Annotated in this window: 46 protein-coding genes and 1 pseudogene (1 of these 47 running past the window's edge); 20 read left to right on the top strand and 27 right to left on the bottom strand. The window is 46.1% G+C overall.

From position 1 onward, the window contains the following. Together QUB06_RS03905 and QUB06_RS03900 are read left to right on the top strand one after the other, a co-directional pair. On the top strand, window positions 1-426 hold a 426-nt coding region (locus QUB06_RS03905), incomplete at its 5' end, for a hypothetical protein (RefSeq protein WP_333434192.1). Then, the gene (locus QUB06_RS03900; protein WP_333434191.1) at window positions 423-875 is read left to right on the top strand and encodes an FHA domain-containing protein; all 453 of its coding nucleotides are present in this window, start codon (window positions 423-425) and stop codon (window positions 873-875) included. The genes QUB06_RS03905 and QUB06_RS03900, both read left to right, overlap by 4 nt. A 141-nt stretch (window positions 876-1,016) precedes the next feature. On the opposite strand, the gene QUB06_RS03895 is transcribed toward QUB06_RS03900, so the two are convergent. Then, entirely contained in the window at window positions 1,017-1,595 is a 579-nt protein-coding gene (locus tag QUB06_RS03895) for a DUF1997 domain-containing protein (RefSeq protein ID WP_333434190.1), read from the bottom strand. 208 nt (window positions 1,596-1,803) lie between these two features. Here QUB06_RS03895 and pheA point away from each other — a divergent pair, with 208 nt between their 5' ends. Both pheA and QUB06_RS03885 read left to right on the top strand, forming a co-directional pair. After that, window positions 1,804-2,751 (top strand): prephenate dehydratase, encoded by a 948-nt coding sequence (gene pheA, locus QUB06_RS03890; RefSeq protein ID WP_333434189.1) that lies wholly within the window; start codon window positions 1,804-1,806, stop codon window positions 2,749-2,751. A 34-nt stretch (window positions 2,752-2,785) separates the two neighbouring features. Continuing rightward, window positions 2,786-3,427, top strand: coding sequence for a pentapeptide repeat-containing protein (locus QUB06_RS03885; protein ID WP_333434188.1), 642 nt, complete (start codon window positions 2,786-2,788; stop codon window positions 3,425-3,427). A gap of 33 nt (window positions 3,428-3,460) precedes the next feature. Here the strand turns inward: QUB06_RS03885 and QUB06_RS03880 are convergent, their stop codons facing one another. The 10 genes from QUB06_RS03880 to QUB06_RS03835 form a co-directional block, all read right to left on the bottom strand. Next, window positions 3,461-4,399 (bottom strand): PspA/IM30 family protein, encoded by a 939-nt coding sequence (locus QUB06_RS03880; protein ID WP_333434187.1) that lies wholly within the window; start codon window positions 4,397-4,399, stop codon window positions 3,461-3,463. A 215-nt stretch (window positions 4,400-4,614) separates the two neighbouring features. After that, window positions 4,615-5,256: an LON peptidase substrate-binding domain-containing protein gene (locus QUB06_RS03875; protein ID WP_333104131.1), complete on the bottom strand. Its 642-nt coding sequence runs from the start codon at window positions 5,254-5,256 to the stop codon at window positions 4,615-4,617. Between the two features lie 199 nt (window positions 5,257-5,455). Beyond that, a complete protein-coding gene (locus QUB06_RS03870; RefSeq protein ID WP_333434186.1) occupies window positions 5,456-5,917 on the bottom strand; it encodes a DUF5615 family PIN-like protein in 462 nt (153 codons plus the stop codon). Beyond that, the gene (locus QUB06_RS03865) at window positions 5,844-6,164 is read right to left on the bottom strand and encodes a DUF433 domain-containing protein (RefSeq protein WP_333434185.1); all 321 of its coding nucleotides are present in this window, start codon (window positions 6,162-6,164) and stop codon (window positions 5,844-5,846) included. Before QUB06_RS03865 ends, QUB06_RS03870 begins: the two co-directional genes overlap by 74 nt. Window positions 6,165-6,398: 234 nt before the next feature. Continuing rightward, a complete protein-coding gene (rpsJ, locus tag QUB06_RS03860) occupies window positions 6,399-6,716 on the bottom strand; it encodes a 30S ribosomal protein S10 (RefSeq protein ID WP_445251358.1) in 318 nt (105 codons plus the stop codon). Between the two features lie 217 nt (window positions 6,717-6,933). Then, window positions 6,934-8,163: an elongation factor Tu gene (tuf, locus tag QUB06_RS03855; RefSeq protein ID WP_333289265.1), complete on the bottom strand. Its 1,230-nt coding sequence runs from the start codon at window positions 8,161-8,163 to the stop codon at window positions 6,934-6,936. Between the two features lie 102 nt (window positions 8,164-8,265). After that, the gene (gene fusA, locus QUB06_RS03850; RefSeq protein WP_333434184.1) at window positions 8,266-10,338 is read right to left on the bottom strand and encodes an elongation factor G; all 2,073 of its coding nucleotides are present in this window, start codon (window positions 10,336-10,338) and stop codon (window positions 8,266-8,268) included. Window positions 10,339-10,686: 348 nt separating this feature from the next. Further along, window positions 10,687-11,157 carry a 30S ribosomal protein S7 gene (gene rpsG / locus QUB06_RS03845; protein ID WP_006632196.1) on the bottom strand — a complete coding sequence of 157 codons (471 nt, stop codon included), beginning with the start codon at window positions 11,155-11,157 and terminating at the stop codon, window positions 10,687-10,689. A 145-nt stretch (window positions 11,158-11,302) separates the two neighbouring features. Continuing rightward, window positions 11,303-11,683: a 30S ribosomal protein S12 gene (gene rpsL, locus QUB06_RS03840; RefSeq protein WP_006632197.1), complete on the bottom strand. Its 381-nt coding sequence runs from the start codon at window positions 11,681-11,683 to the stop codon at window positions 11,303-11,305. A gap of 99 nt (window positions 11,684-11,782) precedes the next feature. After that, complete coding sequence (locus QUB06_RS03835) at window positions 11,783-11,926, bottom strand: hypothetical protein (RefSeq protein ID WP_333434183.1); 144 nt, start codon at window positions 11,924-11,926, stop codon at window positions 11,783-11,785. Window positions 11,927-12,138: 212 nt separating this feature from the next. Here QUB06_RS03835 and QUB06_RS03830 point away from each other — a divergent pair, with 212 nt between their 5' ends. Then, window positions 12,139-12,342: a hypothetical protein gene (locus QUB06_RS03830; RefSeq protein ID WP_333434182.1), complete on the top strand. Its 204-nt coding sequence runs from the start codon at window positions 12,139-12,141 to the stop codon at window positions 12,340-12,342. 218 nt (window positions 12,343-12,560) lie between these two features. Further along, entirely contained in the window at window positions 12,561-13,412 is an 852-nt protein-coding gene (locus QUB06_RS03825; RefSeq protein ID WP_333434181.1) for an Npun_R2479 family HD domain-containing metalloprotein, read from the top strand. A 226-nt stretch (window positions 13,413-13,638) separates the two neighbouring features. On the opposite strand, the gene QUB06_RS03820 is transcribed toward QUB06_RS03825, so the two are convergent. The 9 genes and pseudogenes from QUB06_RS03820 to QUB06_RS03780 all read right to left on the bottom strand — a co-directional run bounded on the left by QUB06_RS03820 (window position 13,639) and on the right by QUB06_RS03780 (window position 19,927). Next, entirely contained in the window at window positions 13,639-14,154 is a 516-nt protein-coding gene (locus QUB06_RS03820) for a transcriptional repressor (protein WP_333289257.1), read from the bottom strand. A 469-nt stretch (window positions 14,155-14,623) separates the two neighbouring features. Continuing rightward, window positions 14,624-15,105 (bottom strand): annotated as a pseudogene (locus tag QUB06_RS03815) (chlorophyll a/b binding light-harvesting protein); the annotation flags it as partial. Between the two features lie 548 nt (window positions 15,106-15,653). Further along, the gene (locus QUB06_RS03810) at window positions 15,654-16,391 is read right to left on the bottom strand and encodes a response regulator transcription factor (protein ID WP_039886887.1); all 738 of its coding nucleotides are present in this window, start codon (window positions 16,389-16,391) and stop codon (window positions 15,654-15,656) included. Between the two features lie 596 nt (window positions 16,392-16,987). Next, window positions 16,988-17,950, bottom strand: a complete 963-nt coding sequence (locus QUB06_RS03805; protein ID WP_333434179.1) for an FTR1 family protein — start codon at window positions 17,948-17,950, stop codon at window positions 16,988-16,990. Window positions 17,951-18,046: 96 nt separating this feature from the next. Further along, the gene (locus tag QUB06_RS03800) at window positions 18,047-18,481 is read right to left on the bottom strand and encodes a ferritin-like domain-containing protein (protein ID WP_333434178.1); all 435 of its coding nucleotides are present in this window, start codon (window positions 18,479-18,481) and stop codon (window positions 18,047-18,049) included. Between the two features lie 116 nt (window positions 18,482-18,597). After that, window positions 18,598-18,798 carry a hypothetical protein gene (locus QUB06_RS03795; RefSeq protein WP_333434177.1) on the bottom strand — a complete coding sequence of 67 codons (201 nt, stop codon included), beginning with the start codon at window positions 18,796-18,798 and terminating at the stop codon, window positions 18,598-18,600. Continuing rightward, complete coding sequence (locus QUB06_RS03790) at window positions 18,798-18,920, bottom strand: hypothetical protein (RefSeq protein ID WP_333434176.1); 123 nt, start codon at window positions 18,918-18,920, stop codon at window positions 18,798-18,800. Before QUB06_RS03790 ends, QUB06_RS03795 begins: the two co-directional genes overlap by 1 nt. 15 nt (window positions 18,921-18,935) lie before the next feature. Continuing rightward, a complete protein-coding gene (locus tag QUB06_RS03785; RefSeq protein WP_333434175.1) occupies window positions 18,936-19,301 on the bottom strand; it encodes a hypothetical protein in 366 nt (121 codons plus the stop codon). 488 nt (window positions 19,302-19,789) lie between these two features. Next, window positions 19,790-19,927, bottom strand: a complete 138-nt coding sequence (locus QUB06_RS03780; protein WP_333289243.1) for a hypothetical protein — start codon at window positions 19,925-19,927, stop codon at window positions 19,790-19,792. Window positions 19,928-19,929: 2 nt separating this feature from the next. Between QUB06_RS03780 and QUB06_RS03775 the strand changes: the two genes are divergently transcribed. The 3 genes from QUB06_RS03775 to QUB06_RS03765 all read left to right on the top strand — a co-directional run bounded on the left by QUB06_RS03775 (window position 19,930) and on the right by QUB06_RS03765 (window position 22,504). After that, the gene (locus QUB06_RS03775; protein ID WP_333434174.1) at window positions 19,930-20,859 is read left to right on the top strand and encodes an energy-coupling factor ABC transporter permease; all 930 of its coding nucleotides are present in this window, start codon (window positions 19,930-19,932) and stop codon (window positions 20,857-20,859) included. Beyond that, the gene (locus tag QUB06_RS03770) at window positions 20,852-21,529 is read left to right on the top strand and encodes an energy-coupling factor transporter transmembrane protein EcfT (protein WP_333434173.1); all 678 of its coding nucleotides are present in this window, start codon (window positions 20,852-20,854) and stop codon (window positions 21,527-21,529) included. Before QUB06_RS03775 ends, QUB06_RS03770 begins: the two co-directional genes overlap by 8 nt. 240 nt (window positions 21,530-21,769) lie before the next feature. Then, complete coding sequence (locus QUB06_RS03765; RefSeq protein WP_333434172.1) at window positions 21,770-22,504, top strand: ABC transporter ATP-binding protein; 735 nt, start codon at window positions 21,770-21,772, stop codon at window positions 22,502-22,504. Window positions 22,505-22,601: 97 nt separating this feature from the next. Here the strand turns inward: QUB06_RS03765 and QUB06_RS03760 are convergent, their stop codons facing one another. Then, entirely contained in the window at window positions 22,602-23,606 is a 1,005-nt protein-coding gene (locus tag QUB06_RS03760; RefSeq protein WP_333434171.1) for an ion transporter, read from the bottom strand. Window positions 23,607-23,737: 131 nt separating this feature from the next. On the opposite strand from QUB06_RS03760, the gene QUB06_RS03755 reads away from it, so the two are divergent. Both QUB06_RS03755 and QUB06_RS03750 read left to right on the top strand, forming a co-directional pair. Further along, the gene (locus tag QUB06_RS03755; RefSeq protein WP_333434170.1) at window positions 23,738-24,745 is read left to right on the top strand and encodes a 2-hydroxyacid dehydrogenase; all 1,008 of its coding nucleotides are present in this window, start codon (window positions 23,738-23,740) and stop codon (window positions 24,743-24,745) included. A 196-nt stretch (window positions 24,746-24,941) separates the two neighbouring features. Further along, the gene (locus QUB06_RS03750; RefSeq protein WP_333434169.1) at window positions 24,942-25,379 is read left to right on the top strand and encodes a CAAD domain-containing protein; all 438 of its coding nucleotides are present in this window, start codon (window positions 24,942-24,944) and stop codon (window positions 25,377-25,379) included. Window positions 25,380-25,589: 210 nt separating this feature from the next. Here the strand turns inward: QUB06_RS03750 and aroA are convergent, their stop codons facing one another. Next, a complete protein-coding gene (gene aroA / locus QUB06_RS03745) occupies window positions 25,590-26,945 on the bottom strand; it encodes a 3-phosphoshikimate 1-carboxyvinyltransferase (protein ID WP_333434168.1) in 1,356 nt (451 codons plus the stop codon). 427 nt (window positions 26,946-27,372) lie between these two features. Between aroA and QUB06_RS03740 the strand changes: the two genes are divergently transcribed. After that, window positions 27,373-27,876 carry a hypothetical protein gene (locus QUB06_RS03740; protein ID WP_333434167.1) on the top strand — a complete coding sequence of 168 codons (504 nt, stop codon included), beginning with the start codon at window positions 27,373-27,375 and terminating at the stop codon, window positions 27,874-27,876. A 118-nt stretch (window positions 27,877-27,994) separates the two neighbouring features. Here QUB06_RS03740 and QUB06_RS03735 read toward each other — a convergent pair whose 3' ends face one another. Further along, window positions 27,995-28,474 carry a hypothetical protein gene (locus tag QUB06_RS03735; protein WP_333434166.1) on the bottom strand — a complete coding sequence of 160 codons (480 nt, stop codon included), beginning with the start codon at window positions 28,472-28,474 and terminating at the stop codon, window positions 27,995-27,997. Window positions 28,475-28,754: 280 nt separating this feature from the next. Between QUB06_RS03735 and QUB06_RS03730 the strand changes: the two genes are divergently transcribed. After that, window positions 28,755-29,432, top strand: a complete 678-nt coding sequence (locus QUB06_RS03730) for a hypothetical protein (RefSeq protein WP_333434165.1) — start codon at window positions 28,755-28,757, stop codon at window positions 29,430-29,432. Between the two features lie 74 nt (window positions 29,433-29,506). Further along, complete coding sequence (locus tag QUB06_RS03725) at window positions 29,507-30,604, top strand: DNA methyltransferase (RefSeq protein WP_333434164.1); 1,098 nt, start codon at window positions 29,507-29,509, stop codon at window positions 30,602-30,604. 11 nt (window positions 30,605-30,615) lie between these two features. On the opposite strand, the gene QUB06_RS03720 is transcribed toward QUB06_RS03725, so the two are convergent. Continuing rightward, complete coding sequence (locus tag QUB06_RS03720) at window positions 30,616-31,182, bottom strand: hypothetical protein (protein WP_333434163.1); 567 nt, start codon at window positions 31,180-31,182, stop codon at window positions 30,616-30,618. A gap of 116 nt (window positions 31,183-31,298) precedes the next feature. On the opposite strand from QUB06_RS03720, the gene QUB06_RS03715 reads away from it, so the two are divergent. After that, window positions 31,299-31,598 carry a putative quinol monooxygenase gene (locus QUB06_RS03715; protein ID WP_333142728.1) on the top strand — a complete coding sequence of 100 codons (300 nt, stop codon included), beginning with the start codon at window positions 31,299-31,301 and terminating at the stop codon, window positions 31,596-31,598. A gap of 116 nt (window positions 31,599-31,714) precedes the next feature. After that, the gene (locus tag QUB06_RS03710; RefSeq protein WP_333434162.1) at window positions 31,715-32,524 is read left to right on the top strand and encodes an MOSC domain-containing protein; all 810 of its coding nucleotides are present in this window, start codon (window positions 31,715-31,717) and stop codon (window positions 32,522-32,524) included. 139 nt (window positions 32,525-32,663) lie between these two features. On the opposite strand, the gene QUB06_RS03705 is transcribed toward QUB06_RS03710, so the two are convergent. The 3 genes from QUB06_RS03705 to QUB06_RS03695 form a co-directional block, all read right to left on the bottom strand. Beyond that, entirely contained in the window at window positions 32,664-33,491 is an 828-nt protein-coding gene (locus tag QUB06_RS03705; protein ID WP_333434161.1) for a Uma2 family endonuclease, read from the bottom strand. Window positions 33,492-33,531: 40 nt separating this feature from the next. Beyond that, on the bottom strand, window positions 33,532-34,401 hold the full coding sequence (locus QUB06_RS03700) for a calcium-binding protein (protein WP_333434160.1): 870 nt from the start codon (window positions 34,399-34,401) through the stop codon (window positions 33,532-33,534). Window positions 34,402-34,476: 75 nt separating this feature from the next. Further along, window positions 34,477-36,150 carry a methyltransferase domain-containing protein gene (locus QUB06_RS03695; protein WP_333434159.1) on the bottom strand — a complete coding sequence of 558 codons (1,674 nt, stop codon included), beginning with the start codon at window positions 36,148-36,150 and terminating at the stop codon, window positions 34,477-34,479. Window positions 36,151-36,519: 369 nt separating this feature from the next. On the opposite strand from QUB06_RS03695, the gene QUB06_RS03690 reads away from it, so the two are divergent. The 4 genes from QUB06_RS03690 to QUB06_RS03675 all read left to right on the top strand — a co-directional run. Beyond that, the gene (locus QUB06_RS03690) at window positions 36,520-40,428 is read left to right on the top strand and encodes a glycosyltransferase (RefSeq protein ID WP_333434158.1); all 3,909 of its coding nucleotides are present in this window, start codon (window positions 36,520-36,522) and stop codon (window positions 40,426-40,428) included. Between the two features lie 238 nt (window positions 40,429-40,666). Beyond that, entirely contained in the window at window positions 40,667-41,416 is a 750-nt protein-coding gene (locus QUB06_RS03685) for a peptidylprolyl isomerase (protein WP_333100464.1), read from the top strand. A gap of 132 nt (window positions 41,417-41,548) precedes the next feature. Next, window positions 41,549-44,560: a peptidase domain-containing ABC transporter gene (locus tag QUB06_RS03680; RefSeq protein ID WP_333434157.1), complete on the top strand. Its 3,012-nt coding sequence runs from the start codon at window positions 41,549-41,551 to the stop codon at window positions 44,558-44,560. Between the two features lie 52 nt (window positions 44,561-44,612). Further along, on the top strand, window positions 44,613-45,181 hold the start of the coding sequence (locus QUB06_RS03675; RefSeq protein WP_333434156.1) for a chromosome partitioning protein ParA. 1,438 nt of this gene lie beyond the right edge of the window; the window shows 569 of its 2,007 coding nt (coding positions 1-569); it begins with the start codon at window positions 44,613-44,615; its stop codon lies off the right edge, out of view.

The raw sequence follows: 45,181 nt of genomic DNA, 5'->3' as shown, positions 1-45,181 counted from the left end.
GATTCAAGGCGACTGAAGTCGCAGCCGCTTTCCTCCCCATGTCTGAAGCCAGGGGCTTCTCGCTCGTTTTTTGGTGATTTGGCCGATCGAATTGAGCGACTCACCCATCGGCAGAATCGCTCCCTCACAGACCAAATTAATCAAGCGGTTTTAACCGCCGTCCATCACTGGGAAGTTCACCCGATTTATCACATCGTGTTTGGTTGTTACCGAGTACCGCAAAAATTTGCCCCTGCGCCAAAAGCTAACCCTCAAAAGTTGCTTCACCCTCAAGCAGCCAAAAGTTCGACTTTTAGGGCAGATAGAGGGAATAGTGGCGCACTGATGACGGCTTTAAAAATCAAATTTTTTGCAGTTTTCTCCCAAAAAATCTCTCTAGAAGTATCCCCGTTTCTGTCTGGCGGTGGAGTGTCAAAACATCAGTGATTACCTTAACTCTTTTACATCCTATCCAGTCTGTCCCAGTTCAAAGTTGGTGTTTTGAATCAGAACCCGTGGTTCGGATCGGTCGATCGAACGACAATGATGTAATTATTTACAGCGCTGTAGTTTCCCGCCACCACGTAGAACTGTGGAATCACGCTCATGGCTGGGAAATTATTAATTTTGGTGCTAATGGCACTTATGTAGATGATAGACCGATCGCTCAGGTGTCAGTTGTAGACGGGATGACAATTCGCTTGGGCAATTCCGGGCCAAAAATCAGGATTCGGGTGGCCGCAACGAATCAACCGGGCAAAATAATCAAGCCACCGCAGCGCGAACTCCGCCCAAAGGACGAAGTTTCAAAAGACAGGTCAACTCCTTTGCCGGGGGGCGTGGGAATAATCGAAGACGATGAACTTGGAGGGCTGACTCAAATCGATCTTGACTGACCGGCAGCTATCTATCCCTGCTGGCTAGTTGCCACAAAGAGACCGATGCCCAATTCGAGCGTCTAACTAATATTGTGCTAAGTCGCCTGATTTGCGCCTAAATATCCCTATACATTAATTAACAGCTTCTATAGTAGGATTTCACCCTTCTAAAGATAAGATTGGGGGGATATCGATCGATCTTAGCTCACTTTCGCTGCTTGCCCAGCGACGGTAATCTAAGAGCAACTGGTGCATCAACCGCTGTTTGACGCTCAGCAGTACGCTCTTGAGCAAAGCATTCCCCGTTGCTTCTAAAATGGGTTTGGGCGTCAGCCAAAACGGTGGCGGTAATTCTACTTGCACTTCCAAATCCGCTTTTCCCTTCAAGTATGCTACCCCGCTGCTTTGGTGTACACAAAGCTTTCCTTTGAGATTGAGAGCAAAGCGATCGTTGATATAACCCACGCCACGAATTTCGCAGGCGACGGACTCCAAATTGATGGTGCCATCCGACTGGGCCCACACCCTCATGTCTACTGTGGGTTGAATGCTCAGCATCATAAATTGTAACGGTCGCATTTTCAGGCGGAAACAGTCATCGTTTAGCTGTTCTGTGCGACTTTGATCGACAAGGGCATTCACCAGTCGCCTCGGCTGGCGCAGATAATGTTGAATGGGAACCCGTTCCTCTGGTACGGCGATCTCAACGGATTGGGAAGAATTAAAGCGGATGTACATGAGAAAATATCAAAATATAGGATTCCTAAGCATATCTTAATAAACTATCACCTTTTTTAAGGTGACATAAGTTGCCCCCTAAGTCGTGTACCCAGCAATGTCATCCGAGAAATCACTGATAAAAGCTTTCGGGACATCGCTAATTTTTCATCATACTTCCTAGCTGATGAGAGTCAAGCAAACATTTGTAACCTAAAATTGCCTCTAAATGAAAATTTCGTTAGCGAAGCCCTCGAAGAGGATCGCACATCTCGGCCCTGTTGGTACAAATGCAGAAACAGCGGCTCTAGCTTATGTCAATTGGTTGAGCCTGAATACTAACTTGGAATGCACCCTGTGTCCTTATTCCACCATTTCTCAAGCGCTAGAGGCATCTGCCGTAGGGCAGGTTGACTATTCAGTGGTGCCCGTCGAAAATTCGATCGAAGGCAGCGTGACTGTCACCTTAGATACACTGTGGCGACTCGATCAACTCCGCATTCAACACGCCTTAGTTTTGCCAATTTCCCACGCCCTAGTGTCTAATGCTAAAAATTTTAACGAGATTAAAAAAGTTTACTCTCACCCGCAAGCGCTAGCTCAGTGTCAGGTATGGTTGGGGCAGTTTATTCCCTCAGCCCAATTAATTCCGGCGAATTCAACCACGGAAGCATTGCAATATCTGGAAGATACAAATGTAGCAGCGATATCTTCGCCAAGAGCTGCTGAACTTTACCATTTGCCAGTGTTAGCTCACCCCATTAATGATTATCCCGATAATTACACTCGATTTTGGGTACTCAGCAGGAGTTTTGGAGAAATCGCCAACGTAGAACCAGGGGATCACTCATCCCTTAAATCCCTTACACAATCTGCTTCTAAGTTGATCCTCGATGCTTCACCGTCTAATTGCACCCATACCTCACTCGCTTTTAGCGTACCTGCCAATATGCCGGGAACACTCGTAAAACCTTTGCAAGTATTTGCCAGTCGCGGTATTAATTTAAGTCGGATTGAATCTAGACCGACTAAAAGATCCCTCGGAGAATATATTTTCTTTATGGACGTTGAGGCTAACGCCTGCCAAGCATTTGTTCGATCGGCACTCGATGAATTAAAAAATCACACAGAAACTTTAAAAATATTTGGTTGCTACAATGTACTGTCAGTAGTATAATTTATTTTTAAGTAAAACTTAGGAGGCTGGCGAGATGAATGCGGATGAACTTCTCAAGCGATACGCAGCCGGAGAAAGAAATTTTCATGAAACCAACTTGAAAGAGGCTTCTTTGCGAGAAGCTTTCCTAATTCATATTAATCTAGCCTGTGCGAATCTCAAGGAAATAAATTTTGCCCTGGCCAACTTAAGGGGGGCAAACTTAATAGGTGCCAAGCTCAAGAATGCCTGTCTGGTGATGACCAACCTAAATGGAGCTAACCTGAGCGGAGCCGATCTAACTTTCGCAAGATTAACAGGAGCTGACCTGATTGAAGCAAACTTGGAAAACGCCAACTTGAGCGACACAAAAATGATAGGTGTTAATTTGAGCGGAGCAAACTTGGAAAACGCCAACTTGATGGAAGCGAACCTCCTAGATGCTTGCTTGGACAATACAAACCTCGAAGAAGCCAATCTAAGCGAGGCTAAACTGCGGGGTTCGAGTCTGATAAAAGCCAACTTGAGAAACGCTTTTTTGTGTGAAAGTAACCTTGAGGGCGCAGATTTGAGAGGATCTGACTTGAGGGGTGCTAATTTGAGCGGGGCATTTTTATGCGGAGCTAATCTGGACGGAGCTAAGTTAGATAAGGCAATTTTAAGTGGAGCAATACATTTTTGCGTCAGACAAGTTTGAGATCACGCAATATATAACAGCAGAATCCGACAACTAAGGACTAAAAAATATACTATTGACTTGGCTGAAAGTGAAGTCTATTTGCTGCTGTACCTTAGCAAAATGAAGCTGCATCTTGAGGATCTCTTTCTTGGAATTAGCTTGAGCAATCTTACTTTCCAAAGCCAGCAAGTTGCGGTTGAGATTTTCTACTCGCACAGTTTGGTAGTCTAAGTCAATTTTTAGTTCTGCCGCCTGATCGAATTGAACCTGCTGGCGAACCACGGCGAGGCGGACTGAATTTTCATCCTGTTTCTGAAGAGCTAGCAAAGCTCGCTGCTGCCACTGGTTGGCTTGAGATTCAGCTTGATTGTACAGCCACTGAATCCGCAGTTGGGCGGAAATCGCACTGCCAACAGCCTGACGCAGTTCTTTGAGAGGTTCCTGAATTTCTAAGATTAATAGTTCCCAAAGATTCATCAGTTCACTGGTAAATTCTTCCCGTTCTACAGAGGCTACCAGTGCTTCTAATAGCAACAAATTTGGTTGCATTTGCTGCGTAATTGTCTCAAATATTAACAGTGCTTCGGACATTTGCCGATCGTAATTTTTTTCTGAGACTGCACCGGATGAGTGCTTTAATATTTTTTCCGTGCTGTCTAACTCAGCTTCTGAATCTGAACTTGAAGCTACAAAGGCCTGTAATTTTTCGCGGGCGATCGAATTCAGCCTTTGTCGAAGCAAATCGCAGGCCGCCCGCTGCACTGGCCCTGTTTCGCTTTGACAAATCTTGATGACTATTTTTAAGCCGGCATCGCCGTAATTCAATGTCTCTGTCAGGGCCGCGATTCGATGTTCGCTGACAGAACTAGACAGCCGATGTTTAACTCCTGCTAGTCCGCCGAGCACTACACCGCCCACAGGAGGTGGCAGTTGACCGCCTCTAACTGCATCGTATGGTTTCGGTTGGTCGTGATTTTCTAACACAAGCATTTACTGCTATAAGGAACCTATCCGAACCTGTTTGAAGTTAAGAATTAAACTGATACCAGTTCCAAAAAAGAATGGAACTGTAGGCCCGCGAGCCAAACCCTTAGTTCATCAGTCAATCGAAAATCAAAAATCAAAAATCGAAAATCGAATGATTTGTGTGTAATTATTTCTTCAATGCAGGTCAAACCGATCGTGCTTTTTCCTAGACCACTTGGCTACTTGAGGGTATCTTTAAGTACAGTCCTCGCTGCCAAGTGATTGCGAGTAGAAGTCAAAATTTCGGTTTCGCGTTCCAATCTCGCAGCAGTATCTTGCAATTCTAAAAGAGTTTGCTGTTCGGTCGCTGCGCCGTAAAGGTAGCTGGCTACCCAGTAGGACAATTCTGTAGGCAAACTGGGAATGTCTTCCGGCAGGTCGATCGGCTGATCCATCAATTTGCTGGAGAGGCGAACTACATCTCTCAGCAGTTGTTCGACATCTTTTCCCAAAGGTCTGAGGTCTTTTTGCGGCGGTTCATCTTCCATCCATTCTACTAGACCGACTAAATAGGGTTTTTCCCGAACTGCGTCGAGCACTCGGAACCGCTGCTGGCCGAGAGTCATAATTTTCATGCGATCGTCGGGGAGGCGCTGACAGTGAATCACTTCGGCGCAACAGCCAACGGCAGAGACTTTGTTTTGGTTGGGGTCCCACATGAGTACACCGAAACGCCGATCGCCCTCCAGAATCGTATTCATCATGATTCGATAGCGAAACTCGAAGATTTGCAGCGGCAGCGGTCTACCTGGAAATAGAACCACTTCCGGCAACGGAAATAAGGGGAGTTCGCGAACTGCTACAGAGGAAGAGGATGCCATTGTCGCTCAAAGGTGACGGTACTTGCGCTTATTTTTCTTACTTTAACTGATTAAAGGCAATTCCGGGCGGGGTGAGGGGCGATCGGGGGGAAATGCGACGCGGGCGATCGAGGCTTTGGGCTGATGCGTAGGATCAGAAACCGGGTTTTTCCTCAAAAATCCTTGGTTGTTACCCAGGTTTTTGCTTGGTGTGGGTGAATTATCGCGCGTACTCTTGAACCACAAAAACCGGATGACTCAAGCCACGCTGATTCTGCTTTTTGATCCGAATTAGGCGATCGACCAACGAATCAACTTGCTGAAGATAGGCATGAAGAATAGTAACTTGTCCCAGGTAATCTCGATCGTCTTTACAAACAATAATTCCTGCGTGGCGATCGCCACCACGGTGCAGCGCCACAAAATCATCGCGATTGAAGCTAATTACCGCCCGATTTTGTGCAATCGCAAAGCGCAGAACCTCGTCATCAGGAATTCCTTGATTTGCTTGACCGGCATCATAAGAAGTTAAAACATCACTGTCAAGACTACGCAAATGCTCGACCATTGCGATCGGGAAATTTTCATTGGAATAAAGCCTCACCCTTTCAATCATCGGTTTGATGAGAAATAATAATACGATCGATTTCTTCGCGGTGGCGATCGTAATAACGCCAAGCATTCTCTAGATCGCGATCGTCCAAGACTGGATAATTCCGAAGTAACTGGGCCTCATCAGCCCCCTGTTGGTGAAGCGAAACGAGTGTCCAAACAGGAATGCGGGTGTTGCGAATCCGGGCATTTCCTCCACAGACTCCAGGTGTACTCTGAATCGCCCTAGCGGAAAGTTTTTCTTGGAACAACCAACTCTCTTCAGGTGTCAGCGATTCAATGACTTGAATTAAGGAGTCAACCAACTGAATGTTCATAGCTGGTAATTGAAGAAATATCGAATAGCGATCGCTTAAACTATGATAGCAAATTTCTCTAAACAGAAAAGAATCTTATCAACCATAGCATTACCAGCAACGCAGCTTACAAAACCTCGATCGTATTCTCAACTTTAAAACTGGTTTCTGACTATCTTTGCGTCCGGGAATGAAAAAAAAGGAACAAAGTATTTTTCCCTTGTTCCTTTTTTTGTTATTTTCCAAGCCCTCAATCTACAGCTTGACTTCGATATCTACGCCGGCTGGCAAATCCAGTTTCATCAAAGCGTCAATTGTTTTTGCCGATGGCTGCTGAATGTCGATGATGCGGCGGTGCGTGCGGGTTTCAAAGTGTTCGCGAGAATCTTTGTCTACGTGGGGCGATCGCAGCAAGCAGTAAATCCGTCGTTTTGTCGGTAGGGGAATCGGGCCGATCGCTATGGCTGCTGTCCGATTTGCTGTATCTACAATCTTTTCGCAGGATGCGTCTAGAATTCGGCGATCGAAAGCTTTGAGGCGGATGCGAATTTTTTGCTGTTGAATTGTTGCCATTTTTGTTTCTTGAATTTTCTAGGTTCAGTTTATTTTTAGTCATTAGTCATTAGTCATTAGTCATCAGTCATTTGTTATTTGTTATTTGTTATTGAACATTTAACCCATAACTACTAACAACTGGCCACTAACCTATAACTACTCACTACTCACTAAATAGCAGAAAAGCCTATTGACATTGGCTGGCTTTTCTGCTATTTAGGCTGTTATGCGAGTCCTACTTGAGGATTTTGGAAACAACGCCGGCGCCGACGGTGCGGCCACCTTCGCGGATAGCGAAGCGCATTCCTTGTTCGATCGCGATCGGGTGAATCAACTCAACAGTCATTTTGATCCGGTCACCTGGCATCACCATTTCTGCTTCAGTACCGTCATCAGCCGTGAATTGTGCGATCGTGCCGGTCACGTCAGTGGTACGGACGTAGAATTGAGGGCGATAGCCAGAGAAAAAGGGCGTGTGCCGGCCGCCTTCTTCCTTCTTCAGGATGTACACTTCAGATTCAAACTGAGTGTGAGGCAGGATACTTTTCGGCTTGGCAATCACCATTCCGCGTTCAATATCCGCCTTTAAAATCCCCCGTAGCAGTAGACCAACGTTGTCGCCGGCCAAACCTTCTTCCAGAGACTTGGTGAACATTTCCACACCAGTCACTGTAGTGCTGCGAGTGTCCTTAAGACCCACCAATTCGACTGTTTCGCCGACTTTGATAGTTCCACGTTCGATCCGGCCTGTGGCGACAGTACCCCGACCAGTAATCGAGAATACGTCTTCAACTGCCATCAAGAAAGGCTTGTCAATTTCGCGTTCTGGGGTGGGGATGTAAGCATCTACTTCTTCCATCAGCTTGTAGATTTTGTCAACCCACTCATTTTCGCCCTTGACAGTCTTGGGATTAGCAAGCATCGCTTCGAGAGCTTTCAATCCCGAACCTGTGACGATGGGGATGTCATCGCCCGGAAAATCGTAAGAGCTCAAAAGTTCGCGAACTTCCAGTTCTACCAATTCCAACAGTTCAGCATCATCCACCATGTCTTCTTTGTTCAAGAAGACAACCAAGCTGGGAACGCCAACTTGCTTAGCTAGCAGGATGTGTTCGCGAGTTTGAGGCATGGGGCCGTCTGCTGCTGACACTACTAGGATGCCGCCGTCCATTTGAGCTGCACCGGTGATCATGTTTTTCACATAGTCAGCGTGTCCGGGGCAATCTACGTGGGCATAGTGCCGACCTGTGGTTTCGTATTCCACGTGAGCAGTATTAATCGTAATACCCCGTGCTTTTTCTTCAGGCGCAGCGTCGATGTCGGCGTAGTTCTTAGCCTTTGCTTGACCTAGTGCAGAGAGAGTCATCGTAATCGCGGCGGTCAAAGTTGTTTTGCCGTGGTCAACGTGACCGATCGTGCCGATGTTTACGTGGGGTTTATTCCGTTCAAATTTTGCGCGTGCCATTCTCGATTTGTTCCTTGTTTCTTTTAGCGATTTTAGATTTTAACATTTTAGATTTTAGACTTTGGATTCAATCCAAAATCCAAAATCTAAAATCTAAAATCATTAGTTCCCTTTGTTCTTAGCGATAATGGCTTCAGCCACGTTTCGCGGCACTTCTTCGTAATGGCTGAATTCCATTGTGAAGATGCCTCGACCTTGGGTTTTCGAGCGGATGTCTGTGGCGTAACCAAACATTTCTGCTAGTGGAACTTTTACAGAAACTTTGGCTATCCCCTGATCCGTCTCTTGACCTTCGATCTGACCCCGACGCGAGTTGAGGTCTCCGATGACGTTCCCGATGTAATCTTCGGGAACTTCAACCTCTACTTTCATCATAGGCTCTAGCAGCACTGGCGACGCCTTCATCACGGCTTCTTTGATCGCCATTGAACCGGCGATCTTAAATGCCATTTCTGAGGAGTCTACGTCGTGGAAAGACCCGTCTACCATAGTAGCTTTGAGGTCAATCACGGGATACCCTGCTACAATACCTGATTCGCAGGCTTCTTTCATCCCTTGTTCTGCCGGGCCGATGTACTCTTTGGGTACAGTGCCACCAACAATTTTGGAGACAAATTCAAAGCCGCTTCCGACTTCGGTGGGTTCTAGTTCGATCACGACGTGACCGTACTGACCTTTACCGCCACTTTGGCGGATAAATTTACCTTCGGCGCGGACGGATTTGCGAATGGTTTCACGGTAGGCTACTTGTGGCTGACCCACGTTGGCTTCTACTTTGAATTCCCGCAACATCCTGTCTACCAGGATTTCCAGGTGCAGTTCGCCCATGCCGGCGATGACTGTCTGGTTGGTTTCTGGGTCAACGTTGACTCGGAAGGTGGGGTCTTCTTCCGAGAGTGACTGGAGGGCTTTGGAGAGCTTCTCCATGTCTTGTTTGGTTTTGGGTTCGACAGCCACCGAGATCACTGGCTCTGGAATAAACAGAGATTCCAGAATCACTGGCGCTCCTTCTTCGCAGAGGGTGTCGCCGGTGAAGGTGTCTTTCAAACCCAAGGCTGCTCCCAAGTCTCCGGCTCGGAGTTCCTCAACTTCTATCCGATCGTCCGCTTTTAGTACAATGAGGCGAGAAACCCGCTCTTTTTTGTCTTTGGTGGAGTTCAGGACGTAGGTTCCTTTTTTGAGGATACCGGAGTAGACGCGAACAAAAGTCAGGCGGCCGTAGGGGTCAGCCATGATTTTGAATGCCAGAGCTGACAGCGGGGCGTTGTCGTCGGCAAACCGCTCTGCTGTGTCGCCGTTGGGCAGGAGTCCTTGTATGGGAGGAACTTCCAAGGGCGACGGCAGATAGTCGATGACTGCATCCAACAACAACTGAACGCCTTTGTTTTTGAATGCCGAACCGCACAACATGGGGACGATCGTACCTTCGACAGTGCCGTGACGCAGGGCCAAGCGGATTTCCTCTTCCGTTAACTCTTCGCCTTCGAGGTATTTCTCGGTGAGGGCGTCGTTGGTTTCTGCTACCGACTCGATCAGCTTGGTGCGGTATTCTACGGCTAGATCCTTTACTTCATCGGGGATTTCTACTTCCTCGATGTCGGTTCCCATGTCGTTGTTGTAGATATAGGCTTTCATGTGCACTAAGTCTACAATTCCCCGGAAGTTTTCTTCACTGCCGATCGGGATTTGGATGGGTACGGCGTTCGCTCTCATGCGATCGCGAATTTGGGCGTAGACTTTGTAGAAGTTTGCCCCCATCCGATCCATTTTGTTGACGAACACGATCCTCGGTACTTTATACCGATCGGCCTGTCGCCAAACTGTTTCGGATTGCGGCTGCACTCCCCCTACCGAGCAGAACACTGCGATCACTCCGTCGAGCACTCGCATCGAGCGTTCGACTTCGATCGTGAAGTCTACGTGTCCCGGAGTGTCGATGATGTTGATTTTGTAATCTTTCCAACTGGTGGTGATAGCAGCGGCAGTAATCGTAATTCCCCGCTCCCGCTCTTGCTCCATCCAGTCAGTGACTGCTGTTCCCTCGTGCACTTCACCCATTTTGTGAACCATGCCTGAATAGAACAGAATTCTTTCAGTTGTTGTTGTTTTGCCCGCGTCGATGTGGGCTGCGATGCCGATGTTGCGAGTTTTTTCTAGCGGGACGGTACGTGCCACAGCTACCTCCTTAATCTTGTGTTGCTGTTATAATACTATTATACTACACAGTAACCCTATTTTGCACTCCCCAGCGACTTACAAAAGTCTCTGGAGCTTATTGTTACATTTTAATATTTTTTGCAAGATTTGTTTACAAAAATATTAAGGATGCGACATGGAGGATTTAGAGAGTGCGTGAATTTTGAGTGCGTGAATTTTGAGTTTGGGAGTTTTGAGTTTGCTTCACCAATCGCAACAGCGCCAAGAGAAGCAATCTCAACACTCAAAACTTATTACACTTTCCAATTTTTCACCCGATGCTTTTATACCGCACGATCGCGCTCTTCTCCATGCCAGTTGTTGCAGTTAGTAGCGGTAGTGAGCAAAAGCCTTGTTTGCTTCAGCCATGCGGTGAGTTTCTTCGCGCTTGCGAATAGCACTCCCTGTTTCGTTAGCTGCATCCATCAGTTCGTTGGCTAGCTTGGCTGCCATCGAGCGGCCGGTGCGGGCGCGGGCAAATCTGATCAGCCAGCGGAGGGCGAGGGTTGTACCGCGATCGGAACGCACTTCCATCGGCACTTGGTAGGTGGCGCCACCTACCCGGCGGGCTTTGACTTCTACCAGGGGTGTTGCGTTTTTGACTGCTTTTTCAAACAAGTCTAACGGTTCAGCCCCTGTGCGTTCTTGGATGGTTTTGAGGGCGTCGTAGACGATGCTGGAGGCAACGGATTTTTTGCCGTGCTGCATGATCCGTCTCACCATCATGCTTACCAACCGGCTGTTGTAGGTTGGATCTGGTGGAACTGGACGTTTTTGAATAACTGTGCGGCGAGACATAGTTCTATTTGGGATTTTTGATTTTGAATGATTGACTTTGGGCTTTTGGGATCACATCTCGATTTATGACGATCGAGCGTGCAGTTGAGCGGCGCGATCGGATTTTTTTTTGCTTCCCAACCCCGACGATCGGACGAGTTCCGTGTTATTTTTTCTCTTTAGGACGCTTGGCCCCGTATTTGGAACGACCCTGCTTGCGGTCTTTCACCCCAGCGGTGTCTAATGTACCCCGAATGATGTGGTATCTAACTCCGGGCAAATCTTTTACCCGACCGCCCCGGATCATTACTACCGAGTGTTCTTGCAAGTTGTGACCGATCCCTGGGATGTAGGCGGTGACTTCAAAACCAGAGGTCAGCCGTACCCGAGCCACCTTCCGCAGCGCCGAGTTGGGTTTTTTCGGGGTGGTCGTGTACACTCTGGTGCAAACTCCGCGGCGCTGGGGGCAACTCTTGAGAGCTGGCGATTTGGTTTTTTTCTGCGTTTGTTCCCGTGCTGAACGGATGAGTTGCTGAATAGTGGGCATGAGTTACGGCATTTCTAGCTTTTTGCTGAATATAGTGATTTGGCTGTATCCGCACTGAAAGTCCCTTCCCCTCTGGGGGGACGGGATGAATGAAAATAATTATGGGTAAGTGAGGATACCAGACTCTGTATTGTACACGACGCGAGTTTCTTTGGCAAGAAATTTGCGCGATCCGCGATCGAACTTCCTTCCTTGCTGCAAGTTGGGAGGGGGCGAGCGCAACGGGAGAATGGTATGTGACATCCTATAATTTAGGCGCAACTATGATGATTTTCAGAGCCGTCAGCAAAATTTATGACGATCGCAATATTGCGCTTTTTAGATCGAATTACCATTGTGAGGAGAGGCGCCTTAACTCCAGTATGCGATCGCATCACCGTCTATAGCCGATCTACATCACATAAAGTTATCTAAAATTGCCGGACAATAAGAAATATACATTGAGTTGACGGCAGATGACAACCAAAGCTTATATTCCTGAATATAAAATTTCCGAACTTTACTTGAACATTTGGAAATCCGGTAAGATCGATCGGGATCAGTTCCAGCAAATTCAATACGCAATTAATTGTCACACTTTAAAAAGTTCAGACGATCGAAAAATTGTCAGCAGGCTGCTGTATGCAGTACGGCGGGGATGGGTGTCAGTGACGGACTGAGTTACTTGGGAGTTTTGAGTCAGGGCGCGAGATTGCTTCGTGACTCCCCCGGCGTAGCAGCCTCAAGGAGTTTTCAGATTGCCACCCACTTGCCACCCACAGAGCACAACGCACAGGGGGTGCATGAGTTGTGAACTAAAATCTCATCCAGAAAAGTAGAGGACTCCCCAATAGATGCACCGCTGTTAAAAGGAAATATTAAGGTAAAAGGACACGGTATGTTTAATTCTACAGAACTGCTGATCGAGGCTTTCATCGAACAACTTCAGAACGGGTACAGCCGCACTTACGGAGGCTACAAATCAGACTATGCTGACATTATTGCCTGGGTGGGCGCAATGGCGTTAGAAAACATCGCTAACAGCGACGCTCTTTATCACAATGTAGAACACGCCATTTGCATTAGCTTAGTCGGTCAAGAAATCTTGCGGGGAAAACACATTCGCCAAGGCGGAGTTTCCTGCGAAGATTGGCTGCACTTCATCATTTCTTTGCTGTGCCAAGACATCGGATATGTCAAAGGAGTTTGCCGGCAAGACCAAGAATCAGAAGGATTGTATGCTACGGGAAAAGATGGCATGAGAATTGCACTTGCTCCCGGTGCAACAGCGGCCAGCCTAGCTCCTTACCGAGTTGACCGAGCTAAATTGTTTATTGACGAGCGCTTCGGCAACCACAAGCTAATTAATGCTGAGATAATTAAGCAGAACATAGAACAGACTCGTTTCTCGGTGCTTGACGGCAACACTGACGAGGATGCAGTTAATTACTCTAGTTTAGTTCGCGGTGCTGACTTGATAGGTCAGCTCAGCAACCCGCAATATTTGCAGAAAATTGGCGCGTTGTTTTACGAGTTGGAAGAAAGCGGTGCTACTAAACTTTTGGGCTATCGACATCCGGGCGACTTGCTGCAAAGCTACTCTAAGTTTTACTGGAGCGGCATTTATCCTCACATCAGTGAATCTCTCGGTTACTTGCAGTTGACGCAGGAAGGCAAACAGATTGTTGCTAGTTTGTACGCTAACATATTTCGGATGGAACACCAACGTTGCGATTCTGAGGTTGCTTGATTGCAAAAGTGCAGTCAGTTGTCAGTTGTCAGTTGTCAGTTGTCATTGGTTATTTGTCAGTTGTCAGTTGTCAGTTGTCATTGGTTATTTGTCAGTTGTCAGTTGTCAGTTGTCAGTTGTCATTGGTTATTTGTAGGTGCTAATAACTAACAGCTCATAACGAATAAAAAAACACAAATTACCAATTACCACCAATTACCAATTACCCAAGTATATTTCATTCAACTCAACTAATTTCCTCATCAATTGCTGAATGATATCTGGGACACAACCAATTGCTGGGTACCAAAGAAGGCCATCCCTCCCGTAGCGCTTCCAAACAAACAGCTCGCACAGTTAATTGACAGTCAAGCAGTTCTACCCCAGCTTTTTCAACTTGCTTTTTGCCAATTCTTAAAATAGATTCATCGCTAAATTCAAAGGTTTTGTGACACTGAATGCAAACCAGATGGTGGTGGTGGTACAATTCGGGAAAATTCAGTTCGTAATGTTTGTGTCCTTCTGCTAATTCTAGTTCACGCAAAATTCCTATCCTTGCTAATAAATGCAGCGTTCGGTAGACAGTAGACAAGCCAATTCGTTCTCCTTTATTCTGCAAAGTCTTGTATAATTCTTCCGCACTTAAGTGATTGCCTTGCGGTAGATTTTGAAAGACACTCAAAATAGTTTCTCGCTGGGGAGTCAGGCGGCAGCCTCTCTGGTTGAGTTCGACTTTGAGTGAGTTAGCACTGTATAAATTCATGTCGGAAAAAATAAAAAAGTTGAACGAGGATTGTAATGGATTATCTGTTATTTATTCGCGCTCTTTTTGAAATTCTCCTAAAGTATATTTTCCGTGAGAATCCATATAACTCTAGACTCCCCTTTAGTCCAGGGTAATCTGCTAGTCACCTATCCCCTTGCTACAAGTGGAACTGAAAAAGTGGTTTTCGGTATTTGTGCGTAATTTTTGTGAAGTTTATAGCAATTTTGCTGATAAGCATTGGCAAAACCAGTTGTAGGTTCAAAGTCAGTGCAACCATCGCATCTTTAGTACAAGCAACGCACGGGCGCACTGTAAATGTGTGGCGGTAGTCCTTAGTAAAAAAATCCCAATAACAAGGAATTGGATAGAAGCGCTTGATTTGATGCACTCCTTCGGGCAATGTTACGGACAGACTCCACAAAAATAATCAAAGTGGCGATACATAAATATTAGAAAAAGACAGTCATAAACCACCAAAATACATAGCTTTGGCCACCAACAAGAAGGTAGCGACACCCAGCAAAACTAGGCGGATTCCCAAGATGGTGGTCATTTTGTCTGCGTCTTCCCATGTGTAGCCAAAGAAAGAAGTTCTTGCTTCGAGGGTTGCTGGCCCTTTGAGGGAGTAAAAGATGCCGCCGAAGCCGAGAAAGAGGTGAATCGCCCTAACGGCGAAGTACGGATCAGTATCGACAATTTTGCCTCCCCCACCCCCGCCCCAGCCGAGTCTGGCTAGATTTGGCAACAGGATTAAGCCTTGTTCGTACATGGGCAATTCTGGGTTAAAGCGGGAAAGCTCCAATAGGGTATAGGCTCCCGCCCAGAAGACGATGAGGCCGGCATGGGCGACGTGGATACCGAGCAAACGGTTGGAAAGTTGATTAAGCGGGCGTTGCCGACCCACCAGGGAAATGATTTTCCGTTGGGTGGGAAGGATTTTTTTGCCATGCTGGTCACGGCGATTTACCTCTTGAGAAAGATGTCAGTGGAGTTTTAAGCGATCGCAGGTTATTGATATAGATAATCAACAATTTTAGTAGTTTCGTCAAGGGGTATTTGAGAAAAATTTTCACCGATTTGAGTTCAGGTATGTAAATCAGCAGGAAAAAACATCGTTATATCACGATTATGACTGTTTTTGGCGCTTGAGCGGAGTTTGGCCTCTCGTTCGCAAAAATAGCAGCTAAAGGAATACCTCTAAATTTATTGATAAATAATATTATTAAAGAGTATTATGGCTAGAGTATTGTTCACGTAGCTATCCAATCCTCTCGGAAAATACAAGGTGGAAAAAGAAATCCGGTACTTTCCTATGGACAAGCTTCTCTAAAAGTACGGTTGGAGGAGGGTGCAGGATTGTTTTTTTCCGAATCAAGAGAATCAATGCCTACTTGTTGACATATTCACTCAAACTCCAAACAACAAAGCCTGAGACCATTAGCTCTCAGGCTTTTCTAGCTGAATTTTTCACTGCTTGTGGCATCGGGCGCCCTAGCTCAAGCAGAGGATTTGGTTTCTTCAGCTACTTGCTCGTTGTTGGGTAACTCCAGGCAATAACCAGCCCCGTATACGGTTTTGATGTACCGAGGATGGCGGGGATCGGGTTCCATCTTGGTTCTCAGGTGTCTGATGTGTACACGAATTGTTTCGATGTCGTCGTCGGGGTCGTAACCCCACACTTCTTTGAGAATTTCGCTGGGAGAGACTGTCTGACCGTGGCGCTGAAGCAAGCAGTGCAGCAACTCAAACTCTAGGTGGGTCAGTTTGACTGTCTGAGCGTACCAAACAGCTTCAAACCTTTCGGGGACAAGGGTCAGCGGGCCGTAATTCAGAATTTCGGAGTGTTTGGCAGCTTGGGGGATGCGGTCTGTTCGCCTTAGTAGAGCTCGCACTCGGGCTAGCATCTCTTCTAGTTCAAAGGGTTTGGTCAGGTAGTCGTCGGCGCCGGAGTTGAAGCCTTCTACTTTGTCTTGAGTTTGACTTAAGGCTGTCAACATCAAGACGGGAATGTCTGAGGTGCGCTCGTCACGCCGCAAACGCTGACATACGGTGAATCCGTCTACTCTAGGCAGCATGAGGTCTAGCATGATCAGGTCGGGGAGCAGTTGTATGGCTAGTGCCTGACCTTTGATGCCGTCTTCTGCCTGGGTGACTTCGTAGCCAGCCATTTCTAGGTTGACGGCTACGAGTTCGGCGATCGCCGCGTCATCATCAATAACAAGTATCCGAGGCATCATTATTTATCTCACCGCTAACCGAATGGCAAATCCTACAGCCTTCTGGGGGTTCCAGGTAACTTTAACGAACAATTTTTTAATTTTAAGCTTCATTAAGGATTATAAGGTTGATTAAGAACTTTCGGGGATCTGTAAATATTCTTGTACTAATTATAAGCCATAAGAGCGCATATCAGAAAACTGTTGACCAAAAATCTTCCTGGGGGCAGATTTTGGGTTGGCAAGAACAGCCTTAACTTTTGCAGGGTGCGCCTGGGGCTTCACAGGATAACCCTAACGGTAGTCGGCGTCTTCCATGACCCTGTTAACCGTTAACTGTAAATTTTTTAACTTAGTTAATTTTGCTTAAAAAATTTTTGTGTTTTTTGAGGGGTAGTGCTTGCTTTTTTTGGGTATTGACGGTATTATTAGATAATATTAATATGACTATTTATAAAATAAATAAACAATGCTACCATCATTTAATCATATCATATAAAAGTCAAATAATCAATCCCGCAACCTGAAAATTTTTGGTCAATTTCTTGCGTGTGGGGCTAATTTTTTTCTCGCCCTGGAATCACCAAAACAACCGATAAAAACAGCTTGCATACCTAGTGAGGGCGAGTTTCCGCTCGATCTGGCTGAGTATTGTGGTTCGGAACACTCGCCTTAGAGCCTAGTTTTTGGAAATAAAGACCGCCGATGGTGGCTAAGAATATTGTGTAAGCCACTGCTTGGACGAGATAAAGTCGATCTCTGTATCCAAACAGTGCTTTGAGAAGCACTCCTGGAAATTGCCGATCGGGCAAAATTTCCGCTGCATTCCACACCATAGGCCCTAAAATACAAGAGTGGAGTGGTGCGAGGCGATCGTAATAAAAACAAATCGCTGCATACTGGCTATTCATCTGCGACAACATCCCAGCGGCTTGGTCAAAATGCTTGAGTGCAGATACTGCCAAACCTGCCACGATTAACAGCAACAAAATCCCCATAAACTTGAAAAACAGGCGGATATCAATTTTTACGCCCCACTTGAACAGTAGCGCGCCAATGATTGCCGCCCCAGTCAAACCGCCCAAAGCACCTAAAGCAGGAGTTAAACCTTGTTGAAATTGAGCGCTGACAAATATAACTGTTTCAAAACCTTCGCGCAGTACGGCAATAAAAATTAAGCCAAATACGCCCCAGCCGGCATTGCTATTTTCTGTCAAAGCTGCTGTAACTGCTCCTTCAACTTCAGCTTTGAGAAAGCGCGCTTGCTGAGTCATCCAAATTAGCATCCAGCTTAGCATTGCGATCGCCACAATTCCCAACACGCCCTCTAATAGCTGTTTAATGACTGGTGCGTAAGGCTGCTCAGATGTTGAGAGTGCTGCGAGCAATCCATTGAATAGAACACCCACAAAACCGCTAGCAGCAATGCCGGCTGCGACACCTGCATACACCCAAGAATTGAGGTGACTTTGCTCGGCTTTTTTGAGGCAAGCTAGTACAATTCCGACGACTAAGGCGGCTTCTACACCTTCGCGCAGGGTAATTACAAAAGTCGGTATGGCTTCACTAAAATTCATTTTTTATAATCATGGGGCATGGGCATGGGGCATTGGTCATTGGTCATTGGAAATAACCAATAACCAATAACCAATAACAATTAACTAATGATTAAATCAACTATAATCCCGCAGCATTTTTTTCAGTTCTACTTGGTGCAATTCTTCTTGTCCAATTAGATTGCGGGCATATTCTTCCAAATACACGCTGGAGTCAGTCACAATTTCAAGTAAAGATTTATACTTTTTGAGCGCTTTTTTCTCGTGATTTAAACTTTCTTCCAATAAGTCTTTCACCGAGTGTTTGTAGGTTTCTTCGATGGGAGCAATTTTCTGACTGGGATGCCCCTCTAAACCGGTGAGAATTTCTCCTGCTTGTTGGGCGTGGAGTAGGGATTCCGTTGCTTGTGCTTTAAAAAACTGCACGATGGGAATCCGGTTTGGCCCTGTCACCATTAGTGAATAGTGAGTGTAGCGCACGACACCTGCTAGTTCCCATTCCATGATGGTGCATAGCAGTTCCTGAGTTTTTTTTTCGTCAAGTTCTTTCATTTGTTGTTTTAGATGGAGAATGCCTGAGAGGGCGCTGTTTATAATAGCACATTTAAGTTAAAAATGAAAAGTAAGCTGCTGATGGCGCACCTTACTGGAGAGATGTTGTATGTGAGTTACGGGTTAACTTCTAAGGTTCTCGTAGGAGCAAACACTAAAGTAAACTTAGCGACTGGTGGTGCACTGTTACTGCTGCTAGTTTCGGAAGATTTCAGCAGATTTGGCAAAGGAGTTTCTTTGGTGTAATCCTTGGCTGGTTGATTGAGGGGCTCGAAATTGCCGATCGCCCCATCTTGACTTGTACTGACTCGATACACTAGATTTTGACTGAACCTAGGGCTAGTGTGCCAACTTCGATCGATGCCTCGTAGACTTTGAGAGCTAACTCATCTAGTTTTACGCGATCGGTAATTTCTGCTGTCTGATTTGTTCCATCCACCGCCTGAACTTCCTGCTAGCCTGCTGATACAGGTACAGATTGGACAGTCTTATCTGTACGGCTACTCGCCATAGCCGTTTCAGTAAAGGCTAAAGTACGCATTTGTGGCAAGATTTTACCGGCTCCCCGCAGCAAAGGAAAAGCCAAATGTCCCGTATAAACCATTACCAGTAATGCGGACATTGCACCCATGCCGTGAATGGTTCCGATCCACCGCTGCCAAGGGATCGGATGCAATAAGTTAACTAAAGGTAAAAACAGAAATAAACCAGCAGATAAAAAGCTCAGCCCGTAGATAGAAACTTGAGCAATATCTAATTGTCTGGGAGATTCAGAGGGAACTAAATCGGTAGTTGAGTCTTGGGTTGAGCGCAGCACCACTGGCAAACCTCCTGTAGGTTGTGCGGAAAATTACTTGAGAATAAGCGCATTAGTATTTTGAGTTTCTTGATAATGCAGCTAGTGCGGGCAAAGTCGATCGCACATTGTCGCAAGTGACAACCGCAAACATACTGCTAACTATATTGACTTGCAATAACTCGGAGTTTTGAGTCTCGATAACACGCAATACTTTGGATTTGACTAGCTATCGGGCAATTTCACTGCTGCTGTAGTCAAAAAATTAATGCAATAAGTTTTCAAGAACCCCCTTTAATGCCAATAAGGGATTTTCAGTTAATTCTTTATATTTATTTAAAATTTTTGTTTGAGTTTGACGGTGAATACATTTTGCAGTTGAGTCTGTAAAGAAATATTGATAATTCTTATCAAAAAGCTTCTAGGTGCGGGTTGTGGGTAAAATATCCGAATAATTCTTCAGGATGATTTAATGTAAAATTTCTCATCCTCAAAATTCTGCCGATGAGGCGCTAATCTATATCCCATAAGCGATCGCCCGCCCCCAATCCCCCGATCGCTCGATCGCCGAAATACCCCCACAGGGGATGGTAAATTTTTGTAAAAAATAGTTGACTAAAGGGCTGGAACTTCTCTCGTTTGGGATACATTAATGCACATACCTGATGGTTTTCTTTCACCGCCAGTAGCCGTTGCCACCGGCATAGCAAGTGCAGCAGTAATTGCAGTTGCCCTGAATCGAACCCGCGCGAGTCTTGGACTCCGACAAGCCCCAATCATGGGCTTAACCACAGCTTTCGTGTTTGCAGCCCAGATGATCAACTTTCCCGTAGCCGGCGGCACCAGCGGGCACTTGTTGGGAGGAGCGCTGGCATCCGTCGTTTTGGGGAACCCTTGGGCGGCAACTTTGGCAATGAGCACGGTTTTTATAATTCAGAGCGTCTTGTTTGCCGACGGGGGCATCACCGCCCTGGGAGCCAATATTTTTAACATGGGGCTAGTTGGCATTTGGGTGGGCTGGTGGCTGTTGCAGCCATTGCAGCAACTCTTGGGAGGTTCCAGAAATCGTTTGCCCCTAGCCGCGGGCATCGCCGCTGGCCTCAGCGTCGTGGCTGCTTCGATTAGTGTGGCGATCCAATTGGCAATTTCTGGTACAGTAGGGCTCAATATCGCATTGCCAGCAATGGTAGGCGTACATATTTTAATTGGGATTGGCGAAGGGGTAATTACAGGCAGCGTGTTAACTTATCTCGTCAAAGTGCGGCCGGATTTACTGCCGGGACAACAGCCACAATTGCAGAAATGGGTAGTGCCAGTAATCGGAGTTTTATTAATTTCCGGGGTGCTTTCACTGTTCGCATCAAGTTGGCCTGACGGGTTAGAAGCGGTAGCCGAAAAATACGGCTTTAAAGATAAAGAAGCTGTGGCGATCGAAAATCCCACTCCTTTAGCAGATTACACAGTTAAAGGATTAGAAGAACAGCCTATTGGTACTAGCATTGCTGGACTTTTAGGGTCTGCCTTCAGCTTCGGCGCGGCTTTTGGAATTGCTCAGTTGGTGGTAAAACCTAAAGATGTCTAAACTCTCCATACCTTTTCGATTGCGAGTGTCTCTCACAATTGTGATTGGCATGGGTTTTCTGAAGACAGGCGCTTGGCTGTGGCTGGGAATTTATGGGGCGATCGCACTTTTTTGGTCGTTTTGGCTCAGGGCTCCGGTGCGAACCCTAGCGCAACTGTTGGGAGCAGAATTGATTTTTCTCTCCTTATTAGTGCTGCCCCAAGGTTGGGAACGTGCCAGTTTTTTGTTGCTGCGTTCCCTAATTTGCCTGCTAATTATGAACAGCTTCCTGCTAACTTTGCCACCCCACAGTTTCGGAATCGCCCTCAAAGGATTACCCCTACCAGCAGGTTTGCAAGAGATTGTACTTTTAACAGGACAATACTTAGAAATCCTGCTGTCCGAAGTCAACCGCATGAAAATATCAGCCCAACTCCGGGGCTTGTCCGGTACCGGAGGATGGCTGCGCTACGCCAGTGCTTCCATGATCGGAGCGCTTTATTTGCGAAGTCTCGATCGGGCAGAAAGAGTACACGCAGCCATGCTAATTCGCGGGTATCAAGGAGCTTTACCTGCCGACTCAAAATCAACACCAAAAGAGCGACTCTGGCTGACAGTAGCAATTTTAATGGCAGCCGGATTAACAACAGCTTCTTACGGTAATTGGGAATGGGTAATTGGGAATGGGTAATTAACTGGTTCCCAAGCTCTGCCGGGGAACCGATGTCCAGAGGCTCTGCCTCGCTTCTTGCGGAGGAAAATTGGAGGCAGAGCCTCCCGATCTGCGTTCCCAGGCAGAGCCTGTGAACGAGTAGAATTGGTAATTGATTAATTCATTCCTCTACCTTTTGCCTTCTCCCTTCCCCTCTCTGCGCCCTCTGCGCTCTCTGCGGTTAAACACTCTTAATCCTAAAATAGAGGAAAATAAAACTTGAGTAGACTAAAATCCGTGCCAACAATCGAAGTAGAAAACTTAGTATTTGGCTATCCAGATCAAAAGCCAGTATTGCGGGGAATTTCTTTTAGTTTGCAACCGGGAGAAAGAGTTGCTCTACTCGGCCTGACAGGTGCTGGTAAAAGCACTTTGCTCGAAAACTTGATCGGATTAAAAATGCCTCAAGCGGGCGAGATTAGAGTGCAGGGAAAAAAGTTGGAAGAGGCGACTTTATCGCAGGCGCGCAGGCAGATTGGATTTTGCTTTCAAGATGCTAACGATCAGCTATTTATGCCCACTATTTTAGAGGATGTCATGTTCGGGCCGCGCAATTACGGAGTGCCGCCGGGACTTGCGCGCGATCGAGCTTTATCACTATTAGACGAATTTGGTTTAGTAGAATTTGCCAACCGTTCGGCCCACGAACTTTCAGGAGGCCAAAGAAGATTAGCAGCCTTGGCAGCAATTTTAGCACTAGAGCCGGCAATTTTGATCTTAGACGAGCCGACCAACGGACTAGATCCCTCGTGGCGGCGTCACTTGGCTAAGGTTTTGTCCCAATTGCCGATCGAGGTAATTTTGATCGCTTCTCATAATTTGAATTGGATCGGGAAAACGACTCAAAGGGCGTTAGTTTTGGCGGATGGTGAGATTAAAATTGACAGAAAAACCCAAGATTTGCTGGCAGATACATCCACTCTCGAATATTACAATTTGCCCCCAGATTGGTAATTAGCCATTGGTCATTAGTCATTACATAAAGCAGTGATAACTAACCACAAGCTATGGTAACGATTGGGTCGCAATTACAGGCAATATATATCTGTAATTAAAGCTCGAATTGGCGGACGGCTTCATTGTAGAGATGAATAGCTAAATCGCAAATAATTTGTTCATTTTGAAAATCACTTCCTAACTTCTGTTTCGCCGTTTGAACACACATTTTCATCAACTCAGAAGAACTTTCGATGTGAAGTGCGATCGCCATTTGCTTTTGTTCAAAAATTCCCTCCCTCTCCGCCAGCATTTCTACCGATTGATAATGTGCAGATGATCCTAAATTTTCAGGTGTTTTTTGTTGCTTTTTCCTTTGCAATTCCTCGGAAAAACCTGAAGAAATTATACCCGCAGGCAAAGCAAAAATTCCGATGCCCAAAAATGCTAATATTGAGCCTAAAAATCTGCCGATAGGAGTGATCGGATAAATATCGCCGTAACCGACCGTAGTTAGAGTCACTACTCCCCACCACATTGCATCGGGGATGCTGCCAAAAGATTTAGGCTGGGCTGATGATTCCACAAAATACATGAGACTAGATGCAAAAATTAATAAGATAAAAACGGCAAAAGCGGTAGCTAGTAATTCCTCTTTTTTAGCGTATAATACAGATCCCAAAGTTCGCACTGACTCAGAATAGCGGCTAATTTTTATCAAGCGTAATAAGCGCAAAATGCTAATTATATAAACAAAGCTTAAATTTGGAAATAACAACAACAAGTAAAAGGGTAAAATAGAAAAAAAGTCGATCATGCTCAGCGGTGTGAGAGCGTATTTAAGTCTTCCCAAAATCGGGTGGCTGTATTTGCGATCGACGGTACACACCCACATCCTCAAAACATATTCTAGTGTAAAGACCAAAGAGGAAATAATTTCGATATATTCAAAAAGTTGTTTGTATCCTAGGGAAAAGCTTGGGGAAGTGGAAGCAATAAAAGCTGTAAGGTTTAAAACTATTAAGGAAGGAATAATCAGATCATCTGCTAAGCTGTAGAAATTAGTGCTGTCTGAGACTTCTAAAATTTCATAGAGGAGTGTTTTGAGTTGTTTTCGCATCGGGTTCTCTCGTCGGTGATGGCAGATTAATGATTACTGGTTAGTCTAGCTTAATAAATTTAATAAAAAAGTAAGGTTTGGAGCTAAGCTGGGAAGAACTGCCAACTATTACTGGATTAGCAGGCAAAATCATGAAGGTAGCCGTATTTAATACCAAATCCTACGATCGCACTTTTCTGGAAGCAGCCAATGTCGGCGGTCAACACGAGTTGGTTTTTTTTGAACCGCATCTGACCGTGGAAACCAGCGTTTTGGCTGCTGGATTTCCGGCTGTTTGCGCGTTCGTGAACGACTGCTTGGACGCGAAAACGCTGCTTAGCATTGCCGAAAAAGGCGTCCGCTTGCTGGCCCTGAGATCCGCCGGATTCAATCACGTCGATTTAGCAGCAGCGAGGGATTTAGATCTAACTCTGCTGCGAGTTCCTGCTTATTCTCCCTACGCAGTCGCCGAACACGCAGTCGCTCTGATTTTGTCCCTCAACCGCAAAATCCATCGGGCCTACAACCGCGTCCGCGAAGGCAATTTCGCCTTAGATGGCTTGTTGGGTTTTGACCTCCACGGCAAAACGGTGGGAATCGTCGGAACAGGCAGAATTGGCGCAATTACTGCCCAAATTCTGCACGGATTCGGGTGTCGCCTGCTGGCATACGATGTTTACCAAAACCCAGATTGCCTCGCCCTAGGCATGGAATACGTCGCACTCCCGGAACTATTCGCCGCTTCTGATATTGTCAGCCTCCACTGTCCGCTGATACCGGAAACTTACCATTTAATCGGTGCAGAGGCGATCGAGCAAATGAAACCGGGAATGATGCTGATCAATACCAGCCGCGGTCAGTTGATTGACACTAAAGCTGTCACCAAAGCACTCAAGTCTGGTATAATTGGCTACCTCGGTTTAGATGTTTACGAACAAGAGACGGATCTGTTTTTTGAGGATTTGTCAAATCACGTCATTCAAGACGATGTTTTTCAACGTTTGCTGACTTTCCCCAACGTCCTGATTACCGGACATCAAGCTTTCTTCACCGAGGAAGCTTTGAAAAATATCGCCGAAACCACGATCGGCAACATCACCGACTTTGAACAAGGACGCCCTTGCCCGAATCAAATCGACCTCGCTCAAGTGAAAAAATGAGTCAAAAGAGCGATTTGGCAACGAAGGCAATTGTTTAAAATCAAGTCATATCGTTATTTTTGCTTGCAATTTGTGAAACTCTGCCTTAGTCTCATCAATTAGTCCCTGCAGCGCGGATGCTGTGCTAATTGCCGGAGAATTATACTGGCAGCAATTCACAGCCTGCAATTTTACCTGACAACGGAGGAAGTATTCAATGACACAAGCTAACTTTTCGGACGAGACACAAACAATCACTGAAGTCGTGACAGTAGATCTGGTGGAGGACAAACCGGGGGTCATGACTACAGTGACAACCACAGAAACAACGGCCAGCCAGTTCCAAGATATTAAAGACCAAGTTATTACAATTTTGTCGGAACTTCCAGCCTATCTCTCTAATTTTTTTGCTGACTACCAAAAGCCCCTCATAACTGTTGGTTTAATTCTGGCAGGCGGTATTAGTATTAAGGTAATGCTGGGAGTTTTAGGTGCTCTTAATGATGTCCCTTTGGTAGCTCCAGTTTTTGAGTTGATTGGCATGGGATATACGGGTTGGTTTGTTTACCGCTATCTGCTCAAGGCTTCCGATCGCCAAGAGTTGTTAACGGAAATTGATTCTTTAAAAGAACAAGTTGTAGGTAAAGATTCTTAGAGGAAGTCATTAGTCATTAGTCATTGGGCATTAGTCATTAGTCATTAGTCATGAGTCCTTGGTCATTAGTTAGTGGTTATTTGTTATTTGTAAGGCTATAGCCATAACCGATAACAACTAACCAGCAACCCATGCCCAATGCCCAATGCCCAATGCCCAATGCCCAATGCCCAATGCCCAATGCCCAATGCCAATGCCCAATGCCCAATCTTAATTTGGATGGCAAACTTGTTGCAAAGTGGCGGTAAAGTCGGGGTAGGAAATGGCAGCGGCTTCGGCCCGGTGAATGTTAGTAATACCTGTGGCGTTGAGGGCTGCGATCGCCAAACTCATGGCGATTCTGTGGTCGGTGTAGCTGTCAACATCCGCGCCGGTCAAAGGAGTTCCCCCGGTAATTTCTAAACCGTCGGGTAACTCGGAAATTTGGGCTCCCATGCGGTTGAGTTCTGCTGCAGTCACGGCCAGTCGATCGCTCTCTTTGACTCGCAACTCGGCCGCATCTCGAATTATTGTAGTACCCGACGCAAAGATCGCCGCTACTGCCAAAATCGGGATTTCGTCAATCAGTCGGGGAATTAAGTCGCCCGCAATGGTGCATCCCCGCAATTGGCCGGAACTGCGAACCAAAATATCCGCTACCGGTTCCCCAGCCGCCTCTCGCTGATTTTGCAGTTCAATATCGGCGCCCATCATTTCCAAAGCTTCCAAAATGCCTGTACGAGTTGGGTTGACGCCGACATTTTCGACTACGAGCTCCGAACCCGGGACGATCGCCCCAGCAACTAGCCAAAATGCCGCCGAACTAATATCCCCCGGTACAATCACATTCTGCCCTTGCAGTTGTGTCGGCCCAGTGACTGTCACGCTGCAAGTTTCTGGATCGACGCTCAATTGGGCTCCAAACGCTCGCAGCATCCGCTCGCTGTGATCCCGCGACAGAGCGGGTTCTGTGACTGTAGTTTCTCCGCTGGCCATCAAACCGGCGAGCAAAATGCAAGATTTAACTTGAGCCGAGGCGATCGGAGAATGGTAGTGAATCGGTTTTAACTGCTGTCCGAGTATCCCTAAAGGAGCTAAAGAATTGCTTTTTCGGCCCCAAATTTGCGCTCCCATTTGTTGCAGCGGTTTAATGACGCGCGACATGGGGCGCGATCGCAAAGAACTGTCACCCGTTACCGCAAAAAAACGCCCCGGATGAGAGGCTAAAATTCCCAACATCAGCCGCATCGTCGTGCCGGAATTACCCGCATCCAAGACTTCCACAGGCTCCTCTAACTCGCCAATTCCGACGCCCCGGACTGTCACCCGTTCCGCGTTGAGTTCAGAAACTTTGGCTCCCAAGAGCGAGAAACATTTAGCAGTGCTGCGGGGGTCTTCTCCTAGGAGTAGTCCCTCAATAGTAGTTTCACCTTGGGCGATCGCACCCAACATCAAAGCTCGGTGAGAAATCGACTTATCGCCGGGAACTCGAATCCTCCCCACCAGCGACAAGCCCGATGCCGGTTTTTGAATGCTTAAAGTTTGGCTTTTGTCAAGAAGCCTAGTAGTTATAATGTCAGCTTGCATTGAGATAAACTAGGATTAGATGGCGTTAGCTATCCTACCTTTTTCTCAGTCCTAAGTTAGTCGTCTTTTGTACGGCCTGCGGGTTTTTTCCCAATGTGTCCGGTTAACTTAAAGCCTGATTAAACTCGCCCGGAGACTCCGCTGTCAGTTCTCGATGACACGGGAGTGCGGACGCAACGGCACGGATTTCACATTAATTTCACAAATATTATCCGTGTATCTGCTTAGATTTCATCTCCTGCTCTCAGTTATCGACCCGATGATTGAAGTTTGACTGAACAATTTTAGATTTTCGATTGCGAGTTTTAGATTTTTCATTTTGTTAAGCAAAAGCTCCGGAATTTGGAACCCAGCCCATCTAAAATCTAAAGTCTCAAATCTCAAATCTCAAACCGCCCGATCCACCACAACTCCTAAACTTTTATTTATGCTGACCCATCACCGCAAGCCTGTAAGTTTATCGCTGGTATCCACAGATTTACCTTTGTGGTCAGTCGTTGAAACCGCTGCTACGGTTTATCAAAAAGACCGAGAGCGCTTTCACTTGTTGTTGCACGAACCAGCAATAATCGATCGCGAATTTTCCGAGGGTTCCAACGAATCTGCCGAGCAAGTTACAATCTTACCCCCAACTACAAAACCCCGGTTGCTCTGGCTAGAAGTTTCGCCCTATCGAGTCATTATGACGATGCAAGGAAACGGCAAATACAGTTACCGCCACTGCTGGGAACGAGGAATGTACGGCCTGAGCCGTTATTGGCTTCAGGGTGAATCGCTGGCGACTCCCGAACAGTTGCGACTCCGCAACTTCACTCGCAACTTGACGCTGACAGGAAAGCCGGAACCGGATCACTTGCAGTTAGAATACGAGTTGTGGTCAGAGAAAGTGCAACTCGGTCGCTATATTTTGAATCTAGAAATTCATCACTAAATTGGGTAATTGCAAAGGGGTAGATAGTAGGTGAAGGCGACGCATTCCTCAAATTCATTCACCCGCTGTGCGTTGTTGGGGTTTGCGTGGCCATCTCAAAATTCAAAACTCTTAGCCTTTAGCGATCGCCCTTACAATAATTAATCAGTTTGCTAGTCAAAGCGTCTTGATTTGCGGCTGCTTGATTCGCCTGCTGTCCGGCTCTAATAATATCTGCTTGAGCTGTTTGGATTTGCTCTCGACCTTCTATACTTGTAGAAGCGAGATTTGCAGCCTGAAGACTTTTGCTTATGTCGCCGAGTGCTTGACTAATTTCCTGGAAGGATTTAACCGATGGCTCCCGAATTTCTTTGAGGGTTGGATCTGTTATTCGCAGATCCTCAAGTTCATTCGCTATCCGGTTCAAATTTTTAGCTAAGTTGTCGGTCGTTGCAGGATCGTTGCTGTCTTTATCAACATCAATGAGAGCGTTGCCTTTGTTGACAAATTCAGTAAATTTAGTACACTGGACAGTTCGACTCTCGCTGCAACTAATCGTCAGCGTACAGCAAGCAACAACTATCAGCAGGATGGCAATCTGTTTGCGAAAAAAGTACATGAACCCTCGGTTGCAAAAAAAGTAGATTCTGGGATTTTATAGTAGAGTGCGTCACTCGATTTTCGATTTTCGATTTTCGATTTTCGATTTACTTGCGACATTGAATCAAAGGAGCTGGAACTTTGGTCTAAAATTAGGGATTGTCCACAAGGCGAGTGTACGCGGCACAGTATCCGTTTTTGGGTGTGTCAGCGGGCAGCTCGATATATCGACTGTCGAAAAACTTTCGCGGCCTTGAGACACGCTCTACTAAGCTAAACTACGTACCTGTTTAGGAACTATGGTCAAAAACAGCAATAACCTAAAGAAGGGAAGCATTTGGGGATATCTTACCCTGCTTTTGCCTATTTCCTTGACGGCGGTTGCCAGTTTCGAGTCGGGAAGGATGTTTTGGGCGATCGCCACCACAGCGGGCATTGCTTGGGCTTACAAGCTCTACCACCAGCAGCAAAAACACAAACTCGCTCATTTAGACTCGGTTTTCTACAAGTTGATCAAGGAAAATCAAGGGCGAGTTACGGCTTTGGATTTGGCGATGAATGCGAAACTCCCCGGAGAAAAGGTTCAAGAGTATCTCGACGAACGAGCCTCTGAGTTTGCCGCAGATTTTGAGGTGACGGAACAAGGCGGAATTTTGTATTATTTTCAAATAGCTCCAACTGTCAATCAAAGCGAAACAGCTAATGTGGCAATAGCTGTTCAAGAGCCTCCCACAAATCGGGAAAAAACACAAGAGAAAAAACCAAATTTATTCCCCATTGCTCAAACCAAGACTCCTCAAAAGCCCAAAATCTCTTTTACCCAGACGGAACTCTCTCGCAGGTTCAAAGTTCACGCAAGTACGATCGGCAAGTGGAAACTTAAGCCGGAGTTTGCTCAGTGGAGTCGCGAAAAAGACCCGGAGGATCTCGCCTGGGAATATTCTACAGAAAACAAGCGATTTTATCCCAAAGATTGAGGTATTGACTAATTGACTGGTTTGGGTTATCTTCAGTTAAAGTAGAACTTTTTTTGAAATTAAAGGCAAAGCAAATGCAGCAGCACCAGAACCGAGAACAGCTCCCGCTCGATCGGATATTTCTGGGAAATTGTCTGGAACTTCTGAGCAGCTTGCCAGATGAATGCGTTGATTTAGTAGTATCCTCTCCTCCCTACAATTTGGGCAAGGAATACGAAACCAAGCAAGCTCTCAATATTTATTTAGAAGAACAGAGAATTGTGCTGCAAGAGTGCAGCCGAATTCTCAAAAAATCAGGTTCGCTGTTCTGGCAAGTCGGTGCTTTCTCCGATCGGGGTATGCTAATTCCGCTGGATATTCGCTTCTTCCCAATTCTAGAATCCTGCGGGTTAATTCCTCGGAATCGAATTATCTGGGGGAGACAGCACGGTTTGCACGGCAGAAAGAAATTCTCATGCCGCCACGAGACAATTCTTTGGTTTACTAAATCCGATGAATATATATTTAACTTAGACGATATTAGAGTCCCGCAAAAGTATCAAAATAAAAAACATTACCGGGGATCTCGCAAAGGCGAACTTTCATGCAATCCTGACGGCAAAAACCCAGGCGACATTTGGATGTTCCGCAACGTCAAACACAACCACGAAGAACAAACTATACATCCCTGTCAATTTCCCGAAGACTTAATAGCTAGAATTGTCTTGACTACAACCGTGAAAGGTAATGTTGTTCTCGATCCTTATATGGGTTCGGGTACGGCGGCCGTTGTAGCTAAAAACTGCGATCGGCATTTTATCGGTGCAGAATTGGATCTAAAATATTATCAAGTTGCGCTGCGTCGTTTAAGCGGGGAACCGGACGAGCGCGGCTATTTCCCCAACTTAAAAACTCTGCGGGACTATGTAGAAAAAACCGGACAGGCAATAGAATCATTTCGGTTTGACGTACAAGTAGGTAAAAAACCAACAGAACGCAGCAAAGCAAAAATATATCCCGAAGAGTATCACTTAGAAGAAATGGAGAAACGCTTGCTCTATGAGGAAGCTGCTTTTGCTGCGGATATTCGGGGAAAAGCTCCACCAGTAGACCTCAAGCTAAATGGCAACGGTAAGAAAACGCTGAATTCTACTAAAATTGGAGAGCAATTAGAACTTGAGTTGTGGAGCTAGTATATCATTTTTCAAATAATCCGAATAGAACTGCGACTGCGGGGCGATCGTCCTGAAATTATTTGACATTCACGCTCTTCCTGAGTTACTATTGTCCTTGATGTTTGAGCGCTGTAAACAGTCAATTTTGCAGGTACTGTTGTATTCCTTTGCGTGAATAAACCAACTATTCTGAGCGGTACATTAAATAGATAGGCCGATAATACTGTTAACTGGTTCACAGCTTGCTCGTAGTAAAGGCTGCTATTAGCCGCAGGAAACATTTGTGATTTTGTAACTATAATAACAACCCTAACGGGCTGTCCTGTGAGAGGCGTGTTAGTGTTGAAAAACAATTGGGATCGCACGGTATTGTTTAATAGAAATGAATAGTGAGAAAACTGAACTTCTACAATCGCACCAGAAGAGCCAAAGTCAACATCTGTTCCCAAAAATCGATAGATCGGCGGAATCGGGATTCTCGCTTGCCATCCAAGTTTGAGCAACTCAGTTTTGATGTATTCATTTGTTGCTACAGGATCGAAAACTGCATTGCCCAGAAATCCAGCTTGAGCTGAAGCTTTTATGTGCAGTGGCATAGCAGCAAGTACGCTGCTGATTTGGTTCCATTCCGCGCTACAGTAGTTACTGATGACAGTGTTTGCTTCATTGAAATCCGTAAATTCAATTAAAATAGCAGAGCCTCCTTTTTCCTATGTCCAAAACAACCTTGCGAGTAGTCGCCCGCCTCGTCGCGTTTCCCGACAAAGTAGCAGAACTTAAATCTCTGCTGCTGAGCATTATAGAACCAACTCGTAAAGAAAAAGGCTGCATCAAATACGAACTCCTGCAAAATCAAGCCGATCCCACAGATTTTACCTATGTTGAAGAGTGGGAAAGTGCAGATTTGCTCGAACTACATCTCGGTTCAACTCACATTCAAGACGCCGTGCAGAAATTAGACGGTTTGGCCGTTGGGCCTCCAGATATCCGCCGCTATGAATTGCTAGCTTAATCGGGTTTTTATAGCAATTGGATTAATGTGTGTGAAATAGCTTCGACCCCGCTAGCCCCCCTTACTAAGGGGGGGGACAAGAGTTCAGTTGAAATGGAAGCGCAGCTAAAAAAATTATGACAGTAGCAACAATAAAACAGTTATTTATTTATCCAATTAAAGGGCTGACACCGCAAGAAATGTCGGAGTTTGCTTTAATAGCAGGACATGGAATTAAGGGCGATCGAGCTTTTGCCTTAATGTTTGCAGATAATCTTGAAGCTGCAAACATTAAGGCAGACAAGGTGCCTTGGATGAGCAAAAAAAATTTTGCAGTCCAAAACGATTGGCCTTTGTTAGCAGCTTTAGAATGTCATTATCAACCGGAAACGGCCGTTTTAACAGTTAAGCGTGAAGGAGTTGCAGTGTTATCCGCAGAAACAAACACAGCAGCGGGGCGCGATCGCATCGGCAGTTTTTTCACCGAATATTTGGCGGCAATTGAACCCACCAAAGAAGCGAGACACCCGCAGCTTGCACCTTTGCAATTAGTCGGCGACACCAGCGGCGAAACTCGTTATCCCGATCGAGAACCCGTACACATTTCTTTACTCAGTCAAGCCACATTAGACCAACTAACAGAAATTGCTGTTCAAAACATTGACGTGGGCCGATTTCGCCCGAACATTGTGCTAGAAGGTATGGCAGCTTGGTCAGAATTTGAGTTGATCGGAAAACAGTTTCAATTAGGCACGGCGCTCATAGAAGTTACAGCACGAATCGGTCGCTGTGTCAATATAGAAGTGAATCCAGAAACGGGCGATCGGGATATTTCCCTACTCAGTTTACTGCAAAAGGAATTCGGTCACGCACAAACAGGAGTTTTAGCCAAAATTATCAACAGCGGCACAGTTAAAATCGGCGATGTTTTGACTGCTGTAAAATAGTAGGACTTACGGGCGGGCAAGATGCCCACCCCACAAGAAAACTCATTATTTGTGGAACAGGCATCTTGCCTGTTCATCATAATGGTGCAAGATGTGAGATGCACCCTACAAGTCAATAGTCTCTTAATCAAAAGCAACATTAAGATTGTGAATGCTGCCTAACTTCCTCTACGGATAAACCGAGTGCTTCTGCCACTTGCTGTGTATTCAATCCCATTGCCAACAACCGAGGGATGGCATCCCGCCGCGCTTGGGCTTCTGCACTCAAAGCCTGCTCTGCTAAGGAAGCTCGTTCTGTACCTGTCAGCAGCAAATTGCCCTCGCTGTCCCACCACCGCAGCCACAGCATTGTCTGGTTTTGATAACTGCCTTCCCACAGTCCTAATTCTACGCCCATTGGCGCGATCGGATAATGAGCGCGATCGTTCGGAAGCAACTGCTGGTAAAACCCGTTGTTCAGATTGTAAACCTCCAGCCTGCCACTATTGATTTCATAGATGCCATAATACGGAATCCGCATGATCCGTTCATATACCCAAAACTTCCCAGGCCTTTGCGCCGCTCCAACTTCCGAGTACGATAGTGGGGTTGTGTCCCGCTCTTCTGAACCATCTCCCGATGCGAACTCCAAAGCAATCATCGGAGCCATGAATTCCCGCCACAGCACGTAAGAGCGACGAATCTGATTTCCTAGTGTTGGTGGCACGTTCGGCACGTAGAACCAATCAGGAGCTTCTGCTCCCTTTTCAAGCGGGTCTGTTTCTCGCCAGTAGATGCCACAGTCTTGCCCTATAGCATATTGCCCATCGGGATGAAGCCCTTGCAATACCGACCCGATAGAATCAGTCAAAATAATGCTCTGGGGATGCTCCTGAAAATTCTTCACAAAAGTGCCGTCTTCCTCTGGCAGTTGAGTGTGGTCGGGGAAAGGAGAGGGAAGGACAATCTTTTCGGTTGCCGGGGTCATGCTACCTCTCAAGTATTGCAGCTTACATGAATATCTTAACTCATCCTGCTTCCGGCACTCTCACCTTATTACCAATCAAGTTCAGAAAACTCGTGCCAAAATGTTGAATCTCCAAAAAATTAGCATAAGCAGGAGTTGACTTGTAAACTCTAAAAGTCCGCATAATTCCTAAAGTCGCCGCACTTTCCAGCGGGCCGATAAAGCTAGTATCCCTATCCAAAAAATGAGACTGCTTAGCCCAGTGTGCCATCTGTTCCGCATTCAAAAAATAGCACCCGGAATGAGGATTCAACGCCCGCTCAAAAGCGATTTTTTGTTCCATGATTTTTCCCGTTAACTGCCGCTGCTCCTCTACATTTTGAAACTGAGAAGTCGCTGAGTCTGCTAAATCACCATCAACATATGCTTTAAAAACCGCGCCTTTAGGCGCTATTTCATAGCGATTAGGTTGCAGCAAATTCCCATTTCCTCCGTGATGCGTAAACCACTTTAATTTACTAAAAAACCACGGATCATGCAGAACTAAATCATCTTCCAAATAACAAAAATAATCGTATTTGTTAAGACACGCTCGCAAAACTGCTTGACACTCAAACCCCAACAGCAGCGGTTCGCATTTGGTAGCGTGGTGCATAAAACATCTGGGCTGCACTGGCAGTTGAGGCAACAGATGATAACCTTGAGTAGTGCAAACAACAATGTCAATTTCGTGCTGTTGAGATTGATTTGCTGGGATAGTTGCACATTCGCTAATGTCAATCATGGACTGAGATTTGCCGTACAAAGCTTGCAGCGATGTCACGCAAGCGGTTAAAGCATTTAGTCGTGGTTGCGGATCATTTCGCTGGGAAGCGTGTTTCCCGTCGCCGCTGGGATTGTAAAAGTGAGCAATAGTGAATAGAATTCGCATTGGTGTGGAGTAACAATTAGAAATTAAACAATAAAACAGAACGATCGCACAATAACCCTATAAATCTTACCGCACTTAGTCACCAAATAACTCCGGCAGGCGATCGCGCAACTCAGCATTTAAACGTGGCAACTCGTCCCGCATCTGTAAGTACCAATCTCGCCGCTGCCGGTAGTGCCCGCACAGCAAGCGGTTGTCCCGCACCCATTCGTAAGCATTCGCGGCTATTTTCCGGCGCCGAGAAGTGTCAGAAATCAGGGAATTTAGTTTTGTTTCAAACTCTTTTTCATATCTATAAATCAATCCGGTTTCACCTTCGACAATCGAATGTTCGTACACGGTGGGACTTGCCAGCACCGCTACTCCCCGCGCTGCACATTCAATAAATTTTAAGTCGGATTTCATTTCGTTAACCGGGTTGGAAACGAGCGGCAGCAAAGCTATATCGCAACTGTACATAATTTCTTGATACCGTTCGTAACTGCAAAATGGTTCAAATTCTTTTTGCTGTATTTTTAATGAGTCAAAAAATTTTCGGTCGTGGATTACTTTAACTCGAATCCGGTGCTTGTGTGCGAGTAAAACTCGATTGAGTGCTGCCATAATCGGCTGCCAATCTTTTTCGCGGTTGAGCGCACCAAAAAAAATTGTGACTGTATCTTCTGTCGGATAAATTCGCGGCGGAGGTAGATAAGCTAATTGATTGGGAAATACAGTAACATTAGGATTGTAAGACCGCAAAATTTTTGCTAGCGGTTCCGTAGAAGTTTGAACGCAGTGACAGCCGCGATAGCTGAGGTAATTATTGTCGGCGTATTCGCGGCGGCGAATGGGGTTGTCGTCAATTTCAGCTACTATTAAATAGCCTTGTTTAAGCAGTTCTTTGAGTTGGGGAATATAGCCTGGATATTGCATGATTGTCCGCTGCCAGATGAAGACTTTTTCTTCTCCCAGCAGCGGCGGAATTAATTCTGCTGTTTTCACGCCGGATACGGTGCGGACACCGGGAATTGTAGCGCTAAATTTGTCCGGTTCCAAAACTCGCACGCGATCGCACCCTGTAGGAGCCATAATGATAGTCTGAATCAGCAGTCTGCGCGCAGGTACGGTCGAGTTGGTCGATCGCACGATATAATATTCAGCACCGGTTTCCGTAGCAAAACTGCTCGATGTTAGCTCTAAAGCCTTTACCATAGGATGCAGTAATTCCTGAAAGTGGACAAAATTTTCGGTTTTGTGTCCCTTCCCTTGGAATTCGTAAACCTGCAATCCGGCTTGAGCAAATAGTGATTTAATACTTTCTAGGGTAAACCAGTGCTGCATCTTGTTGTCGGGATTTTCCCACTGTCCCCGCAACAGATTGACAATCCGCCGCCAGTATTGAACATTAGGGATTCTGGCGAGAATTTGCCCCTCTGGATTCAGCAAAGCACTGTACTGCTTGAGGACTTCCCAAGGGTTTTTGAGATAGGGTAGCAAGTCACCAAAAACCAAACAATCGACGGTTCCTGGGGCGATGTCGAGACTTTCGAGAGCAATTTCTTCAATATCGGCTACCGTCACCCAGTTTAGCCGATCGACTGCAATTTTAGCTTTTTCTCGATCGCATTCAATGCCAATATACTGACAATGGGGATTGATCAGCTTGTACTCTTGGCCCATCGCACCCGTACCGCAACCAATTTCAACAATGACTTTAGCATCCGGCGGGAGCAGCTTCAAGAGGTCGTGGTTGACGCGATCGATCACTTTCTCTAAAATTCCTGATTAGTTTATCGTAAAATAAAACAGAGCCACCCATGCCGACAGACAACCAGCCGAAGGTTAGCATTGCGATGCCAGTATACAATGGCGATCGGCACATTTGTCAAGCACCAAATTTTCTGTTGCCAACTCTTTCTCTTCCCTCTCTTCTCTTCCTCTGCGTTCTCTGCGCCCTCTGCGGTTCATTTAATCTTATTCACCGATCCTACAAGGATTGCTATATCTTAGCAAATATTGAGCAAGATTATAATTTATTATCAACCCATACCCTCATTTAGCGCGATTGAGGAACTCCATTAATTCTGCTTTCCCCCCAAAAATTAACACCACAATTTACTGAATACATTATAAACTATGAACCAAAATCTAGGAATGAACATCGCCGGCTACATTAACGGCGAATTTGGCATAGGAGAAGGTGTCCGAGCAAATATTAGGGCTGCAGAAGCCGCCGGGATTCCCTTCGCCCTAAACAATTTTACCCGCAGTCCTCACCGCAAGAAAGACACCACCTATCAAAATTTTAGCCAAGATAATCCCTATCCCGTAAACTTAATTCAAGTCAACGCCGATGAAGTTGCAACCTTTATCAAACATACAGGTTCCACCTATTTTGACAAAAAATACAACATCGGCTTTTGGGCTTGGGAACTTCCCGCATTTCCCCCAGAATGGCAGCCAGCATTTAATCACTTTCAGGAAATATGGACTTACAGCAACTATTGCGCCGAGGCAATTTCCGCAGTAGCGCCAATTCCCGTTATCAAAATCATGCCCAGTATTGCTCTCCCCGCACCTTCCCTGAACAGAGAAGCACTGAATTTACCGAAAAATAAATTTATTTTCTTGTTTGCCTTCGACTTTTCTAGCCGCATTGAGCGCAAAAATACTTTAGCGACAATTCAAGCATTTCAACAAGCTTTTGGCGAAGATGACAGCCTCTTGTTGGTTATCAAATCTTCTAATTCAAACAAATTCCCAGAGGCTCAAGCATCCTTAAACTCAGCCATAAAAAATAATTCCAATATCAAACATCTAGACGGGTATTTTTCCAAAAATAAACTTAATGGTTTGCTCTACAATTGCGACTGTTATGTATCCCTGCACCGCTGCGAAGGATTTGGCTTAACAATGGCTGAAGCCATGTTTTACGGCAAACCCGTAATTGCCACAGGCTATTCATCAAATACAGAATTTATGAATGTGGGCAATAGCTATTTAGTCAAGTATAAGTTAATCCCAATTGAGAAAGATTGCGGTCCTTACAAAAAAGGCAATGTTTGGGCCCAAGCGGATGTGGAACACGCTGCTGATTTAATGCGGTTCGTCTTTAACAATTACCGGGAAGCTCAACAAATAGGAGCGATAGCTGCTGAGGAAATTAAGACTTTACTCAACCCGCAAGTTACAGGGAATAAAATTAGAAAACGTCTCGAATATATTGCCGAGATTACCGATAAGTTTCAAAGCATACCTCTGCCAGGAACAGCAAAAGCGAAGTCTGCCAAACTTAGGGATAACTTGCCACCATCACAGCAACAAAGTCCATCAAAAGCAGAACTGGTAAACGGACAGCCGAAGGTTAGCATCTGCATTCCGACATACAACGGAGAAGCATTTATTGGGGAAGCAATTCAAAGTGCTTTGGCTCAAACATACCCTAACATAGAACTGATTATATCCGACGATGGCTCCACAGACCGCACAATTGCGATCGCCCAATCATTCCAATCACAAACCTCAGTCGATTTCCGGATCATACTGCACCGCAACTACGGCTTATCACAAAACTGGAATTTTTGCATCTCTCAAGCAAAAGGTCAATACATTAAATTTCTCTTTCAAGACGACTTGCTCGCACCAGAATGTATTGAAAAAATGGTCGCGCTCGCCCAACAAAATCCAGAAATAGGTATGGTTTTCTCCCCGCGCGGCATCACCATAGCTGAAAATGAATCTAACCCGATTTTGCGGAAAGCTTCCCAATCAATTAAAGATTTGCATAAAAGTTGGTCGAATTTAAAATCTATTCAGCCCGGAAAAGAATTACTGGCAGATACTAACTGCTTGAACAACCCCATAAACAAAATTGGCGAACCGAGTACCGTCTTAATTGCTGCGCGAGTTTTTGCAGAAATAGGATTATTTGATTCGGGATTATCTCAGTATGTAGACTTAGATATGTGGTGGCGAATCATGGGGAACTATCACATCGGATTTGTAGATGAAAAACTGTCCTCACTGCGGATTCATCCCGAACAACAAACTTGGAAAAACTTCGCGGCTGGGGAAAATCATAAAGATGTAGTCAGATTTTACAAAAAACTACTAAATAGTCCTGATTACAGTTTCTTGAATCAACAAATCAAACAGACAATTCGCCAAAAGTTGGCATTGAGAACCCAGCCGAGTTTATCTGAATTGTCAGCACTGCTTGAGCAATACAATAAATTGCCATCAAAACAGCCTATTCTCGCGCAACTGCGCCAATACCGCCAACAGCTAGCGGAATATTGGCTGAATTTGCCAGCGCAAAAATTAGAAACGGCTTACTCGCAAGACGCGGGAAAAGCTCATAAATTGCTACTAGATAGCACGCTCAAAAATGAAAGTTTAACCGAGTCAGAACAAAGTTTGATCCAGCAGTTATCCTCGAAACTTGCTGAAGGAGGGGAAATTGCCGAGAAGATGCAATATCTCCTCGCAGCGATGCTGTACCGCGACGCTTATCAGTTGCCACTTGAGTATAAAAATGCAGCGATTCCCCAGTGGTTTTTTGACGACTTTTTGAAATTTATATTTCAGTCTCCCGGTTATTTTAAACAAAACTGGGAAGTAGAAAGGTACTCTGAATATTTCCAGCAGTTAATCAAGTACGTCGCTGCTAATATCGCCAGTTTTCCCGATTCAGAAGTTTGGCGTTATTTGGCGGCTTGTATTGCGAAAAATGTTAGTTTCCAAGCTTTGTATTTGAGCGAGGCAAATCTGCTCAATATATTGATTCAGCGAGCTGATATTCTGGAATTTTATGTGAAAAATATCGGTTCTCAAATAGAATGGAATTTTCCTCAAATAGAACCTGAAATAAATAAAATTCGAGTTGGCTTTTTGCTTGATAAAATTAGTGATCAATCCGAGACTCGTGCTGCCATTTCGAGTTTTGAATATTTAGACAGAAGCAAATTTGAAATTATTGTGTACTATTTCCAGGTACAAGACGAGCGACTGGGGAAATATTGCGAAAATTGCGCCGACAAACTGGTGCAACTGTCAGAAGATTTGCCAAATCAAGTTCGAGAAATGCGATCGCACGATTTAGATATTCTGCTAATCTGCACCAATACTAGCGACACTTCTCAACCAAGCGCGCTGCTGTGCCTGCACCGACTAGCGCGGGTGCAAATAGCTACCGCTGCATCAACCCCCGCAACCACGGGCGCCCGAAATATCGATTATTTCATTGCCGGAGATTTGACATTGCCCCCAGGTGCAGCAGCAGAGTATCGCGAAAAATTAATTAGTTTAGAAGGTTCGGGAGTTTGTTTAAGCTATACTGTAGGATCAGCACCTGGCAGAGTTGAACCGACTCGCAGGAGTTGGGGAGCTACAGACGAATCTGTAGTGTTCATGTCCGGCGCTCCAGCTTTGACAATTATCCCAGAATTGAGAGAAACTTGGGCAAAAATTATTGCTGCCGTACCGAATTCTATTTTAGTTTTGTATCCCTTTAGTTCCCGCTCAGAAAACTATCCGACGGTGCCTTTTTACAACCAAATTCGATCGCTCTTTGCCGAATTTGGTATTGACAAAAAGCGCTTAGTTGTGATTAAAGCGCTGCCATCTCGCGCAGATTGCATAAAATGTCTGGAATTGGCTGATATATATTTAGACTCCTATCCATACAGCAGTGCCTGCTATGCGGCAGAACCGCTGTTGACAGGGTTGCCTGTAGTGGTAAGAAAAGGGCAAACAACTCGATCGCGACAATCAGCCGCCGTGCTCGAAGAACTGCTACTTCCGGAACTGGTAGCAAACAGCGAGAACTCTTATTTAGAGCTGAGCATAGCACTGGGAACGAACCCAGAACTGCGCCAGCACTACCGCGAGCGAATTCAGCAAAAAATGGCGGCAAACCCCAAATATCTCGACAGTCGCGCTTGCTCGACCCAACTCGGAACACTCTTGGAAAGACTATTCCGAGAGTGCAGGAAGAAGGAAGTTCAGCAACGAAGCAGTGTACGGGATTTAACGGATGGATGTTGAGGGAAGAAGGAAGAGGGCAGAAGTAAAGATTTTCCCACTCTCGCACTCTCGCATCCCGCTACCATTATGAGACCCGCGGGGAACCCCTCGCTAGGCAGAGCGTCAAGAAATAGACAGCAATAGCGCTAGCCCACTGACGGTCTGCTATCATCGGGGAATCGAGGGGTTAGTGGTTGTCGCTCTTTTCCTGCCACAGCTAAATTAAAAGGGGAAGCGCAAGTCAGTTGGAGATAAAAAAATGACAGGACTTTTTCAAATAGGCGATAAATTACTGCAAGCTCAGGATATGCCATCGCTCCTGAAGCGGTACCAGTTAATGCCGCAATTCTTGCGGGGTGTAATAGTAGACCAAGCGATCGCATCCTTTAGTTGCAGCGACGAAGAACGCAAATCCGCCGTGGAGAACTTTCTGGCACAACACCAACTGACAGCCCCCGAAGCCAAAGAAGCTTGGCTGCGCGGCCAAAACATGACGGAAGAAGAACTTCAAGAGATGGCCGTTAGGCCCTTGCTGATCGAAAAATTTAAGCAAGCCACTTGGAGACCTAAAGTAGATAATTATTTTTTAACCCGCAAAGCCAGCCTAGACCACGTAGTCTATTCCCTGGTACGCACCAAAAATCCAGCACTGGCAAACGAACTTTACTTTCGCATCCTGGAAGGGGAACAAACCTTTGCCGAAGTGGCCCGCGACTATTCCGAAGGGCCCGAGTCCAAGTCAGGCGGCTTGTTGGGCCCAGTACCCCTCTCGCAGCCCCACCCGGCAATCAGCAAACTTTTGTCCGTCAGCCAGCCAAATCAACTCTGGACGCCGCGTCCTCTGGCAGAATGGATGGTAATTATTCGACTAGAAAAGTTCATGCCGGCCCAGCTCGATGAATCGATGCGGCTGCACTTGATTAACGAACTCTTTGAAAGCTGGCTCGCCGAACAGATATCGCAAATAGGCCCGCTACAGCCCCTCTCCTCCGTGTCTTCAATTTCATGACAATCAAGCAATTTGGTCAGGGGCCCCCGGATTTATCCGTGGAGACTTGAAAAAGCGTAGCATCCTGACAAAAACCCCCTGGATTCATCTGTGGATTCAATCTAAAATCTAAAATCTAAAATCTAAAATTGGATGACTTCTTCCGCTGTTTCCCTCTCCCAAATTCAGGATTTCCTAGCTCAAACACCTCCCTTTGACCGACTGTCAGAGACGGCTTTGACAGCCTTGGTGGCTAAATGCCAACTCCTTGGCTACCGGACGGGGCAACCCCTGTTTGAGCGGGAAAAAATGCCGACTCAGGTGGCAATTATCTATCAAGGCCAGGCCCGGCTGCTGGGCTTTGACCAGCGCTCGCAGCGCCACGTAAGTTTGCGCTTGGTGCAGTCGAAGGAAATCCTGGGCTGGGCTGGCTTGCTCAGGGGGGTTCCCTGCGAAACGGCGATCGCCTCTACAGATGTGATCGCGATCGTCCTACCTGCCGAAGATTTCCTGAGCGTACTGGAAAAACAGCCGACATTTGGAGAAGCCTTTCGCGAACACTGTTCCTTGAGCGAAGTATTTGAACTGTTGAGCCTGGAATTGCAGCGCCAAGCCGACGGCACTTCCAATCTCAAGGAACTCACCCTGCAAGCTTGGCAAGACGCGGCAGTTGTCAACGTACCAAACGGCAACAAAAAAACTCAAGACATCGCCAAAGAACTAGATCCCGATCGAGTGTGGCTTGTCAGCAGCGGCGTCTTGGGCGACTTTCCCACCGGCAGCCGCTTCTCTGTGGAAAACGCAGCCAAATCCTTAAAAGTAGAAGGCCGCCTCGGCGCGCGATTGGTAGGCTTCCGGGAACCCCCAGAACCTCAACCCGAAACAGAGTCAGATAATGGCACGACAGACACAGGAGGCTTGGGGCGGAATCCGCCCGGCGGAACATCGATCGCGGTTGTAGACGCCCCAGACCGTCCCCCAGAACCCAAAACCGACCCCCAAACAAGGGATGCGGCGAGATACCCAGTTTTCCGCGGCAAAGGGCAGATTGACGCCCCGCTAGCTTGCTTCCAAATGTTGAGCAAGTATTTCGGCCTCAAATTTCGCCGAGATATCATCCGCAAAGTTCTAGAAAATCAGTTAAAAACTGCCGGTTCTATCAGTATGCAAGCCTGCGGGGCGATCGCCCAAAGCATCGGCCTCACGCCCCAATTGGCGCAAGTCCCAGCAGAAGCCATCAACCGCATCAAAGCGCCCGTAATGATTAAATGGGAAACCAGCTTTGCCATTATTTACAGCATTACCGAGCAAGAATTAGTGCTGGCGACACCCGAAAAAGGGTTAATGCGGAAGCGGATACCTCAGTTTAAAGAAATCTGGGGAGAATCAGGAGAAGTCCTGCTGCTGCAAGCTCCGCAAGTCGAACAAAAAGAGCAGTTCAGCTTCTGGTGGTTTGTGCCGGCGCTGATGGAACACAAGACAGTGTTTTTTGAGGTATTGCTCGCTTCGTTTTTTGTACAGTTATTTGGTCTTGCCAACCCATTAATCAGCCAAGTAATTATTGATAAAGTCTTAGGTCAGCGCAGCATTGATACCTTGGATATTTTAGGGGCATTTCTGTTAGGTGTCGCCCTGTTTGAAGGACTGCTCAACGGTTTGCGTACCTTTTTGTTTATAGATACCTCAAACCGCATCGATGTCAAATTGAGTGCGGAGGTAATCGACCACTTGCTCCGGCTGCCCCAGAATTACTTTGACAACCGGCGCGTCGGAGATCTGGTTTACAAATTCAGCATGATGGGCCAGATTCGAGAATTCATGACGAGTACAGCTCTGACAGTGGTTCTCGATGCAGTATTTTCGGTGGTTTACGTCGCCGTTATGCTCTCCTACAGCGTGAAGCTAACGTTTGTATCTTTGGCAGTGGTACCGATACTGGGGCTGATGATTGTTCTAATCAATCCGCTGGTGCTGCGCCTGATCAAACAGAGAAATATGCGTTTTGCTGACGCTCAATCTTATTTAGTGGAAGTAGTCAGCGGGATTCAAACTGTTAAGGCTCAAAATATTGAATTGAAATCCCGTTGGGAGTGGTCGAGTCGCTACGCAAAATACATTACAGCCAGTTTTAAAACAATTATCACGGGGACTACGGCCGGTACGATTAGCAGCTTTTTAAACCAGGTGGGTAACTTAGCTCAGTTGTGGGTGGGAGCTTATTTGGTACTGGGAAATGAGATTACTTTGGGTCAGTTGATTGCTTTCCGAATTATTTCCGGGAACGTGACTGGTTCGCTGCTGCGTTTTGTGAGCGTGTGGCAGAGTTTCCAAGAAGTCTCGATGTCGATCGATATGCTTAAGGATGTGGTCGATCATCCGACGGAAACCAGCGAAGAAGACCGGAGCAATATCCCGCTGCCGGCAATTCAAGGGCAGGTTACCTATGAGGAGGTTTCCTTCCGATTTCTCGAAAGCGGGCCACTGCAATTGGCTAATGTTAATTTGGAATTTCCCGCTGGCAGTTTTGTGGGAATTGTGGGTGGAAGCGGTTCCGGTAAAAGTACGGCGATGAAGCTGTTGCAGCGTCTTTATCCGCCGCTGTCGGGCCGGATTTTTATTGATGGGTACGACATTTCTAAGGTGGAACTGTACTCGCTCCGCAGCCAACTTGGGGTAGTGCTGCAAGATACTTTGCTGTTTAACTGTACTGTTCAGGAAAATATTGCTCTGAGCAATCCCGATGCGAGTACGGATGAGATTGTGCGAGCTGCGAAATTAGCGGTAGCTCACGATTTTATTATGGGCTTGCCTGCTGGCTACAATACGGTGGTGGGAGAACGGGGTGCCTCGCTTTCTGGGGGTCAAAGGCAGCGTTTGGCGATCGCCCGCACGATTTTGCAAAACCCGAAACTGCTGATTTTGGACGAAGCTACAAGCGCCCTCGACTACCATTCCGAACGCCAAGTTTGCAATAACTTAGCAGAAGCTTTTGCCGGCCGCACGGTGTTTTTCATTACTCACCGCCTGACTACAATCCAAAACGCCGACATAATTATTATGATGGATCAAGGTTCTGTAGTCGAGCGCGGAACTCATAAAGAATTAATGGCTCTTAAAGGGCGTTACTACTGCCTCTTCCAACAACAAGAGTCATCGAATACCTGATATCTAACAACTCACAACTGATCGCTAACGCTTAACAACTGAGAACTAACAAATGGCTATGAAATCGTTAATACTTTCTGAGCAACCAGTCATTCTCGAAAAACCAGCAATTTGGTCGCACTTGTTTTTGTGGATGATCATGCTGATGACCACTTCTGCTGTAGTTTGGGCTTATTTTGCTAGCGTAGAGCAAGCTGTCCCCGCTGTCGGCCAATTGGAGTTCAAAGATGGTGCTAGAGACATCCAAGCACCTGCTACGGGCGCTGTGGTGAGACTTCACGTTGAAAATGGCGATCGCGTCGAAAAGAACCAGCCTCTGCTCACTTTCAACCCCCTTGCACCCAGTGCCGATTTAACATCGATACAGAAAACTAAAGAAGCTCTGGAAAAGGAAAATAAATTTTACGAAGATGTTGTCAACGGCAAAATTCAAGGCGCTGTTCCTTCTAACCTAGAATCAACAATCAAGGACAGACAGAGCCTCACGGCACAAAATCAAGTGCTGCAAGCTTTGATTGACGAGCTGTACCTCAACAGGGGAGCCAGCGGAAATTTTGATGCTGCTCAGCAAGGACTTTATGTTAATTATCGATCGGAATTTCTGTCTCGCGTAGCCGCAGC

It is taken from the genome of Microcoleus sp. D2_18a_D3 (assembly GCF_036702455.1).
Lineage (GTDB): Bacteria > Cyanobacteriota > Cyanobacteriia > Cyanobacteriales > Microcoleaceae > Microcoleus.
Note: the sequence above shows the minus strand (reverse complement) of the source record. Positions and strands in the feature narration are given on the sequence as shown.

Bases quoted from the DNA above. Each gene is read 5' to 3' on its own strand.
- QUB06_RS03895 (WP_333434190.1), bottom strand. From the start codon at position 1,595: ATGTACATCCGCTTTAATTCTTCCCAATCCGTTGAGATCGCCGTACCA.
- pheA (WP_333434189.1), top strand. From the start codon at position 1,804: ATGAAAATTTCGTTAGCGAAGCCCTCGAAGAGGATCGCACATCTCGGC.
- QUB06_RS03885 (WP_333434188.1), top strand. From the start codon at position 2,786: ATGAATGCGGATGAACTTCTCAAGCGATACGCAGCCGGAGAAAGAAAT.
- QUB06_RS03880 (WP_333434187.1), bottom strand. From the start codon at position 4,399: ATGCTTGTGTTAGAAAATCACGACCAACCGAAACCATACGATGCAGTT.
- QUB06_RS03875 (WP_333104131.1), bottom strand. From the start codon at position 5,256: ATGGCATCCTCTTCCTCTGTAGCAGTTCGCGAACTCCCCTTATTTCCG.
- QUB06_RS03870 (WP_333434186.1), bottom strand. From the start codon at position 5,917: ATGCTTGGCGTTATTACGATCGCCACCGCGAAGAAATCGATCGTATTA.
- QUB06_RS03865 (WP_333434185.1), bottom strand. From the start codon at position 6,164: ATGAACATTCAGTTGGTTGACTCCTTAATTCAAGTCATTGAATCGCTG.
- rpsJ (WP_445251358.1), bottom strand. From the start codon at position 6,716: ATGGCAACAATTCAACAGCAAAAAATTCGCATCCGCCTCAAAGCTTTC.
- tuf (WP_333289265.1), bottom strand. From the start codon at position 8,163: ATGGCACGCGCAAAATTTGAACGGAATAAACCCCACGTAAACATCGGC.
- rpsG (WP_006632196.1), bottom strand. From the start codon at position 11,157: ATGTCTCGCCGCACAGTTATTCAAAAACGTCCAGTTCCACCAGATCCA.
- rpsL (WP_006632197.1), bottom strand. From the start codon at position 11,683: ATGCCCACTATTCAGCAACTCATCCGTTCAGCACGGGAACAAACGCAG.
- QUB06_RS03835 (WP_333434183.1), bottom strand. From the start codon at position 11,926: ATGTCACATACCATTCTCCCGTTGCGCTCGCCCCCTCCCAACTTGCAG.
- QUB06_RS03830 (WP_333434182.1), top strand. From the start codon at position 12,139: ATGACAACCAAAGCTTATATTCCTGAATATAAAATTTCCGAACTTTAC.
- QUB06_RS03825 (WP_333434181.1), top strand. From the start codon at position 12,561: ATGTTTAATTCTACAGAACTGCTGATCGAGGCTTTCATCGAACAACTT.
- QUB06_RS03820 (WP_333289257.1), bottom strand. From the start codon at position 14,154: ATGAATTTATACAGTGCTAACTCACTCAAAGTCGAACTCAACCAGAGA.
- QUB06_RS03810 (WP_039886887.1), bottom strand. From the start codon at position 16,391: ATGCCTCGGATACTTGTTATTGATGATGACGCGGCGATCGCCGAACTC.
- QUB06_RS03805 (WP_333434179.1), bottom strand. From the start codon at position 17,950: ATGAATTTTAGTGAAGCCATACCGACTTTTGTAATTACCCTGCGCGAA.
- QUB06_RS03800 (WP_333434178.1), bottom strand. From the start codon at position 18,481: ATGAAAGAACTTGACGAAAAAAAAACTCAGGAACTGCTATGCACCATC.
- QUB06_RS03780 (WP_333289243.1), bottom strand. From the start codon at position 19,927: ATGTATCCCAAACGAGAGAAGTTCCAGCCCTTTAGTCAACTATTTTTT.
- QUB06_RS03775 (WP_333434174.1), top strand. From the start codon at position 19,930: ATGCACATACCTGATGGTTTTCTTTCACCGCCAGTAGCCGTTGCCACC.
- QUB06_RS03770 (WP_333434173.1), top strand. From the start codon at position 20,852: ATGTCTAAACTCTCCATACCTTTTCGATTGCGAGTGTCTCTCACAATT.
- QUB06_RS03760 (WP_333434171.1), bottom strand. From the start codon at position 23,606: ATGCGAAAACAACTCAAAACACTCCTCTATGAAATTTTAGAAGTCTCA.
- QUB06_RS03755 (WP_333434170.1), top strand. From the start codon at position 23,738: ATGAAGGTAGCCGTATTTAATACCAAATCCTACGATCGCACTTTTCTG.
- QUB06_RS03750 (WP_333434169.1), top strand. From the start codon at position 24,942: ATGACACAAGCTAACTTTTCGGACGAGACACAAACAATCACTGAAGTC.
- aroA (WP_333434168.1), bottom strand. From the start codon at position 26,945: ATGCAAGCTGACATTATAACTACTAGGCTTCTTGACAAAAGCCAAACT.
- QUB06_RS03740 (WP_333434167.1), top strand. From the start codon at position 27,373: ATGCTGACCCATCACCGCAAGCCTGTAAGTTTATCGCTGGTATCCACA.
- QUB06_RS03735 (WP_333434166.1), bottom strand. From the start codon at position 28,474: ATGTACTTTTTTCGCAAACAGATTGCCATCCTGCTGATAGTTGTTGCT.
- QUB06_RS03730 (WP_333434165.1), top strand. From the start codon at position 28,755: ATGGTCAAAAACAGCAATAACCTAAAGAAGGGAAGCATTTGGGGATAT.
- QUB06_RS03725 (WP_333434164.1), top strand. From the start codon at position 29,507: ATGCAGCAGCACCAGAACCGAGAACAGCTCCCGCTCGATCGGATATTT.
- QUB06_RS03720 (WP_333434163.1), bottom strand. From the start codon at position 31,182: ATGCCACTGCACATAAAAGCTTCAGCTCAAGCTGGATTTCTGGGCAAT.
- QUB06_RS03715 (WP_333142728.1), top strand. From the start codon at position 31,299: ATGTCCAAAACAACCTTGCGAGTAGTCGCCCGCCTCGTCGCGTTTCCC.
- QUB06_RS03710 (WP_333434162.1), top strand. From the start codon at position 31,715: ATGACAGTAGCAACAATAAAACAGTTATTTATTTATCCAATTAAAGGG.
- QUB06_RS03705 (WP_333434161.1), bottom strand. From the start codon at position 33,491: ATGACCCCGGCAACCGAAAAGATTGTCCTTCCCTCTCCTTTCCCCGAC.
- QUB06_RS03700 (WP_333434160.1), bottom strand. From the start codon at position 34,401: ATGCGAATTCTATTCACTATTGCTCACTTTTACAATCCCAGCGGCGAC.
- QUB06_RS03690 (WP_333434158.1), top strand. From the start codon at position 36,520: ATGAACCAAAATCTAGGAATGAACATCGCCGGCTACATTAACGGCGAA.
- QUB06_RS03685 (WP_333100464.1), top strand. From the start codon at position 40,667: ATGACAGGACTTTTTCAAATAGGCGATAAATTACTGCAAGCTCAGGAT.
- QUB06_RS03680 (WP_333434157.1), top strand. From the start codon at position 41,549: ATGACTTCTTCCGCTGTTTCCCTCTCCCAAATTCAGGATTTCCTAGCT.